The 57,671-nt window shown below is 36.8% G+C and carries 59 protein-coding genes and 1 pseudogene (2 of these 60 cut by a window edge); 18 read left to right on the top strand and 42 right to left on the bottom strand.

Features of this window, described 5'->3' with window-relative positions:
- From AC2TFD_RS08395 to AC2TFD_RS08385, 3 genes are all read right to left on the bottom strand, one after another.
- Window positions 1–773, bottom strand: partial view of an EamA family transporter gene (locus AC2TFD_RS08395; protein ID WP_335516729.1) — the 5' portion only. The gene continues 100 nt to the left of window position 1, outside the view; only the first 773 of its 873 coding nucleotides appear in the window; its start codon is at window positions 771–773; its stop codon lies beyond the left edge, outside the window.
- A 188-nt stretch (window positions 774–961) separates the two neighbouring features.
- Window positions 962–3,256: a thiamine pyrophosphate-dependent enzyme gene (locus AC2TFD_RS08390; RefSeq protein ID WP_484675428.1), complete on the bottom strand. Its 2,295-nt coding sequence runs from the start codon at window positions 3,254–3,256 to the stop codon at window positions 962–964.
- On the bottom strand, window positions 3,256–4,269 hold the full coding sequence (locus AC2TFD_RS08385) for a 2-oxoacid:acceptor oxidoreductase family protein (protein WP_335516724.1): 1,014 nt from the start codon (window positions 4,267–4,269) through the stop codon (window positions 3,256–3,258). The genes AC2TFD_RS08390 and AC2TFD_RS08385 overlap by 1 nt, the downstream gene beginning before the upstream one ends.
- Before the next feature lie 293 nt (window positions 4,270–4,562).
- On the opposite strand from AC2TFD_RS08385, the gene AC2TFD_RS08380 reads away from it, so the two are divergent.
- Window positions 4,563–6,308, top strand: coding sequence for a B12-binding domain-containing radical SAM protein (locus tag AC2TFD_RS08380; protein ID WP_335567531.1), 1,746 nt, complete (start codon window positions 4,563–4,565; stop codon window positions 6,306–6,308).
- A gap of 23 nt (window positions 6,309–6,331) precedes the next feature.
- Here AC2TFD_RS08380 and AC2TFD_RS08375 read toward each other — a convergent pair whose 3' ends face one another.
- Together AC2TFD_RS08375 and AC2TFD_RS08370 are read right to left on the bottom strand one after the other, a co-directional pair.
- Window positions 6,332–6,466, bottom strand: a complete 135-nt coding sequence (locus AC2TFD_RS08375) for a hypothetical protein (RefSeq protein WP_335517914.1) — start codon at window positions 6,464–6,466, stop codon at window positions 6,332–6,334.
- Entirely contained in the window at window positions 6,467–6,628 is a 162-nt protein-coding gene (locus AC2TFD_RS08370) for a hypothetical protein (protein WP_335517910.1), read from the bottom strand.
- A gap of 129 nt (window positions 6,629–6,757) precedes the next feature.
- On the opposite strand from AC2TFD_RS08370, the gene AC2TFD_RS08365 reads away from it, so the two are divergent.
- On the top strand, window positions 6,758–7,108 hold the full coding sequence (locus AC2TFD_RS08365; RefSeq protein WP_335517908.1) for a DUF3905 domain-containing protein: 351 nt from the start codon (window positions 6,758–6,760) through the stop codon (window positions 7,106–7,108).
- A 114-nt stretch (window positions 7,109–7,222) separates the two neighbouring features.
- Window positions 7,223–7,426: an alpha/beta-type small acid-soluble spore protein gene (locus AC2TFD_RS08360; RefSeq protein WP_335517904.1), complete on the top strand. Its 204-nt coding sequence runs from the start codon at window positions 7,223–7,225 to the stop codon at window positions 7,424–7,426.
- A 43-nt stretch (window positions 7,427–7,469) separates the two neighbouring features.
- On the opposite strand, the gene AC2TFD_RS08355 is transcribed toward AC2TFD_RS08360, so the two are convergent.
- From AC2TFD_RS08355 to sigI, 3 genes and pseudogenes are all read right to left on the bottom strand, one after another.
- Window positions 7,470–8,510 carry an anti-sigma-I factor RsgI family protein gene (locus AC2TFD_RS08355; protein WP_420489159.1) on the bottom strand — a complete coding sequence of 347 codons (1,041 nt, stop codon included), beginning with the start codon at window positions 8,508–8,510 and terminating at the stop codon, window positions 7,470–7,472.
- A 15-nt stretch (window positions 8,511–8,525) separates the two neighbouring features.
- Window positions 8,526–8,594: pseudogene (locus AC2TFD_RS08350) on the bottom strand (anti-sigma factor domain-containing protein); the annotation flags it as partial.
- Window positions 8,591–9,346: an RNA polymerase sigma factor SigI gene (gene sigI / locus AC2TFD_RS08345; protein ID WP_335517921.1), complete on the bottom strand. Its 756-nt coding sequence runs from the start codon at window positions 9,344–9,346 to the stop codon at window positions 8,591–8,593. The pseudogene AC2TFD_RS08350 and the gene sigI, both read right to left, overlap by 4 nt.
- 62 nt (window positions 9,347–9,408) lie before the next feature.
- On the opposite strand from sigI, the gene AC2TFD_RS08340 reads away from it, so the two are divergent.
- A complete protein-coding gene (locus AC2TFD_RS08340; protein WP_484675427.1) occupies window positions 9,409–9,570 on the top strand; it encodes a hypothetical protein in 162 nt (53 codons plus the stop codon).
- 14 nt (window positions 9,571–9,584) lie between these two features.
- Here the strand turns inward: AC2TFD_RS08340 and AC2TFD_RS08335 are convergent, their stop codons facing one another.
- Complete coding sequence (locus AC2TFD_RS08335) at window positions 9,585–10,682, bottom strand: SDR family oxidoreductase (protein WP_484675426.1); 1,098 nt, start codon at window positions 10,680–10,682, stop codon at window positions 9,585–9,587.
- A gap of 137 nt (window positions 10,683–10,819) precedes the next feature.
- The gene (locus AC2TFD_RS08330; RefSeq protein WP_484675425.1) at window positions 10,820–12,400 is read right to left on the bottom strand and encodes a peptide chain release factor 3; all 1,581 of its coding nucleotides are present in this window, start codon (window positions 12,398–12,400) and stop codon (window positions 10,820–10,822) included.
- Between the two features lie 202 nt (window positions 12,401–12,602).
- Between AC2TFD_RS08330 and AC2TFD_RS08325 the strand changes: the two genes are divergently transcribed.
- The gene (locus AC2TFD_RS08325) at window positions 12,603–14,339 is read left to right on the top strand and encodes an AAA family ATPase (protein ID WP_335567535.1); all 1,737 of its coding nucleotides are present in this window, start codon (window positions 12,603–12,605) and stop codon (window positions 14,337–14,339) included.
- A gap of 99 nt (window positions 14,340–14,438) precedes the next feature.
- Entirely contained in the window at window positions 14,439–14,831 is a 393-nt protein-coding gene (locus AC2TFD_RS08320) for a YkvA family protein (RefSeq protein WP_335517891.1), read from the top strand.
- Between the two features lie 27 nt (window positions 14,832–14,858).
- On the opposite strand, the gene AC2TFD_RS08315 is transcribed toward AC2TFD_RS08320, so the two are convergent.
- The 12 genes from AC2TFD_RS08315 to phaQ form a co-directional block, all read right to left on the bottom strand.
- Window positions 14,859–14,993, bottom strand: a complete 135-nt coding sequence (locus AC2TFD_RS08315; RefSeq protein ID WP_335517889.1) for a YjcZ family sporulation protein — start codon at window positions 14,991–14,993, stop codon at window positions 14,859–14,861.
- A gap of 21 nt (window positions 14,994–15,014) precedes the next feature.
- On the bottom strand, window positions 15,015–15,122 hold the full coding sequence (locus AC2TFD_RS08310; RefSeq protein WP_335517886.1) for a YjcZ family sporulation protein: 108 nt from the start codon (window positions 15,120–15,122) through the stop codon (window positions 15,015–15,017).
- 118 nt (window positions 15,123–15,240) lie between these two features.
- On the bottom strand, window positions 15,241–15,663 hold the full coding sequence (locus tag AC2TFD_RS08305) for a CotY/CotZ family spore coat protein (protein ID WP_484675424.1): 423 nt from the start codon (window positions 15,661–15,663) through the stop codon (window positions 15,241–15,243).
- 22 nt (window positions 15,664–15,685) lie between these two features.
- Complete coding sequence (locus AC2TFD_RS08300) at window positions 15,686–16,900, bottom strand: ATP-grasp domain-containing protein (RefSeq protein ID WP_484675423.1); 1,215 nt, start codon at window positions 16,898–16,900, stop codon at window positions 15,686–15,688.
- 231 nt (window positions 16,901–17,131) lie between these two features.
- Entirely contained in the window at window positions 17,132–18,322 is a 1,191-nt protein-coding gene (locus tag AC2TFD_RS08295; RefSeq protein ID WP_484675422.1) for a Ger(x)C family spore germination protein, read from the bottom strand.
- On the bottom strand, window positions 18,319–19,923 hold the full coding sequence (locus AC2TFD_RS08290) for a spore germination protein (RefSeq protein ID WP_484675421.1): 1,605 nt from the start codon (window positions 19,921–19,923) through the stop codon (window positions 18,319–18,321). Before AC2TFD_RS08290 ends, AC2TFD_RS08295 begins: the two co-directional genes overlap by 4 nt.
- An 11-nt stretch (window positions 19,924–19,934) precedes the next feature.
- Window positions 19,935–21,041: a GerAB/ArcD/ProY family transporter gene (locus AC2TFD_RS08285; protein ID WP_484675420.1), complete on the bottom strand. Its 1,107-nt coding sequence runs from the start codon at window positions 21,039–21,041 to the stop codon at window positions 19,935–19,937.
- Complete coding sequence (locus AC2TFD_RS08280; RefSeq protein ID WP_335517867.1) at window positions 21,031–21,282, bottom strand: hypothetical protein; 252 nt, start codon at window positions 21,280–21,282, stop codon at window positions 21,031–21,033. Before AC2TFD_RS08280 ends, AC2TFD_RS08285 begins: the two co-directional genes overlap by 11 nt.
- A gap of 120 nt (window positions 21,283–21,402) precedes the next feature.
- Window positions 21,403–22,242 carry an undecaprenyl-diphosphate phosphatase gene (locus tag AC2TFD_RS08275; protein ID WP_335517864.1) on the bottom strand — a complete coding sequence of 280 codons (840 nt, stop codon included), beginning with the start codon at window positions 22,240–22,242 and terminating at the stop codon, window positions 21,403–21,405.
- A 137-nt stretch (window positions 22,243–22,379) separates the two neighbouring features.
- Window positions 22,380–23,555, bottom strand: coding sequence for a C40 family peptidase (locus tag AC2TFD_RS08270; RefSeq protein ID WP_484675419.1), 1,176 nt, complete (start codon window positions 23,553–23,555; stop codon window positions 22,380–22,382).
- 260 nt (window positions 23,556–23,815) lie between these two features.
- Window positions 23,816–24,418 carry a hypothetical protein gene (locus AC2TFD_RS08265; protein WP_335517859.1) on the bottom strand — a complete coding sequence of 201 codons (603 nt, stop codon included), beginning with the start codon at window positions 24,416–24,418 and terminating at the stop codon, window positions 23,816–23,818.
- Window positions 24,399–24,836 carry a poly-beta-hydroxybutyrate-responsive repressor gene (phaQ, locus tag AC2TFD_RS08260; protein ID WP_335517856.1) on the bottom strand — a complete coding sequence of 146 codons (438 nt, stop codon included), beginning with the start codon at window positions 24,834–24,836 and terminating at the stop codon, window positions 24,399–24,401. The genes AC2TFD_RS08265 and phaQ overlap by 20 nt, the downstream gene beginning before the upstream one ends.
- A 146-nt stretch (window positions 24,837–24,982) precedes the next feature.
- Here phaQ and AC2TFD_RS08255 point away from each other — a divergent pair, with 146 nt between their 5' ends.
- On the top strand, window positions 24,983–25,765 hold the full coding sequence (locus AC2TFD_RS08255; protein ID WP_484675418.1) for an alpha/beta fold hydrolase: 783 nt from the start codon (window positions 24,983–24,985) through the stop codon (window positions 25,763–25,765).
- 72 nt (window positions 25,766–25,837) lie between these two features.
- Here the strand turns inward: AC2TFD_RS08255 and AC2TFD_RS08250 are convergent, their stop codons facing one another.
- The 7 genes from AC2TFD_RS08250 to AC2TFD_RS08220 all read right to left on the bottom strand — a co-directional run bounded on the left by AC2TFD_RS08250 (window position 25,838) and on the right by AC2TFD_RS08220 (window position 35,439).
- The gene (locus AC2TFD_RS08250; protein ID WP_484675417.1) at window positions 25,838–26,548 is read right to left on the bottom strand and encodes a hypothetical protein; all 711 of its coding nucleotides are present in this window, start codon (window positions 26,546–26,548) and stop codon (window positions 25,838–25,840) included.
- Window positions 26,549–26,566: 18 nt separating this feature from the next.
- Window positions 26,567–27,217, bottom strand: a complete 651-nt coding sequence (locus tag AC2TFD_RS08245; protein WP_484675416.1) for a hypothetical protein — start codon at window positions 27,215–27,217, stop codon at window positions 26,567–26,569.
- A 12-nt stretch (window positions 27,218–27,229) separates the two neighbouring features.
- Entirely contained in the window at window positions 27,230–29,842 is a 2,613-nt protein-coding gene (adhE, locus tag AC2TFD_RS08240; RefSeq protein WP_484675415.1) for a bifunctional acetaldehyde-CoA/alcohol dehydrogenase, read from the bottom strand.
- A gap of 221 nt (window positions 29,843–30,063) precedes the next feature.
- Entirely contained in the window at window positions 30,064–32,823 is a 2,760-nt protein-coding gene (gene ppc / locus AC2TFD_RS08235; protein WP_335567545.1) for a phosphoenolpyruvate carboxylase, read from the bottom strand.
- A 141-nt stretch (window positions 32,824–32,964) separates the two neighbouring features.
- Window positions 32,965–33,414, bottom strand: a complete 450-nt coding sequence (locus AC2TFD_RS08230) for an SRPBCC family protein (RefSeq protein WP_335517840.1) — start codon at window positions 33,412–33,414, stop codon at window positions 32,965–32,967.
- Between the two features lie 103 nt (window positions 33,415–33,517).
- Window positions 33,518–34,690 (bottom strand): aminotransferase class I/II-fold pyridoxal phosphate-dependent enzyme, encoded by a 1,173-nt coding sequence (locus tag AC2TFD_RS08225; protein ID WP_484675414.1) that lies wholly within the window; start codon window positions 34,688–34,690, stop codon window positions 33,518–33,520.
- A 149-nt stretch (window positions 34,691–34,839) separates the two neighbouring features.
- Window positions 34,840–35,439 carry a hypothetical protein gene (locus AC2TFD_RS08220; RefSeq protein WP_335517836.1) on the bottom strand — a complete coding sequence of 200 codons (600 nt, stop codon included), beginning with the start codon at window positions 35,437–35,439 and terminating at the stop codon, window positions 34,840–34,842.
- A 333-nt stretch (window positions 35,440–35,772) separates the two neighbouring features.
- Between AC2TFD_RS08220 and AC2TFD_RS08215 the strand changes: the two genes are divergently transcribed.
- The gene (locus AC2TFD_RS08215; protein WP_484675413.1) at window positions 35,773–36,351 is read left to right on the top strand and encodes a hypothetical protein; all 579 of its coding nucleotides are present in this window, start codon (window positions 35,773–35,775) and stop codon (window positions 36,349–36,351) included.
- A gap of 70 nt (window positions 36,352–36,421) precedes the next feature.
- On the opposite strand, the gene AC2TFD_RS08210 is transcribed toward AC2TFD_RS08215, so the two are convergent.
- Window positions 36,422–36,616 carry an IDEAL domain-containing protein gene (locus AC2TFD_RS08210; protein WP_484675412.1) on the bottom strand — a complete coding sequence of 65 codons (195 nt, stop codon included), beginning with the start codon at window positions 36,614–36,616 and terminating at the stop codon, window positions 36,422–36,424.
- A gap of 189 nt (window positions 36,617–36,805) precedes the next feature.
- Here AC2TFD_RS08210 and AC2TFD_RS08205 point away from each other — a divergent pair, with 189 nt between their 5' ends.
- The 5 genes from AC2TFD_RS08205 to AC2TFD_RS08185 are packed head-to-tail and all read left to right on the top strand — an operon-like array spanning window position 36,806 to window position 41,289.
- Entirely contained in the window at window positions 36,806–37,654 is an 849-nt protein-coding gene (locus tag AC2TFD_RS08205) for a hypothetical protein (protein WP_484675411.1), read from the top strand.
- Between the two features lie 25 nt (window positions 37,655–37,679).
- The gene (locus AC2TFD_RS08200; protein ID WP_335516963.1) at window positions 37,680–38,384 is read left to right on the top strand and encodes an ABC transporter ATP-binding protein; all 705 of its coding nucleotides are present in this window, start codon (window positions 37,680–37,682) and stop codon (window positions 38,382–38,384) included.
- Entirely contained in the window at window positions 38,381–39,118 is a 738-nt protein-coding gene (locus tag AC2TFD_RS08195) for an ABC transporter permease (protein ID WP_484675410.1), read from the top strand. The genes AC2TFD_RS08200 and AC2TFD_RS08195 overlap by 4 nt, the downstream gene beginning before the upstream one ends.
- 18 nt (window positions 39,119–39,136) lie before the next feature.
- Complete coding sequence (locus AC2TFD_RS08190) at window positions 39,137–40,606, top strand: sensor histidine kinase (protein ID WP_484675409.1); 1,470 nt, start codon at window positions 39,137–39,139, stop codon at window positions 40,604–40,606.
- Entirely contained in the window at window positions 40,603–41,289 is a 687-nt protein-coding gene (locus AC2TFD_RS08185) for a response regulator transcription factor (protein ID WP_335516972.1), read from the top strand. Before AC2TFD_RS08190 ends, AC2TFD_RS08185 begins: the two co-directional genes overlap by 4 nt.
- Window positions 41,290–41,361: 72 nt before the next feature.
- Here AC2TFD_RS08185 and AC2TFD_RS08180 read toward each other — a convergent pair whose 3' ends face one another.
- Entirely contained in the window at window positions 41,362–42,204 is an 843-nt protein-coding gene (locus tag AC2TFD_RS08180) for an ABC transporter permease subunit (RefSeq protein WP_335516975.1), read from the bottom strand.
- Window positions 42,197–43,108: an ABC transporter ATP-binding protein gene (locus tag AC2TFD_RS08175; RefSeq protein WP_335516978.1), complete on the bottom strand. Its 912-nt coding sequence runs from the start codon at window positions 43,106–43,108 to the stop codon at window positions 42,197–42,199. Before AC2TFD_RS08175 ends, AC2TFD_RS08180 begins: the two co-directional genes overlap by 8 nt.
- A gap of 177 nt (window positions 43,109–43,285) precedes the next feature.
- On the opposite strand from AC2TFD_RS08175, the gene AC2TFD_RS08170 reads away from it, so the two are divergent.
- The 5 genes from AC2TFD_RS08170 to AC2TFD_RS08150 all read left to right on the top strand — a co-directional run bounded on the left by AC2TFD_RS08170 (window position 43,286) and on the right by AC2TFD_RS08150 (window position 47,779).
- Window positions 43,286–43,990: a response regulator transcription factor gene (locus AC2TFD_RS08170; protein WP_335515113.1), complete on the top strand. Its 705-nt coding sequence runs from the start codon at window positions 43,286–43,288 to the stop codon at window positions 43,988–43,990.
- Window positions 43,987–45,351, top strand: a complete 1,365-nt coding sequence (locus AC2TFD_RS08165) for a sensor histidine kinase (RefSeq protein ID WP_484675408.1) — start codon at window positions 43,987–43,989, stop codon at window positions 45,349–45,351. The genes AC2TFD_RS08170 and AC2TFD_RS08165 overlap by 4 nt, the downstream gene beginning before the upstream one ends.
- Before the next feature lie 65 nt (window positions 45,352–45,416).
- Entirely contained in the window at window positions 45,417–46,166 is a 750-nt protein-coding gene (locus AC2TFD_RS08160) for a PepSY domain-containing protein (protein ID WP_484675407.1), read from the top strand.
- A gap of 119 nt (window positions 46,167–46,285) precedes the next feature.
- Entirely contained in the window at window positions 46,286–46,822 is a 537-nt protein-coding gene (locus AC2TFD_RS08155; RefSeq protein WP_335515105.1) for a PepSY domain-containing protein, read from the top strand.
- Window positions 46,823–47,008: 186 nt separating this feature from the next.
- Complete coding sequence (locus tag AC2TFD_RS08150; protein ID WP_335515102.1) at window positions 47,009–47,779, top strand: alpha/beta fold hydrolase; 771 nt, start codon at window positions 47,009–47,011, stop codon at window positions 47,777–47,779.
- A 64-nt stretch (window positions 47,780–47,843) separates the two neighbouring features.
- Here the strand turns inward: AC2TFD_RS08150 and AC2TFD_RS08145 are convergent, their stop codons facing one another.
- The 10 genes from AC2TFD_RS08145 to AC2TFD_RS08100 all read right to left on the bottom strand — a co-directional run.
- Entirely contained in the window at window positions 47,844–48,911 is a 1,068-nt protein-coding gene (locus AC2TFD_RS08145; RefSeq protein WP_335515100.1) for an alpha/beta fold hydrolase, read from the bottom strand.
- A gap of 19 nt (window positions 48,912–48,930) precedes the next feature.
- Window positions 48,931–49,497: a polyhydroxyalkanoate biosynthesis repressor PhaR gene (locus tag AC2TFD_RS08140; RefSeq protein WP_484675406.1), complete on the bottom strand. Its 567-nt coding sequence runs from the start codon at window positions 49,495–49,497 to the stop codon at window positions 48,931–48,933.
- 14 nt (window positions 49,498–49,511) lie between these two features.
- The gene (locus AC2TFD_RS08135; RefSeq protein ID WP_335515095.1) at window positions 49,512–50,084 is read right to left on the bottom strand and encodes a hypothetical protein; all 573 of its coding nucleotides are present in this window, start codon (window positions 50,082–50,084) and stop codon (window positions 49,512–49,514) included.
- Window positions 50,085–50,097: 13 nt separating this feature from the next.
- A complete protein-coding gene (locus tag AC2TFD_RS08130; RefSeq protein WP_484675405.1) occupies window positions 50,098–50,544 on the bottom strand; it encodes a hypothetical protein in 447 nt (148 codons plus the stop codon).
- Window positions 50,545–50,771: 227 nt separating this feature from the next.
- Window positions 50,772–51,386, bottom strand: coding sequence for a YitT family protein (locus AC2TFD_RS08125; RefSeq protein WP_335567556.1), 615 nt, complete (start codon window positions 51,384–51,386; stop codon window positions 50,772–50,774).
- 102 nt (window positions 51,387–51,488) lie between these two features.
- Window positions 51,489–53,171, bottom strand: a complete 1,683-nt coding sequence (locus AC2TFD_RS08120; protein WP_335567557.1) for an ABC1 kinase family protein — start codon at window positions 53,169–53,171, stop codon at window positions 51,489–51,491.
- Between the two features lie 182 nt (window positions 53,172–53,353).
- The gene (gene trpB / locus AC2TFD_RS08115; protein WP_335567558.1) at window positions 53,354–54,520 is read right to left on the bottom strand and encodes a tryptophan synthase subunit beta; all 1,167 of its coding nucleotides are present in this window, start codon (window positions 54,518–54,520) and stop codon (window positions 53,354–53,356) included.
- Window positions 54,521–54,669: 149 nt separating this feature from the next.
- Complete coding sequence (locus tag AC2TFD_RS08110) at window positions 54,670–55,863, bottom strand: ABC transporter permease (RefSeq protein ID WP_484675404.1); 1,194 nt, start codon at window positions 55,861–55,863, stop codon at window positions 54,670–54,672.
- Window positions 55,860–56,555, bottom strand: a complete 696-nt coding sequence (locus AC2TFD_RS08105; RefSeq protein ID WP_335515976.1) for an ABC transporter ATP-binding protein — start codon at window positions 56,553–56,555, stop codon at window positions 55,860–55,862. Before AC2TFD_RS08105 ends, AC2TFD_RS08110 begins: the two co-directional genes overlap by 4 nt.
- Window positions 56,552–57,671, bottom strand: partial view of an efflux RND transporter periplasmic adaptor subunit gene (locus AC2TFD_RS08100; RefSeq protein WP_335515979.1) — the 3' portion only. Its footprint extends 8 nt past the window's final position; only the last 1,120 of its 1,128 coding nucleotides appear in the window; its start codon lies off the right edge, out of view; its stop codon occupies window positions 56,552–56,554. Before AC2TFD_RS08100 ends, AC2TFD_RS08105 begins: the two co-directional genes overlap by 4 nt.

The following is a 57,671-nucleotide window of genomic DNA, read 5'->3' as shown; positions in this document are numbered from 1 at the left end:
AAAATTACAAACGCGACATTCATCGCCACAATCGCCGAGACAATTCCGGTAATTCCATCACGAAATGCAGGGAAAATTAGGATCATACCAACTGCATTTGTAATTCCTACGAACATCCCCCAAACGATTGTTTTTTTTACGCTCCACCTTTCAAGTGACTTTTCCTTATCTAATGATTTTGCAGCATTTTTCCTGGCAATTGCCCATGAAATCCCGAAAAGAATACTGCCAGTGGTAAACATAACAGTTAAGACCGGCAGGGTTGATGCCCCGGAAAGAGTTGCCTGTTTCACCGATACGTCGGTAAATCCGAAGAAGAGCATTGTTAAAATTCCCCATTGAATTCCTTTTAATTGATCGAGCTTTAAGTCCTGTGAATATTTAACCAGAAGCAACCCAGCCAACACAATGAAAAATGCTATAAATTGCCAGCCCGTTAGTCCTTCACCCCAAAGGAAATAGGCAACAATCATGACGACCAACGGGGGCAGTCCAGTAAATAAAGCAACAATGGAGGCCTTTCCGACAGCATACCCTTTATACATTGAAGCATTCGCAACAAACGAAAATGTCCCCATTAAGACTCCAAACAACGCCTCTGTTGTCCATGATTGTCCGATGAAAATATTCCCAGCCACCGTAATGAGGGTACCAGATAAATAGACACCTAAGAGCAGTAAATTACGATCGATCGGTCTTTGTGACGTCCAATGATATAAAATTCCCCTTAAGCCAAAGCAACTGGCAGCGGCGACAGCAAAAATAAACCACATAGCTTCCTTCTCCTAATCTTTGTTATAATCCTAACCATAAAAGCAGTTGGACTTGCTAGTAATCTAGCAACCTCCTGCTTTGACTATAAAATAATAAAAACAAAATTATAGCAAAGATTATCATGGAAATGGAATTGTTGCAATCTTTTAAATTGAATCGACGAATCTTTTGGAGGAAAATCACCCTTTTATAAAAATGGATTTTCGTGTTTTGCTTTTAGACGCTGCCATCTCTTTTCGACTTCTGCTTCAAATTCTTCTAAGATTGATTGGTTTTCGTCTTTTAGAAGATGTTTGGTTTTCCCCATATTTTTTAGCCAGTCCGAAATAGGAACACGTTTGTTTTTATCTTCTGGATCGTAGGTGATGCTGGTAACGCCTTGTTCTACTTCATATAACGGGAAGAAACAGGAGTTTACAGCCTTTTCAAGTATGGTTGCTCCGTAGCGGTCTTCAGATTTCCAGTTTAACGGACATGTGATTAAAATTTTTCCATAAACAGAACCTACATTTTGTGCGTACCACTGTGCTTTAGCACCTTTTTTAATTAAGTCTTGCGGGAAAGCTTCCGCACCTGTAAAAACGTAAGGAATATTAGTTGCCGCCATAATTTGAGCTGTATCCTTATGATGGAATCCTTTTCCTTTCTGTGCCTTACCCACACCTGATGTGCTTGTCATATGACCAATTGGTGTAGAATAAGACATCTGAGAACCTGTATTCATATAACCTTCGTTGTCATATTCGAGCATGATGAGCTTATGGCCGCGAAGGGCTGTACCAATAGCAGACCCCATTCCAATGTCCATACCGCCATCTCCAGTAATCATCACAAACGTTGCATCTTCTGATACTTCTATTTCACCGCGGCGCTTTAATTCTAGGAATGCCTCTAGTGTCCCAGATAATGTTGCAGCACCATTTTGGAATAGGTTATGAATCATCGTTTGTTTGTGAGATGTGTGCGGATATGATGTAGTCGTTACATATGCACATCCCGTTTGGAATAATGTGACGATGTCACCTTCAATTCCTTTAAAGAACAATTCAAGTCCAGCAAATATACCACAGCCCGGGCATGCCCCGTGTCCTGAGGCGATTCGCTTCGGTTTTGTTGTTAGTGCACGAAGAGGTGGTATTTTCACCTTTAGCTTATTTGTTTCTTCATCCATTTTTACATCTATTAATCCTGTTTTATACACATCACCGTGCTGTGGTGTAATTACCGGTTTCAGGACCTTTTCCGAATCCCCTGGAATATGGCCATAATAATCAAATGGCTTTTCAGCAAAACCTTTTTCCATAGCATCAATTGTCATATCAAAGAATTTATGGGCATCAGTAGCATAAAAATCCTTGCCTCCCAGTCCAAATACACGACTTAGGACAATCGTTTGATTGTTTCGGTCTTCTTGAAGTGCTGATTTCACTTCATGCGTTAAATTCGGACCATTTGCGCCATACGAATCAGCGCGTTCACCTACTAATAATGCTTTAACATTTTTCAGTGCCTCACGTATTTCCTTGGCAGGGAAAGGACGAATAATATTTGGACTAATGATGCCAGCCTTAATACCTTGTACACGTAATTGATCGACAACATCTTTGGCAGATTCAGCAGCTGAGTTTAATAAGAATAATGCTACCTCTGCATCTTCCATTTTGTATAGATCAAGAACCGGATATTCTCGACCAGAAATTCGTGCATATTCAGCACCAACCTCTTTGAATACCTCACCTGCTGCGTAAATAGCTTCAGATTGTTGGAAATGATTATTAATCAAATCATCTCCATTCATATGTGCACCTATGGTCACTGGTCTTTTCGGATCTCTGGCAAAATGGTAATCAGTTGGACATTCGCCAACAAACTGCTGAACTACCTTTCGATCTCTAAAGTATTCTACTCGACGCTTTTGATGGGACGTAAAGAAACCATCATAAGCAACGATAACTGGCAAGCGAACCTTTGAATGTTCAGCGATTTTAAGCGCCATAATATTCATATCATAAACAGCCTGAGGTGTTCTGGCCGTTAGGATTACCCAGCCCGTATTTAATGCAAAGTAAAGGTCAGAATGATCCCCTCTAATATCTAGTGGTCCACTTACTGCACGTGTTACCAGATTCATGACCATCGGAAAACGTGTTCCTGCTTGTACAGGGAGCTGCTCGATCATATATAATAATCCATTTGCACTCGTTGCGTTGAAAACCCTGGCTCCAGTAGCTGCAGCACCATAGCAAATACCAGCAGAACCATGCTCACCGTCCGCTGGGATTAATTTAATATCATGTTCACCGCGGGCTTTCATTTGGTCTAAAAATTGCGCAACCTCAGTTGAAGGGGTAATTGGGAAATATCCCATTATATGATAATTGATTTGTGCTGCTGCCATAGCAGCCATTTCATTCCCTGATTCAAAGGTTGAAAGCTGTTCAGCAACAGACGTTTTGGTTATTTGATCTTCTAACATTGCCATTAAGAAATCCCCCCTGCAAGATATGGAAAGTTCTGTTTTACGCGGTTCGCTTCAGCATATCCAATCATTTCACGAAGATCACCTAAAGCATCAGTTGGACAAGCTTCAACACATTTTAAACATCCCTTACAATATTGATAATCAATTCCTTTTAGGAACATCTGCTTTCTGCCCTTTTTATCTTTACCAGCTTCCCAGACGAAACAGTAATCCGGACAGACATTATCACAAGCAGCACAGTGGATACATTTATCTTGTTGTAACTGTGGAAGAAATCCTTGTCTTGAGCCGCTTAAATCTTTCAAGATACTGTTTCCCTGCGCGTTCATTACTCCGCCAATTTCCTGAGTCAGGTATCCTAATTGCGGGAGCGGGCGGGTAAAACTTTTACCATCTGCTCCTTCCGGGACTTCATAGGTTTTAAATTGAACTTCATTATATCCGCGATCAAATGTACGAATATTAGGTTCTACTAAATGTGGATATTTCTTTTCAAATGTTTTTCGAATGACATTTCTCATTGATTCTGGATCAAGGAAATCACAAATACGATATAATGCACCAAGCATCGCAGTGTTTACCTTTGTTTTTTCCTCAACAGCAATGGTTAAAGCGTCTACAAGGGCAAGTTTTCCATATTCTAACCTTAAATCTTTTCTAACATCATCAAACTCTCTTGCTGTATTTACAAGTGCAATTCCATCAGCATTCAATCCGCTGACTACATCAACTGTTTTATATAGTGCTTCATGAAAAACCGCAACGATATGGGGTTGTTCAATTGGACTATGATCTCTTATTTCTACATCTGGATCACAATACCGGATAAAGCTTTTTACTGGTGAGCCTTTCTTTTCTGAACCATATGATGAAAAGTTCGATCCGTTCAAACCCAGACCTAGAACTCCAGCTTCTGCGAGCATTTTTCCTGCTAAGTTAGCTCCAAGACCCCCTATAGATTCAAGACGGATTTCAAAGAATCCAAGCTCATTTTTCTTTGGTAAAATAGACATTGTGTCCCTCCCCTTCCTTAATAAAAAGACAGAAAATACATAAAATATAATTTCTCTTTACTCATTGTAGGATATATCATTTTTTTAGGCTGTGATAAAAATCAAACATCCTTAAAAAAATTATGTAACACATTTCAAAAATTTAAATAAAATGCCAATTTGTATGCGTTTGGCAATACATTTTAATTATATAACAGTTTATTTTCTGTATTATAACAATCTTGTGATTATCATTTCTATGAAAAATGGGCTATAATATACTATTGTTTTTAATTTGTCAAAGGAGTTTTACTATGAACGTTATTTGCTGTACCTTAAATGCTAAATATATACACACGAACCTAGCGATTCGTTACTTAAAGGCTTATGCAGCCCCGGAATTTAACATCCACCTAAAGGAATATACAATTAAAGATCCGGTAATAAACATTGTCTCTGACCTCTATCAACAAAAGCCAACAGTCATTGGTTTTAGCTGCTATATCTGGAATATTGAAGAAACCATTAAAGTGGTCAACATGATTAAAAAAATCGATCCTTCGATCCAGATTGTTTTCGGCGGTCCCGAAGTAACCTATGATATAAATGAATGGATGGAAAAACTACCGAGTGTGGATTTTATTGTTATGGGGGAAGGAGAATATACCTTTAAACAACTTCTTTCCGAAATAAACGGAGAAAGAAACTATAAAAATGTTCACGGAATTGCATACCGTGATAATGGACAGGTAAAAATCACCCCACAGATGAATAAACTTGACCTAAGGGAACTCCCATCTCCTTATCGTTTTACCGAAGATAAAACTCATCTAGGTAAGCGTGTTACGTATATCGAAACAAGCAGGGGCTGTCCGTTTAGCTGCCAATTTTGTCTCTCATCCATCGAAGTGGGGGTACGCTATTTTGATAGAGAAAAAATTAAAGATGATATCAGATATTTAATGGCTAATGGTGCAAAGACCATTAAGTTTGTTGACCGAACATTTAATATAAGCAGAAGCTATGCGATGGAAATGTTCCGCTTTTTAATTGATGAGCATCTTCCAGGAACTGTTTTTCAATTTGAAATTACAGCCGATATCATGAGACCAGAAGTCATAGAATTTTTAAATAATGAGGCACCGAAAGGACTATTCCGATTTGAAATTGGTGTCCAATCCACAAATGATTACACCAATGAGCTAGTGATGCGGAAACAAAATTTCGCAAAACTAACCAGAACCGTGACGATGGTAAAAGACGGCGGAAAAATTGACCAGCATCTCGATTTAATTGCTGGCTTGCCTGAGGAAGACTACTCTTCTTTCCGTAAGACATTTAATGATGTTTTTGAATTGCGTCCTGAAGAACTTCAATTGGGTTTTTTGAAAATGCTTAGAGGAACTGGTTTAAGACTTCGAGCAGAAGACCATGATTATGTTTATATGGATCATTCACCCTACGAAATTTTGGGAAATAACATTCTTCCTTTCGATGATATTCTTAGAATCAAACAAGTCGAAGATGTGTTAGAAAAATATTGGAATGACCATCGCATGAACCATACCATTGAATATTTAGTAACGAAGGTGTTTCCTTCTCCTTTTGATTTTTTCCAAGAATTCGGAGCCTATTGGGATATGCAAGGCTGGTCTAGAATCGGGCACCAATTAGAGGATTTATTTCTGAGATTGTTCGCTTTCCTAGAATCCCGGTCGGTAAGTAACTTGGAGATTATTACAGGACTGATGAAATACGATTATTTAATTAATCATAAGTACAAGCCCCGAAAGCCTTGGTGGGAGCAAAGCTTAAATAAAAAGAGCAGAACGGAAGTTTATAAACAAATTGTTGAAAACCCATCACGTTTGGGACAGTCCTATTTGGAGCTTGAGCTCGATGAGAAGGATTTATATAAGCATACGATGGTAGAGGATCTTGCCTTTGATCTGGATGTTTATTTATCATCAGGAGAAATTATAAAACATCCTTCAAATTTATTAGCCTATTTTGACCCAGCAAATAAAGGGACATTAATCTTTTCTTTTATAGAGAATTAAACTAGCCGGCGTGGTACGCCGGCTTATCTTTCTTTTTTAGATGATTTTTTTTCGTTTTGTTTTGCCTGAAGTACTTCATATAGCTTTATTCCATTTACGTCACCAAATTCAATGCTAAATTCCTCGCGTGTGTTTTCCACACTTTCCTTTTTTTTCATTTAACTTCTTCCTTTTTTCCCTAGCTTTGAATTGCGGTTTGCAAACCGAATGGCATTATTATTATCTGTAAATTCTGCTGAAAATTCACTTTCCTGAACATTTTTATGAGGCGTTTTTGAATACTTTTCTACTGCATTATATTCAGCTTTTCGTTTAGCCACTCTAATCTCCTCCATTCATTGATGATACGTTGTTAGTTTCACCAAAAGCCAGGATTCAATCACTTCCTTATTTTTCATAAATAAAATTGTTCATCCCGCAAAAAATAAGAAAAAACAGGAGTGAGATATATGACAAAAAAAGATAAAAATACACCCGAAAATCTAAGTGTTAATGAAACCATGCCCCACCAAATCAATGCACCAAGTTTTGAGGGAACAGGAATCAAAATGCAGCCGCCTTTCACCAATGAACATGGTGTTGTGATTGGGGACAGTAAATATGCTTCCCAAAACTCACCATTAGAGAATTGGAGTGAAAATACAGACCCTGCCATTATGGCTGGCGACAAATGGGTTCACCCGACAAATGATATCGGCTGGAATACAAGCGAAAATCGCGAATTACTAGAGAGTAAAAAGAAACCACAAGCCTATCCCTTTATGCATCCAACGATTGATGTAAGTAAGGGCAGTGATTAATGTTATCTAGCATCCAGATTCGCAAAACATTACCACTTATGAAATAGCTGATTTGAATCATAATACAATTACAGAGAAAAAATTCTCTGTATAGATACGAAGGAGTTGAAAACAATGGCTAACAGCAGCAATAAATTATTAGTTCCTGGAATCGAGCAGTATCTTGATCAAGTTAAATATGAGATTGCACAAGAGTTTGGTGTTAATTTAGGCTCTGATACAGTATCCCGCGCGAATGGTTCTGTTGGCGGCGAAATCACTAAAAGGTTAGTAAAGCAAGCCCAAGCGCAAATGTCGGGCCAATTTCCACAGCAATAATCTAACTAAATAACATGGAAAAAGTCCGGCACAAATGCCGGACTTATTTTTTATTCTCTTTACCATTATTAGTATTGTGATGATTTTGTTTATTCTCATTTTCTTGTTTATTTATTTTTTTGTTGTTCCCATTTTGATTCTGGTTTACTTGCTCTTTATTGTGTTTTTCATATTGATTCGGGTTCTCTTGCTCTTTATTTTGTTTTTTATTTTGATTACCAGGTGAACCTTGATTTCCATTTTTTTGCTTATTTACGACTGGATTATTAATGTCGTTTTGGCTGTTGACACTTTGATCTATGTTATCGTTTGTTATTGTTTGACTTTGTTCATTATGGTTGGTGTTACTTGGATTGTTGTTTGTTTCATCCTGCTTTTTTATTTGCCCTGGCGGCAATTTTGCTTCAGTAGAAGTTCCTGAAGGAGCATTACTTTTATGTTTTATTTTCTCCGTTTTTGTTGATTTCTTATTTTTTGCAGATTTATTTTTTTGTGCTGATTCATTTTTTGTCTGATAATAGATTCCAACTGACTTACCCGAATTTTTGGCTTTCTCAATTTCTTCTTGCGTAGAAGTATACATTTTTACTTCTACGAGGTTTTTATCGTCATTTTGTTTGATGCTTTCAATATTGTCCTGAAGTTTTGCTGCCACTGTTTCTTTTAATTGGTCCGTCTTTACCGTTGAAATTACTACAGGTTCGGTTTTATGAATATAACCTTCGTCCTTTAACTCTGATAGAATAATCAAAGTTAATTCGGAGGCATCTTTTTTCTTCCAATCCTCTATCTGAGAAATGATATGTTTTGCCTCTTTCGTAAACCCCTTTAATTCGACAACTTGCATTCTTTTATTAAGTCCCATTTCAATATTCGTACCGGCATCTATGGTCATATATGCGTAGGCCTTATTACTTTGGTATACCGGAATCATTGAACCAATACAAATAACTAATACCGCAATGGACATCCAAACTTTTTTTAAAGTAAAAAAGTTTTTAAAAGGATTATTTTTTTTGCTGCTCAAATAATCGGTAACTGGGGAAAAACAGATTTCTTCACCTATTGAATAGTGCTGATCCATTTTGCGGGCACGCAGGAATTCACCCTCTGGAGTTAATAGAGTCAGATAAGGATCATTAACCTCCAGTACAATTCCTTTCCTCATGTCTCTAGCACCCCCTTTAAATAATCGTTTAAGTATACAAATTCGCTAGAAAGTATAAGTGCAATGGCAATGATATACTTCCTGTTCCGTTCAATCGTCTTTCTGCTGACATCTACTAATTTTTCTAATTGTTTAATTGGAAGACGCTTTTTTTCAAATAAAAAGTCCTTTAATTCCTTTTTCTCCACTAATACCTTAGCAATTAATATAGCATTTTCCCTTGCATCTATATGCTTGGGAGAATTTTCAATCAAATCACTAAAGCTTAAGTCAAATGACGATAATAATTGGATAAATTGGATGATTTCTTCTTTCCTTTGTTCCTCATCCGATTTTTTCTTAAAATCCTCTAATGACAGCTCATTTACAATTACCATGCCTGCAGACTCTTCTTCGAGTGTTGAATAGGTTAAATCTATACTGACATGCTGGTTTTTTGATTGTTTTCGAATATAATCTATTACTCTTCTTTTAATTATTACTTCAGCAAACCTGAGTAGGGAATTTCCCTGCGCAGGTGAATATTTCTCAATAGCTTCATTAAATGCAATAAGACCAATGCTAAATTCATCATCGGTTTCAAAAATATATCGTTTACATACTGAAGAAACGTTTTTTGCAATAAATGGTTTATAAGAATCGATCATTTCATTTAAGAGTGAGCGGTCCCCCTGTTGGATTAACAGAACCGATTCTTCTAAAGTTCGCTTTTTATTTTTGGTTAAAAACAATAAACCTAGCACTGCCCTCACCTCTTTACCCATTCAATTATACCATACGGATAATAATGTGAGTTTTTTTGGGGGTGAAAGCATTGGTAAAAGTAGACCCAAAAAAGGCTATCTTTACTAAAGAAATACGCCTGCTAGTATTCGGTTATGGGGGTACAATAAGAAAGTTCAACAAAAAAAAGCTTCAAATCATGGTCAGATTTGAAGCGATTTTAAAATTTATTCTATTTGCAGTACATGTTTAAAAGGAAAAATAATATTATAATATTTGTATATGATACTTTGGGTTATCCTTTTGTTTTAAGTAAAAGGATGTCATCGGCTTTAAGCCGGCCTTAAAATCCGGACATTCAATTCCTGAACCCTTTAAATCATTTAATGCCTGCGTACAATCAAAATGACCCAGCCAAGTAAAATAATCCAATGCCTCTTTTTCTACCCCTAGATATTTTCTTAATGGTTTGATGGAAAGGAACCATTTCCCAACTGATAACGGCAATGTCCCCTTTGGTTTCTTGTTCATTAATTCCAACATTAAAAAGCTATATATTTCAACCGCACGATAAGGATGAGGATCTGTCAAATGATAGGTCTTGCCAGCACCTTTTTCTAAAAAGCTCAGATAAGTTGTTGCCTGGATAATATAGTCAATTGGCACTAAATTTACAAATGCTTCCCCTTTTCCCAATTTCGGAAGAAGAGGGAGAAATCTCAATCGCTCCAGGAAGTTCATCATAAAATATGGTCCATCAAATTTAATCGTTTCACCTGTCTGTGAATGGCCTTTAACGATTCCTGGCCGGATGATTGTAATAGGGATTTCTTCTTTAAGTTTATCAACCAAAACCTCTGCCTCATATTTTGTTTCTTCATAATGATTTTTGAAGCTGCCTGGACGAATCAGTTCTGTTTCATATAGAGTTCCTTCTCGTTTTCCTACAACATATGCGGTACTAAAATATACATAACGTTGTAGATGTGTCAGCCCTTTTACCAAGCCATTCACATTTTTCGTGCCAGTAACATTAATAGTAAAGGCAATATCTCTTGGAACAGCTAAATCATAAATGGCTGCAAGATGAAATACATGGGTTACTTTTTCATTTAGCCATTCAAGGTTATCTTTAGCTATCATTAGGGAAGGCTGAGTGATGTCACCTTCTATAATGACAAAAGCCTCATCCTTTAGGCCTAATTCTGAAATAATAGCTTGACGTTCCTTCACCGCTTTATCCATCATGCTTTGTAGAACAAGTACGTAAACAATACAATTTAACTCATTCCGTTTCAAAACTTCTCGAATCAGCTGGTTACAGATAAAACCCGGAAACCCAGTAAAGAAATACCCATATTCCATCATACCACTCCCAAAAAATGTTAATTAGGCATTGTACTAATTTTATGTTGTTACAAAAAGAAATGTCAAGATATTAATCTGAATTTTCAGTATTTTATACATATAAAATAGGGCGGGATCCGAATCCCGCCCATAGATTAATCATGTTGGTCCATTGGGTTATAAAGCTTAACATCTGGATTTTTTTCTTGGAACCATCGAAGAGCAAAATCATTTTCAAACAAAAACACATACTGACCAAAGCGATCCTTTACAAGCATACTTCTAGAGCTCGAAAGATTTTCATCCAAGACATCACCCTCAACCCATCTTCCAATCTTCGACCCCATCCGTTCCATCAAGACATCAGAATTATATTCATTTTTCATCCGATGTTCAAAAACCTCGAATTGTAACTGTCCTACTGCACCTAACAAATAATCATCTGTTTTTACAGTTTTATAAAGCTGAATGGCTCCTTCTTGAACGAGCTGCTGAATTCCTTTATAAAATGACTTTTGTTTCATGACATTCTTAGCAGAAACCCTGACAAAGAGTTCAGGTGTAAATTGTGGAAGTCTTTCAAATTGGAAATTGTCCTTCCCTGATGTGATTGTATCACCAATTTGGTAAGTACCAGTATCATAAAGACCGATAATATCCCCGCTCACAGCCTCATCAACAGTACTTCTTTCCTCAGCCATAAAAGATGTGGACTGAGAGAGTTTTATTTGTTTCCCTAATCGAGGAACATTTACCGTCATTCCTCGTTCAAATTTCCCTGAACAAATTCGAACAAAAGCAATCCTGTCACGATGAGCTGGATTCATGTTTGCTTGTATTTTAAAGACAAAACCTGAAAACTGCTCACCAAGTGGATTAATTTCTCCAACCGAAGAATTACGAGCCATCGGAGGTGGAGCAAATTGCAAGTAAGTCTCTAGGAATGTTTGAACCCCAAAAGTAGTTAATGCACTGCCAAAGAAAACAGGGGTAATCTTCCCTTCTTTCACTTTCTCAGCAGAGAAATCATTCCCTGCTTCGTTTAAAAGCATAATCTCTTCAAGTGTTTGGTCATACAGTCCAGTAGCCTTTAAAGGATGGTTCCCTTCAATTTCTCCATCCGCATTCAAAGGAATAAATCGATCTTTTTCGTCTACTCTAAACTGTTCAACTCGATTATAAAACCGGTCATATATTCCAAGGAACTCTTTTCCCATCCCGATTGGCCAGTTCATTGGATAGGACTCAATCCCAAGTACCTCTTCTAGTTCAGCTAGGAGATCTAGAGGTGCTTTCCCTTGACGGTCAAGTTTATTAATAAAAGTGAAAATTGGAATACCGCGCATCCGACAGACTTTGAATAGCTTTAATGTTTGTTCCTCTATCCCTTTGGCTGAGTCGATAATCATAACCGCACTATCTACGGCCATTAAAGTACGATAGGTATCTTCACTAAAATCCTGATGTCCAGGAGTATCCAAAATATTGACACGAAAATCATTATAGTCAAATTGCATAACGCTGGATGTAACAGAGATTCCCCTCTGTTTTTCAATCTCCATCCAGTCACTTGTCGCAAACTTACCTGTTTTTTTTGCTTTTACCGTTCCAGCGTCACGTATTGCGCCGCCAAATAATAATAATTTTTCTGTAAGTGTAGTTTTCCCGGCATCCGGGTGAGAGATAATCGCAAAAGTCCTACGCGATAATACTTCTTCTTTAAAATTGTTACCCATTTCAAAATCCTCTCTTTTGACAATCAAAAAATTTTTCTCGTACCCTTAATCTTATAGTCTTACGGTAAAATTTGCAATCCTACAATTTCTAATTTATGCATTTGGAAAGCTAAATGGAAATTTATTTCCACCCATTCCCACATCCCCTTATCGTTTTTTCATTTTATAATAGAATAAGATTCAGTAAGGGAGATGACGAATGATGAATCAAAGTAAAAAGCTAGTCTCAAAGATTATTCCGCTGATAACAGCGTTTATATTGATTATTGCCGGGATTGTTTGGGTCATCAAAACTTCAAGTGAAAAGATTGATATTCCCTTCTCCTCTGTAGAAGAAACCATACAAAGCCAAAATGGGAAACCAGTGGTACTGACTGAGCACTCTGATGGCCGTATTTTATTAGAAATTGACAGTCTAAAATATGTATCACAGGTACCCCCGAATAGTCAAATGATTGACAAACTTGTTGAAAAATACAATATCCATTATTCCTTTTCGAATAGCAGCCGCTATGGAAAATGGACCATGGCAGGCGTATTACTCGCCCTTGTTGGCGCAGCTTTTGTTTTACAAAAAACAAAAGGAAGCTTTGGGCTTTCTAACTCGATGAAAAACAGCCTTTCTCAGGCACGGCCTCTCCCGTCCATTCGTTTAGAAGATGTCGGCGGGATTGGCGAAGAAATGAAGGAAGAGATCCTCCAAACTCTTACTATCCTTAAGGAACCTGAGAGAGCACTTAAAATGGGGATTAAACCACCAAAAGGCATCCTTTTATATGGTCCCCCAGGTACAGGAAAAACATTATTAGCTCAAGCGATTGCACACGAATTAAATGCCTCCTTCTTTTCAGCCAGCGGTTCTGCATTTAATGAACTATTCGTGGGAATTGGGGCAAGCAGGGTTCGCTCTTTGTTTCAAGCTGCCAGAAAACAAAGCCCTGCTGTTATCTTCATTGACGAAGTAGACGCCTTAGCAGGCAAAAGAAAGGCTCATGGCGGTGAAGAATCCGAAAAAACGTTAACAGAATTGCTTGTTCAGTTAGATGGCGGCCATTCTAATGATGGAATCCTGTTTATTGCTGCAACCAACAGAAAAGATATGCTTGATGAAGCGTTTTTAAGACCAGGAAGAATAGACTTTACCTTCCAAGTACCCCTGCCTGATACGAAAGGCAGGAGAGAGATTATTGACATTCATACAAAAGGTAAAGCTCTTAGTCATGAGGTTCATTCTTTTTTAGATGAATTAGCTGAAAGTACTTCAGGATTTTCTGGTGCCGAGCTGCAATCTCTATTTGAAACAGCAACCAGACGTGCAGTTCGAAATGGTCAGGATGTATTAATGAAAGATGATCTTAATTATGCTCTTGACAGAACAATCTTAGGCAGCACTTCTAGGTCTTTACAAGATAGCGAAACGAAACAACGTGTGGCCATACATGAAGCAGGACATGCGATTATAGCCTCATTAACAAAGCCAGGTTCGGTAAGAAAAGCGACCATTATTCCACGCGGTGAGGCACTCGGATATGTAGCCCCTATCCCTAAAGAGCTTCATTTATCTACCGCCAGTGATTTGCTAGACAGAGTCGCAATGATAGTAGCAGGAGGCGTAGCCGAAAGAATGTTTCTTGGCGAGCATAGCATTGGCGTCAGTGGAGATGTACAGCAAGCAAAGCAAATGATCGAACAAATGGTGGATACCGGAATGCTGCAAGGTAGTTTCACTCTCACCTTTAACAAACAAGATAAAGAAGCAAAAATGCAGGAACTGTTCGAAAAAGGTTTAGAAATAGCTGAAAACCTTATTAAGAAGCATCATGAACAATATCAGCTATTAGTTGATTGCCTATTGAAAAAAGAAACACTTGAAGGATTTGAGGTTGAGGAAATTGTCTGGGGAAAGTCAAAGGAGTCGGATAAAATTGCTTTAGCGTAATTTGTACCGAGTGTATACAGCACTCGGTATTTTTTTGTTAATCTAAATGAATTTGAGGTAAACTAACTTTATGTATTTTATATAAAGGAAGTGAATGGAATGATTGATCCTGAAATCGATTTTGTAGTAAAGACGCATAGAGACCGAGCAAAGGGTTATCTCGACAATCCCCAAAAAACGGAAGGTCTACTAAAGAAGGCCATTCTTAAGGCAAAAAATAACAAAGGAACATTAGCAGATGCCTGGGAAAAGCTGCAATTATTTTTTGATTTGGTTCAAGCTTATACCAAAGGCGAATATCGGAACGTTGCTCCCTCTACAATCCTATCCATAATCGGGGCGATTCTTTATTTTGTTTCTCCACTTGACCTAGTTCCCGATTTTCTCGTTGGTTTAGGGATACTTGATGATGCAGCTGTAATAAGCTTTACTCTAAAAAAGTTATCAGCAGAAATTGAAGAATTTAAAAATTGGAAAAGCCCTCTTGCATAACAAGAAGGCTTTTGATTATTTTATTACTTATCTAAAACATGCTGCTCCTACGATAATCAATAGGATGAATAGAACAACGATTAAAGCAAAGCCGCCGCCAAATCCACAGCCGCCATAACCATAGCCGCCATATCCACAGCCGCCGTAACCATATCCAAACATAATTATACCCCCTTTTTTAAATTAATAGTATCCTCCTCGGCACCAAGAAGCCCCGATAATAATTAACAAAATGAACAATACAACTAGAAGGGCAAAGCCAGCGCCGTACCCGCCGTGTGAACCAGACATTTTTCATTACCTCCTTTTTTAATTCCATATATCCTATTCATAGGGTTAAAAATGTGCGATTGACACATATACAAATAACCCACTTTTCAAAAAAAAGAATAAGCCCATTCTGATGGGCTTAACATTTTGAATCCACAATAGGAAGAGGACGATTCACTAAACGAGGTGACAGTGGCTGCAGTGAAGTAAAACATGAGAGGTCTACGAAAACACAGTTTATTGTTGTTCTTAAAGAAAAAATATCACAAATATCTGTTGGACATCCATCCATATCAACCGGTTCAAGAAGAGAAAATGTTGCACAACATCCTTCAATATCTATCGCTTCTAATCTAAATACCTTTGTCGTAAAAAAGTTTCCATTATTTGACCAACCCCAGGCCTCAAATTGACACTCTTTCGTTGAGAGTATAAATGGAATGGTGTGAAATCCAAAATCCTCATTAATAAAACGAAAATCATCAAAAGATAATCTTTTCTGTTCTTCTAACAGTCTTTCTAGGTCTCTGCATATACATTTATCATTTTTATGTTCCCCCATAATCAAACCTCCTTTCAATATTCTATAAGGGGTGCAAGTAAAATTGAATTTGTTTCGCTCCCTTTATTGCACATACTTTTGCTTGCTCTTTTGAATCTGCGGCGGCTAAAACGTATCCATAACGATGTCCCATGGACCGAGGCGGAATTACAATTTGACCGTTCTCAGTCTTTGTATAAACCTCAACTACTCCTGATTGTTCTTGGGCGGAATCACACCCGGACACTTTTAATAATTTCCCAACGGAGCCAACGATTAAATAATGTGTATAAATCGCTTTTTCATGTTTTTTTATTAACTTCGGTTCTAGACCTGCGTACAACTTTAGTGTCTGTTCCGCCAGGTTATAACCAAAAGCTTCTTCAATCATCCGATTCATAGCTCCCCCAGCCATTCTCGGATTAATCTCAATCAACTTCCAGCCTTTATTTGTTAATTTCATCTCTAAATGGCAAGTACCATTTCTTAGCTTAAAATCCTGGATAATAGAAGTGACAGTTTCTTTAAGCCCTGGCAATTTTTCTACTGATATACCTGGGCTGATAGAATAACCTGTAATAATAAATCGTTCACCCTTCGTTATTTCCTGTTCAACAATAGCCGCAATTATAATCGTTGAATTAAATACAACCACTTCAATTAAATATTGGGGGCCCTCTAAATACTCCTCTAGTAATATTGGTAGTTCGGAATTTTTACGCAGAAGATGTTTGATCCCTTTTTGAAATCCCAAAATATCTTCTACAAGTATTACATCCTTAGATCCATTTGATTGAGGTGCTTTGAGGATGAATGGAAATGGGTACTCACTTATTTCTTTCATCATCGCTTCGGATGAACTCAGTACCTTAAAAAAAGGATTGTACTCCTTTCCAGATAAGTACCTTCTTGTTAGAATTTTATCAGTCATGATTTTCAATGGTTCAAAGCAAAGAGGTGAACTGCAAATCATATTTGTCAACATGGCGGCTAAATAAACATATTCATCTAAAAAACTAATAAAACAGTCAATTATTTTCCCCTCAACAATAAGTTCCGTTATCGTTGTAAAAATTTCATCTGTATCTGACATATTTATCAGCCTTACATGATCTATTTCTTGAAAACCCTCCCTTTCCTCTACAAAAATGGTGCGATTTGTGAAGAGAATTGTCTCGTAACCCAGCCTTTTTGCTGCTTTTATTCCTTCATAGCTTGATCCAGATTTATTTGTTCCTAAAAAAATAATTGATTTCATCTACTGCACCCACCAAAAATTCATCACCTTTTTGCGTTAATATACCTGTTAAAATAAAATATTCATTTTTAGTTAGTTGGTGTAGGCATGTTCATTATGTACGAACAGTTATTTGACCAATAAATTTAGAATGTGACAGACGCCTGCAAAAAATAACGAGGACAAGTGTTTAGAAAAAAGAAAAACCATCTCTTTCAAGGTCTTATACCTGTCAAGAAATGGCTTGCATGATTATTTTAATTCGCTTAATAAACTTTTGGTACGAATTCCAGATCTCCTCAAATTAATGTTCACATCAACATTGACAAGAGCATTTTCGAAATATTGATCCCAATTCTTTTCAATTCGTTTGTAGTTCTGATAATCTTGACGATGAAGGATTTCTCCAAAACCAAAAATATCCGCCTTGTACTCTTGTTGCAGCTTTTTAATCGTTGCTTCCAAAGTCCTTTTAATTTCCTTCTCTGTTTTTCTTGCGAACTTTTCGTAGGTTTTAATTTGAGTTAAATCATCGGTGCATTGAGCACTGTCTAAATAGGCTTCTCCCCTCACCTTAAGATTGATTATCGCTTTCCCTTTGACTACCTTTGCTTTAGATTTAGTTATTGTATTGAAAATTCGAACGCCTAGGTACCTTTGTTTATCACATTTTACAGATAATACCGTTTTATCTAATTTATTAATAAGCCATAAATAATTTCGTGTATCTTCAAGTGGCAAGAAATCTAGAAGTTCATCTTTTTTAAATATCGCTAAGGAATCAACAACAACCATAGCGTCAGGTGTAGTCTTATTCATATTATTTACACTAACACCTTTTTCAGGCTTCCCATGTATGGTTAATGCAGTCATCACACCTCTTCTGCCGCTAGAAGTATAGGCTTGAACAACATCCCTTAGGCGAATGTCCGGGTCACCGCCCCAGCTCTTCACAAGGGTATTTAACTGTGTATGCAGTTTCAAAGAAGATGATTTCTGTGTCTGATAGGTTACTTTTAAGATATCAGCCGCTTTTACATGGCGGGCTATCACAATGTTAAAATCATCTCTAATTTCACGATTTCTTTCTAAAAAATCGAAAAAATATATCATTCCATCTTTAAAAATTTCTTCGCTAATGACTAAGACCTTCATATGTGAGTAAATTAAATTCTTTGATATACCAATATTCATTTTCCTAGCTAATTCCGCTAATGTTTCTCCTTCAAGCGTGAAAACGATGGAGGGAGCATTTCCAGAAGCTGTTTTATCACTTAATTCCTTGGCGTTAACCCCTTCAACGGTTAGTTCGTATTTATTATCTTGACTTTTATCAACAGCCATGCCGACGACAACGGTTATTTCTGATAACTCACGATGATCCCAACAGCCGCTCACTATCATCATTAATATTAAAATGAATACCAGACTTTTAAATTTCAACTGCTGTTTCCACCTTTCATTGGAGGCGGTGATGGCGGTGATGAAGAAAATACTTTTTGTTCCGATTCAGCTCTTAAATATTTCGGTCTCTGTTTCATTTTCCAAAACGGAAATCTAAGAAAGACATCCTTTTGGTCTTCAATGATAAACGGAGCAATCGGAGCTAAATATGGAACTCCAAACGAACGAAGCGAACTTAAATGTGCAACCATCGCAACTAGTATAAGCAAAACCCCATAAAGGCCTAAAACAGCAGCAAAAATGATTAACATAAAACGCAAAAGTCTAGATGCTGCTGCAAAACTGTATACCGGGGATACGAAGTTAGCGATTGCCGTTATAGAGACAATGATAATCATAATGTTTGAAATGATACCCGCCTCCGCTGCTGCTTGACCAATTACAAGTGCACCGACGATTGAAACCATTTGTCCGATAACCCTTGGCATTCTTACCCCTGCTTCTCTCAAAATTTCAAAAGTAATTTCCATTATTAAAACTTCCACAACAGCAGGAAATGGTACTCCCTCTCGCTGGGCAATAACACTTAATAATAAGGTAGTTGGCAGTAATTCATGATGATACGTTAGTACACCCACATATAAAGATGGTGTTAACAATGCAATCATAAAGGAAAGATAGCGAATCAATCTTACGAAAGAGCCTAAGAAAAAAGACTGATAGTAATCCTCAGCCATTTCAAAAAAATTCACAAAAACAGCAGGAACAAGTAAGGCAAAGGGTGTACCATCAATAAGAATGACAATTTTCCCTTCCATTAAGTTTGCAGCCACGGTATCCGGCCGCTCAGTATTTAATGCCAGTGGAAATAAAGTAAACGTCTTATCTATGATTAATTCTTCAATATTCCCAGATTCAAAAATGGCGCTAACCTTTATTTTCTTTATTCTGTTTCGAACCTCTTGAAGGATTGCCTCGTTTACAATTCCTTTTACAAATCCTATATAAACGGGTGTTTGAGTTGCTTCACCGATGGTATATTGTTCAAAATGTAGATTTTGATTGCGGATCCTTCTTCTTATAAGACTGACATTCGTCGAAATCGACTCAATGAACCCATCTTTTGGACCTCTGACTACTGTCTGCGAGGATGGTTCTGTAACTGACCTTTTTTCATCTGTCAATATATTAACTGAGATAGCTTTGTCCAAGTGATTGATTGAAATTACCAGACTGCCGTTAATAATAGCAGAATAAATTTCATTCGTTGTGCTAATCATTTGATAACTTGCTCCGCCAAAGATTTCCTTACAATAAGAGGTTAACTCATCTACAGTTTCCAAATTATCAATGAAAATATGATTTGGGGACAAGAATTTTGATATTGTTTCATGTAAACTTTTTGAATTAACCATAGTTTCTAAATAAAAGATTAGTACATCTTTATCAGCAGTTCTGCCTTCCAATACACGCAAATCCGCAGACATCCCGAAGGCACTTTCCACTTCCGCCCTCACGTTTTCAAATGGGTAATCTAAAATGCCCTTGTCCATTCCCATTTCGTTGTCATTGTTTGCAACAATTTCTTCTATTTTTATTGGTTTCTTTTTCAAACGGCGAAATGGTTTAATTGGAGTCATCCTACTCTCCTTTAAAATTTCGACTTACTTTTCCGCTGTTTCCAAAGGACCAGTAGAAATAAAATAAATGGTACAACATGCTGTAACGGAAAGTGTAGCAAGTACGGTACCATTTGAATGCCCTCCTGGATATGGTCAGCAAAATCTACGGACACCATGACAGAAATAAATGAAATAATCATTGAAACTGGAAGGGCGAAATATCGATATGGTAGTTTAAAAATATATTCTAGTCCTTTTAAACCAGCATAAAAAAACATCGATCCTTTTATAAAAACCCCTAACATGATAATAAAAACCACGAGGGCATCAATTCTTTCGATAAATTCTCCAATCGATACAGCTCTGGCAGTACTTAAAAGCGGAAAGTTGGAGCGCTCGGTAGAGTCCACCCCAAGTGTAATGATCATTAAAAAGGAAGAGAGCATAAGAAGTATGGTAGCAATTCCTATACCAGTGATGGAAACCCTGAGACTATATTTTTTATTTGTTAAACTTGCATAAATCACACTGAAAGCTATGAGCTCCCCAAATGGAAATAAAGATAATTCCATAAACGCCGTTTTGAATACAGGAACAATTCCTTCACCAAATATAGGCTGAATTTGATTGACTTCAGTCGTTCCACTTGCGAATAGGAAGACGGTTAATAAGAATAAAAAACCGAAGATATAGGGTGTAAATATTTCCGATGTTCTGGCTAAAACCTCAATTCCTAAATAAAGGATATATCCCATTAAAAGGCATAAAGTGAGTGACATCATTTCAATCGGAGTGTTTGGTAAAATGGCCGTGACCATTAATTCTCCAAAATCTCTGATAACCCGTGAAGATATGTAAAGGAAATAAACAATATAAACGAAAGTAATGATAATGGTTCCTTTTCTCCCAATACAAAATTCAAATACTTGGAAAATATTCTTATCAGGAAACCGCAGGATAAAGAAATGATAAAATGATATAATTCCGATCCCTATCATTCCGCCGAGTGCAATCGCCAGCCATGCATCGTTTCTTGCTTCGCCTCCGATACCAACAACAATGGCACTTCCTAATAGAAAATTGATAATCAAGGTCAGCAGCTGACTTAATGAGATATTCTCCTTTTCAATTTTCATCATTAATTTCTCTCACTTTTAGGTTTTTCTGTTTGGCACGATAAATACGAAAATCCACAACTACACTCCATATCAAACCAAAAAATGCTCCTGACAATGAAATCGTCCTTCCAATTGCGATTTCTGAATAAAATATCTTTACGATGGATTCAAAAAAGGAGATTTCATAAAGTTTCATATCGAATAATGCTAAAAGTGTTGATAGAAATATAATCAATAAGAAAAAAGACAATGTTACCATTTTGTTATTTACCTCAAGACTGTATTTACCTTATGTTTCCAAAACAAATCTTTTTTTATCCAGAAAAAACCACAAAGCATAAAAATAGACAGCAACCTCATGGTTGCTGCCTGTTAAATATTATAAATAGACAATAAAAATGATGAACGCTAAAAGAATTCGATAAATAGCAAAAGGTACGAGTTTTATTTTATCAATAAGTTTTAAGAAAAACTTTATCGATATTAATGCAAAAATGAAAGCACTAATAAATCCTGCAATAAAGAATGGCAAAGCATCCACTGTTATATACTGCCAGTTCTTTAATAATGAAAGAAAGCTTGCACCAGCCATAATTGGAACGGCCATAATAAATGTAAAATCAGCTGCCGCTCGGTGACTCATTCCAATTAAGACACCTCCGGAAATAGTTGAGCCTGAACGAGAAAATCCTGGCCATAAGGAGAAACATTGAATCAAACCAATCGTAAGAGCTTGTTTATACGTTATTTGGTCAACACTTTGGATTTTGGGAATTTTCGGACCAAAGCGATCAGCGATAATCATAAATATAGCACCAATTACTAATCCAATTAAGACCGTTTCAGTCGAAAATAAATGCTCATCGATATAGTCTTCAAAAAGGACACCAAAAATACCAGCAGGAATTAACCCCACAATTACTTGGGAAAGCTTAAGACGACCGCCTGTCCGGTTCTGGACAGAAAGTTTACTTTTTATTCGCCCCATGCCTAATAAGTCTATAAATCTGTCTTTAAATGTGATTACAACAGCTAAAATTGAACCTAATTGGATCACTACTTTAAAAGTATTGGCCCCATATTTTCCTATAAAATCCTCTGACTTGAGCCACATATCATCCACAATAATCATATGACCTGTTGATGATACTGGAGCAAATTCAGTTAGCCCCTCTACTAATCCTAGAATAATTGCCTTAATTATCAATAATAAATCCATTTTTTTGTAACTACTCCTAACTATTTCTTCTATTTTAACTAAAAAAATGAGATAACTTTTTAATTGTACTCAATTACTATCGCCTTTAGCAAGAACTAAACAAAAAAGGTGGAGCTAATAAAAGCCGCACACCTCTTTTATTCAGATATGATTCGGTTTACACGGCCATTAAATTTTTCTAACCAATATCCATTCGTCATATCTGCAATCGCAACACCAGTGGAACTTTGTGAGCCTAAGAACATACCAGCACCAAGATAGATACCAACATGCCCATCTTTTTTATAAGTATCAAAAAACACAAGGTCTCCTGGTAGCATTTCATTGATACTAACAGGTGTTCCTGTATTCTTTAAGACTTCTGTACTTGCACCGATTTTTATTTCTACCTGAGCAAATGCCCAGCTGACAAATGCTGAACAGTCAAATCTTCCATTGGCAATATCGTATTCATTTCGACCTCCGCCAAATACATACACTGAATTTCCTATATACTTAAACCCTTCAGTAATTAGATTTTGAACAGTTACATTAGAAGTCAATGATGAATCATGATTAAATTTAATTGGTACAATAACACTTTTGTCACCTAAAGTTGTTAGAGTAGAATCCTGATGCATTAATCCAGCCTGTTCGGCTAGTTTATCTTGCTCCTTTCTCTCTAACTCTGATCTTAGCTGTTCATTTTGTTGTTTTTGTTCTAAGATTTGTGTTTGCATACCTTCTAATTCCACTTTCATATTCTGAAGCTCAGATAATTTATCTTGCACATAAACCTGCTTCTCTTTCACTTCCTGTTTTTCCGATTCATGTTGTTTAACAAGATTTTGATCTGCTTCAACAAAAGAGGCTACTGCACCGACACGGTCTACAAAGTCCTTAAAACTTGAGGCACCAAGTAAGACATCAAGGTAATTTACTTTTCCACCTGATTCTTGAAAAGTAAGAGCACGCTTTTTCAAGATTTCATTCCGTTTTTTTACTTTATCATTTAAAATTTCAATCTCAGATTCTAGTTCCTGTATTTCTATTTGTGAAGCACTGATTTTTTCCTCTGTTTCTAAAATGATTGCCTCGTTATCTTTTATTGCTTGCTCAACACGAGCAAGTTGTTCATTTATTTGGGCAATTTCATCCTTAACTTGGTTAAGCTCCAACTTTCCTTTCAAAAGTTCTAATTGTAGTCTTGTACGCTGTTCATCAACAACTTGGTGACTGTTGTCATTATTATTCTCTTCTGCTTCAACTTGAAGTAATACAGTTGAACTTCCTAAGGTGATTATGGTACAAAATGCGATAATCTTCTTATTCAAAGCTTTCCCCTGCTTTCCTTCATTGCAATAGAAATACAATTTAATAGTTTAACTATGTAATTTTATAAAATTTACCAATCTCATACTTTATACCCACTTTAATCCTATTCAATTGCAACTAGAAGTATAGCATGAAATTCTGTTTTTTCAATATTAGTAATATTAAATTTTTGTTTCAGGATTTTATATTCCTTCATATTCATCGAATAAAAAAAATAGCAGGCCAATTAGTATTGGTCTGCTAATCATTATTATTGTTTTTAGTTAGTAAATTTTAAAAGCTCTTTAAAACTGTTTGTTCCACGATTCACAATTTCATTGTGAGTATTTCTAGCCACTTTCAAATACTCATTGGTAACCTGCTGCCAAGCATTAAGTTGTTCACGACCAAAACCGATGTTTGCCTCGGTACTCTTTTCAAAGTTATCCTCTAACTGGTCAATAATTTGGAAAGCAGACTTAATTGGTGTAAGTGCTAAGTTTTCTAATTGATTAGAAACTTCCTTAAACTGCTGCTGAAGTTGCCCCTTCTCACCCATCATTTCTTCTTCCTTCACAAATGCTTCCCTGCGTGCATTTATTTGCTGCACAACTCCGGAAACTACTTCTTTGTTTGTATTCTTCGTTTGCTCAAAAAGATTACCTAGTGATTTTCTATATTGTTTGTTAAACTTGATGACTTCTCTTAATGCGTTCATATACGCATCTTCTCGGGTTTCGTGCAATTGTCTAGACCTCTCTAGTGATTGCTCAAACTGATTCCAAAGTGTATCTACAAATAAACCTTCATTATTAGGCTCTTCAGCTGTAGGAATCATCTTAACTTCAACAGCTTGAACAGCTTCATTCTTTTTCTGTGCCATCGTCCTTCCTCCTCTTATTACTATTTTCTTTCTCTATCGAATCCCTCTTCTGAAATGAAGGAATATAGAGCTCAAAGAAACCTGAATACATTTTGAAGAATTGGTCCAGCATCGATTGGTACGATTCTAGTTGATTGGCATAGCCTTTTAAGTATGTAATACCAGCTTGAGTTACTGAATATCTTCTTTTCGCGGGACCACTTCCGTTTGTATCCCACTCTGATGATACGAGTTCTTCCTTTTCTAGCTGTCTTAACAGTCGGTAAAGATTACCTTGATCAATCGTTTTAAATCCAAATGTTTGCAATTTCTGACTTAACTCATAGCCGTGAAGAGACATCCTGCTAAGAAGCAATAGAATAAATGGCAGAACAAAATTTTTTGATGGATTTACCGATTGATTCTCTTGATTTACCATTCTCATCACCTCACCTATATGTATTTTACACCTATCGGTAATATTTTGTCAACCTGACAAATAAATGTTAATATATGGATTAACATCACGTTTACAATTTTAATACATTGGTAATAAAATTAATGAAAAATTGAAGGTGGTGTCAAATGGATAAAGCAAAGATTAGCATGTTTGGGATGCCTTATTTTCATTTTGGCAATGGGGAACCGTTAGTATTCATTCATGGATTAGGCGAGGTGAAGGAAAGCTGGCAGTCGCAATTTGAATTAGCTGATCAATACGAATTAATTATTCCTGATTTACGAGGGCATGGAGAATGTACGAAAACAGAAGGAATCTCGATTCAAAACTTTGCTGCAGACGTGATTAATTTATTAAATGAGTTAAAAATTGAAAGTGCCCACATTTTAGGACTTTCTATGGGCGGTGCAGTTGCTCAAGAAATTTATCGTCAAGCTCCCCACCTAGTCCGCTCTCTCATGTTAATTAGTACATTCCACTTTTTCCCGATAGCACTTAGAAAACCTTTGTTTCTATTAAAGAAAGTGAGGCTGGGTGCTGCTGCAACAGAAGACAACCTTAAAGAAACTGCTGCCAAAATGAGTCTATACTCTTGGTCAGAGGATAATATGAACCAGTTTAAATACTATTTCCAGCCTAAAAGGAATATCTTCTTAAAATCTCTTAAAGCTTGTTTTCAAGTTAACAATATTTCTTTATTAACTACTATTAAAGTCCCTACTTTAATCATTGGATGCCAGTATGACTCTGTTTTACCCGTTTGGATTCAATATTGTATGCACAAGCTCATCCCCCAGTCAGAATTCATCATTATGAGAAACTCGGGACACTTAGCAAAATTAGAAGCAACAAACCGGTTTAATCAACTCCTTAGAAAGTTCTTAAATCGGCAAAAAGCTGCTGCTTAATTCGATTAGCGGGAGAGACATAGATCCTTCCCGCTTATATCCCTTTTTATAAAACCGTTTTCTCCTCTCTGATTATATTGTTGCAGTTAGCTCTTTTTCTTTTGCCTTGCTTTTTGGACTTTCTTTTGCCATAAGTCCCTTTAATAAAGCCAAGTCATCTTTAATTTCAGTTAATTGACCAAGTCCTAACTTAACTTCTTCAATTTCAGCATGAGTGGTTTTGTTGCCGTTCTGTCTATACATTCCGGCTAGTTCCTTCTGCGTTTCATTTATTTCCTCAAGCTCCTCCCTGATATCTCGAAGGTTTACTTGGATAATCTTAATGTCCACGAGGTCTTTTCTAATTTCCTGAAGGTCATCTTTTATTTTACTTATTTCAGTAACTTCATGTATCGTTTTTTGAAACTCTCCCTGCATATGCTTTACCATTTTACCCATTTCTTGAAACAACTCTAGATTTCCCTTATTTATTCCACCAAGAGTCTCCTGTACGTTCCAAATTTGTTCTTCTAAACTATCCATTTTCCCTTCAGCTTGTATCGATAGATTTGCTACATTTGCAACATCTTTTTTTGTTGGAATGTTCATTAATCCAGCCAAAAGCTCTTGGTTTTTCCTTAATAGTTCAATAGAGCGTGAATGAAAACCCAAGCCAGCAGTGGCTAAGCGCACGAATTCATTGTTATCTGCTGCCATATATAGCAGACTATTAATTTGTTTTTCCCACATGTCACTAATTTGTTTAATGCCTTCAAAGGGATTATTCATCTTTTCTTTGGACATTCTTTATCATCCTCACTCTTATGATTTTATATCTTCTTCTTCTACCGTTTCCATGAAATTATTTAATGGAAACATCAATCCTTTGATTTGCCCGCTAAAAAAATCAACAAATCTTTTTTGATTAGCGGGGATAACAGTGGCAGCTTGTTTTATTGATTCAATATACTGTTTTCTTCCTTTTTTTCGAAATGCAATATATTTATCTATCATTTGGAGATATTGATCCATCATTTGATTATTTGTGACAATTTGAAGAGGCGAACCAAGGATGGATGAAGTTCGGGATTTAATTTGATCAATCTGCTGGTTTACCTCTTCATAAGACCTTTTTGGAAATAAGTGTTGCAGTGCAGTAGTAGACATCAAAAATTCTTCTCTGGCTGTTCTTTCCCACTTTGCTATTTCATTATTAAACTGTTCTTTAACAGATATAATATTTTCCTGGTTTCTCTTTATGCCATCAGCAAAATACATCGCTTCTTTCACTAATACATCATCTCGAAAATCTGCACGCTTTGCCCATTGATCTAACTCACGAAACGCATGCTCCCAGAGAATGTCCAAAGTTGAAATGGAGTCTTGCTCTCCTGTCTTTTTAGTTTGTTCAGTTGAATGCAGCGCCTCCTCATGGACAGGCTCCTGAACCTTGGATTTCTTTTTATCAGTCATTTCATTTTCCTCCTACTTATCTGCTTCGAATCCTTTATACGCCTGACGGTAGATATTTACAAGTTCAGAAACAAGTGGTTGTTTTGGATTTGCAATGGTATCCTGATCATCAAAAGCATGTTCAGCTAGGATATTTATCTTTCCTTCAAACTCAGTCTTATTTATATCCATTTCTTCAATGGACAATGGTAATTCTAATTCCTTCATTAACCTGTATACGGCTTCTATTAAACTGTTTACTCCTTCTTCAGTTGTCTCCGCAGCCAGTCCTAACATTTTTGCAATCTCGGCATATCGTTGATCAGCAATAAAGTATTCATATTTAGGGTAGGTCATGAATTTATTCGGATTTGCTGCATTATAACGAATTACGTACGGCAACAATACAGCATTTGCTCTACCATGTGCAATTGTATACTCTGCACCTAGTGCGTGTGCGAGGCTATGGTTAATACCTAAGAATGAATTAGCAAAAGCCATACCAGCTATGGTTGAGGCATTGTGCATTTTTTCACGGGCTAATTCATCGCCATCCTTGTACGCCTTTGGTAAGTATTCAAATACTAACTGGATTGCTTTTAATGCAAGCCCATCGGTAAAATCATTCGCAAGTACTGATACATACGCCTCAATTGCATGTGTTAAAACATCCATTCCCGTATCTGCTGTAACATGCTTAGGAACAGTGTTAACAAACTGTGGATCCACGATAGCAAAATCTGGTGTTAGTTGAAAGTCAGCCAGCGGATATTTAATATTTGAACTTCTATCTGAAATCACTGAGAAGGAAGTAACCTCAGAACCTGTCCCTGATGTTGTCGGAATCGCAATAAAAATTGCCTTTTCTCTAAGTTTAGGGAATTTAACGACTCTTTTACTCGGATCGAAAAATTTTTGCTTCAAGCTATTGAAATCAGCTGCTGGATGTTCATAGAAAAGCCACATCGCTTTTGCTGCATCCATTACTGAGCCTCCTCCTAATGCAATAAGACAGTCTGGAGCAAACTTCCTCATTCTCTCCGCACCACTCATAACCGTTATCATGTCTGGTTCAGGTTCAAGATCATACAACACTTCATACTTAATATTTTCAGGGTTCTTCTCCAATTGATAAAGTACTTTTTCAACGGAGCCATTCTTCATTTGACTTCGGCTGGTTACAATAAACACTTTTGAAATTCTAGGTATGGTAGCCAATACTTGTACCGAGTTTCTTTCAAAAAAGATTTGTGATGGTACCTTAAACCATTGTGTCATATTTCTCCTCTTTGCAATTTTCTTAATGTTTATCAAATTAGCCACACCTACATTCTGAGACACTGAGTTCCCTCCATATGTTCCGCACCCAATAGTTAAGGATGGTAAAGATGTGTTATAGATATCTCCAATGGCTCCTTGGGTCGATGGTGTATTAACAATTATTCTCCCGGCTTTCATTCGAGCGGAAAAAGTGTCAATCACATTTTGGTCAGTTGTATGAATAGCAGCAGAGTGTCCAAGCCCGCCATACTCTAGTGTTTCTTCAGCAATCAGCAGCCCTTCGGCTAAACTATTTACCTTATAGCATGCAAGAATTGGGCTTAATTTTTCACATGAAAGCGGAAATTTAGGTCCTACCCCTTTTAATTCAGCAATTAATATTTTGGTGTTTACAGGAATATTGACTCCAGCCATTTTTGCAATCATAAATGCAGGTAATCCGACGATCATCGGATTTAACGAAGCACTATTTTTATCGATTGCCGCCTTCTCAATCAATTGTTTCTCTTCATTATTTAAGAAGTAACAATTATTTTCGATTAATTCCCTTTTTACTTCGTTATATACCTCGTCGTCAATAATTAGGGCTTGTTCTGAGGCACAAATCATGCCATTATCGAATGTCTTTGATAGAATAATGTCGTTGACAGCACGCTTAATATTTGCGCTCTTCTCGATGTAACAAGGGACATTCCCTGCTCCAACTCCAAGTGCAGGCTTTCCTGAGCTATAAGCTGCTTTTACTAAATTAGGTCCCCCTGTAGCTAGGATGAGTGAAATCTTGGGATGCTTCATCAAAGTCTGAAAAGCTTCATGAGAGGGTATATCAATCCACTGGATACAATTTTCTGGCGCCCCTGCTTTTAACGCAGCTTCCTTGAGAAGTTTTGCGGCAGCGACACAGCATTTTTGGGCATATTTTGGAAAGGCAAAGATGATTGGATTCCTAGTTTTCAACGAAATCAATGATTTAAAGATGACAGTTGACGTTGGATTAGTAATTGGTATAATACCAGCGATTACACCTACTGGTTCAGCCATTTCAACCATTCCCTCATGCTCGTTTTCTCGAATAACACCAACTGTCTTTAAATCTCTAATACTGTTATAAATAAACTCAGTTGCAAACATATTTTTGAATACCTTATCTTCATATACACCTCTTCTGGTTTCTTCTACTGCTAGTTTTGCCAAGTCTTTGTGGTGATCCAGGGCAGTATAGGCGATCTGCTTGACAATTTCGTCTACCATTTCCTGATTGTAGCAACGGAATTCAGCTAATGCCCTTGCACCATTTTTAGCCAAAGTATCAATCATGGCTGCAACATTTTGTTTTTCCTTTACTGCCTTTTCTTCAATTGCCATATTCAAATCCCTCCAAATCAATCCTCTCAAGCAGGAATGTTTTTGCATCTATTAATCAATATCTGGCTAAAATATATCATGATGAACACCGAGGATTTTGTCGAATCCTGCCAAAAACGAATGAATGTTCATTCATTCTTCAAAAATTCATAAATTGTTCAAAACTGATCTTCTAACAAAATAAAAAACCGCACCTCCCTGAAGGGGTGCGGTTTTCAATATCAACCTGTATTACGTAATCCTGCTGAAATTCCACTAATCGTGAGAAGTACTTCAGTTAATAATTCTTCAGATGGCTCGTCCTGTGTTCGTAAATGCTTAATTAATTCAACCTGTAAGAAATTTAATGGATCCACATAAGGATTTCGACGATAGACTGAGTCCTTAATGTTAGGTGTGTGATCTAACAATTCTTTATCACCTGTAATTTTCAGAAGAATTTCTTTCGTTCTCTCATATTCTTCAAGGATGTTCGAAAAAATCCTCTCAGCAATTTGCTGATCTTCTACAAGTGATAAGTATTCTTTCGCTGTTGTGATATCAGCTTTCATTAAAGCCATTTGGAGATTATCAATTGTTGACCGGAAGAATGGCCATTTTTCATACATTTGCTTTAATTGCTGTAAATTTTGTTCACTTTTTGAAGCAAAGCTTTCTAATCCAGTCCCTGCTGCATACCATCCAGGCAGGAGCTGTCTGCTTTGTGTCCATGCAAATACCCATGGAATCGCTCGTAAATCTTCAAAACGACCACGATTCTTTCGGCTCATTGGTCTTGAACCAATGTTTAAATCACCGATTTCTCTTAATGGAGTTGCTTCATTGAAATAAGTTAGGAAGCCTGGATCTTCAAATACAAGTGAATGATATTTCTTTTGGGCAGCACTGGAAATCTCTTCAATAACCGACTCCCATAATTCATCCCTCAAGTTTCCAGGCTCTGCCTCTTTGGATACACGGGCTGTTGCCAGTATAAGTGTCGAAGTGGCTTGTTCCAAGCTTCGATAAGCGATGTCTTCAAGCAAATATCGGGAAGAAAGTACTTCACCCTGTTCGGTAATTTTCACTCCATCTCCTATGGTTTCTGCTGGCTGCGAAAGGAGACTTTTGTTTAATGGGCCGCCGCCGCGTCCAAGTGAACCGCCGCGTCCATGGAAAAACTTCAAACCTATTTGATATTTGCTTGCCATCTCATGAATTTCAAGCTGCGCTTTATACAACTTCCAGTTAGCTGTCAACGTACCACCGTCTTTACTTCCATCTGAATAACCAAGCATGATTTCTTGTTGGTCGTTCATTACTTTCAAATGGTTACGATAGACTGGCATTTGGAATAAAGTTTCCATGATTTTAGGTCCTGCTGTTAAATCATCAATCGTTTCAAGCAGCGGAGCCACATTTAATTGGCTTTCAAGCGTTCCATCCGCATGTAGTCGATAAATTCCTGCCTCTTTAGCCAATACAAGAACTTCAAGTAGGTCACTTGGAGATTTTGTCATACTGACTAGATAAACGGAAATGGAGCGCAAACCGAATTCCTTTTGTGCATTTCGAATCATCTGAAACACCTGAATCATTTGCTGTGTTTCTTGCGAATAATCTTCATTTAATAAAAGAAGCGGTCGTGGGTCCTTTAAAATACCTTCCAATATACTCATCTTTTCTTCTTCAGAAAGCTGAGCATAATCTTCCGCGATACCTACTTTACGCAGGATTTCTGTCATCGCTGCCTCATGCTCCCCGCTATGATTTCGTATATCGAGTGTAGCCAAATGAAAGCCGAAAAGCTGTACCTGACGAATCAACTTTTGAATGGTTTTTAATTCATGGTCTGCAGGATGATGATTTTTTAAACTTCTTTTGATTACGTATAAATCTTCTAACAATTCTTCGGATTTACGATAGCCTAAATCAGATTTACCCACTTCTTTTAATCGTTCAATAATAATAGCAAATTTACGTCGATAAACTTCTGTTTTAACTGGCCATTTCCTATCCTCTGGTAAGAACTTGTCCTCTTCTTCCTCTAAGTTGTGGATTATTTCTTGACTAACTTCTACTCTAGTTGTGGAATGACTGTAGCGTTTCATAAGATCGATAAGGACATTTTTATATTTTTTTATGACCAGCTTTCGCTGCTTGCGTAAGGTCTCCCAAGTGATCTCAGGAGTAACGTTTGGATTGCCATCCCGGTCGCCGCCAATCCACGATCCAAACCTTAGAAAATTAGGGACATCCCATTCATTGTCAGGATAATTCTTTTCCAAACAATCTTCTACTTCACGGTGAATTTCCGGAAGAACTTCAAATAGCGTTTGATCAAAGTAGTACAGCCCGTTCCGCACTTCATCTAATACAGTCGGCTTATTATGACGCAGTTCATCTGTCTGCCATAGAATCGTAACTTCATTAAACAAACTTTCTTCTAGCTTCCTGCGTTCACTTACTGTTAACAAAGGATGATCAAGCTTTTTTAATACCGCTGCAATACGTTGTTGTATTTCTAAAATGGATCGCTTCGATGCCTCTGTAGGATGCGCTGTAATGACTAATTCAAGTGACAATTTATTTATAACATCTTGAATCATATTCTCACTGATCTGGTTTTCCTTTAGAGATTGAAATGCACTCTCGATGGAATCTGGCTGATTAGTATCGACTTCTAGCTGGTATTGGCGTCTTCTCCGAATGCGATGATTTTGTTCGGCAATGTTTATCAAATGAAAATACATAGAAAATGCTCGGATTACCTGCATTCTCATTGGGCTGCTGAGATCAGCAATCTCATGCTTTAATTGAGAATAAATTTCCTGATCGAAATGAATTCTAAGTGTTTTGCTCATCAGACGGATTTTTTCAACCTTATCTAATAGTTCAGTCCCACCATGACTGACAAGGATTTCACCAAGAATTTGACCAAGTAATTTAACATCGCGGCGAAGTGGAAGACTGCTGTCGTTTACCTTTAATTCTGTATTCATGCTTTCACCTTCCCTGTACTAGTTAATAATTAAATTTTTATTTTTATTAATATAACATAATTTTTAGTCATTTGTTAAAAGTTTTTTTAATTATTAAAAAAAGCAATCCAGAATTTACCCCGGATTTGCCTGTTTTAATCTTTATCTTTGGCTAAATTCTTCAAGCTTTGATGAGATGGCCGCTGTCACTTCTTCTGTTGATTTGGGCACCGCGTTTTTAAAGAGCGAATTTGCCAATGAACCTAATGGACCACTTGCATTAATTTCAAGAAATCCAATCAGTAAAGTTTTATTCTTATTAATCGCTTGGGCTTCAAAATAACCTTCTCCAATATATTTTTCATTGGTACGCTTTAATTCAAAGCTTACCCTGGCTGGTTCATTCCACTCTTTAATATCGATGACTAAACTTACCTTTTTTTTCATTATGCCAAGGTCGCTTTTAAATTCCCAGGTAATTAAGTGATCATTTATTCTCTCATGCTTAATATAACCGGGTACGAGTGGGGCCCAATTATTTTCATCCCTGATGAAGTCCCAAATTACATTTATGGGGATAGCTAATTCTATTTGTTGCTTTTCGCTCGGCATCTGTTATCCCTCTTTCGTTTCAAATGTAAAAGACCTTCAAGTGGCCGAAGGTCTTTTTTTAGATTTATATGATTAATCGTACGGTAATAGAAGGAGGGATTTTTTATTTAGGCTTTGCCAAGAATTTGTGAATCCTTTCTGCTGCTTCCGAAAGTCTCTCTGCTGGCTGTACTAATGCAATTCGGACGTATCCTTCACCTTGTTTTCCAAATGCATCACCAGGGATTACAGCTACTCCAGTGTTATTAATTAATTCAAAAGCGAATTGTCTTGATTTCCATCCTGCAGGGATTTTGGCCCAAAGAAACATCGTTGCGGGCGACTTTGATAACTTCCAGCCGCTTTTTTCTAGGCCAGCCATTAGTGTATCCCTGCGAAACTCGTACTCTTTCACCTGCTCTTGCAGGAGTGTGTAATCTGATGTAAGAGCAGCAGTGGCTGCTTTCTGAATCGGATAAAACACCCCATAGTCAATTTGTGATTTAAACATTCCCAGGATATTTAGAGCCTGTTCGTTACCAACAGCATATCCAATCCGACAGCCTGCTAAATTGAAAGTTTTAGATAGTGAATTAAATTCTATTCCCACTTCTTTCGCCCCTGGAACAGACATGAAACTAATCTGCGGATTGTTATCGAAAATCAATTCTGAGTAGGCAAAATCATGAACAACTAAAATATTATGACGTTTAGCAAAATGGACAACCTCTTCAAAAAAGCTGCTATCAGCCAAGACAGGTACAGGATTGCCCGGATAACTAAGAATCATCATTTTTGTCTTTTCCAAAATTGGCAGTGGTATATCATCAAGAACCGGCAGGAAGTTATTTTCAGCTAATAAGGGTAAAGGAAACAGAACACCACCGGCAATGGTAACACTAGCCTCATAAATAGGATAACCAGGGTCTGGTACTAATACATAGTCTCCTGGGTTAATGATGGCGGTTGCTAAATGAGCAAGTCCATCCTGTGACCCCATTAATTGGAGAACTTCATGTTCTGAATCGATGTCTGCTGCGTAACGCTGCTTATAGAAGAATGAAACAGCCTCATGAAATTCTGGTATTCCTTTCAAGGTATATCCGTAATTTGCTGTGTCACTTGCATATTTTACAAGTTCTTCAACAACAAATGCTGGAGGCGGTAAATCAGGGCTTCCGACACTTAAATCAATGACATCCAGCCCCCTGTTTAGGGCTTGTCGTTTAAGATCAGCTACCTCCTGAAATATACTTGCTGTTAATTTTTGAACTTTCATAGAAGCTGTAAGATTCATAGATTATCCCCTCAATCAAATATTTAAATGCAAATATGGTATTTCATTAATTATTTTAGCAAAATTTCAATTCTTAATAAAATTCTAAAAAGAGACAAAAAAATTAGAGAAGACGTGTATTTTTAAAAACACGTCTCCTCTAGTTTAACCTATATTACTTCTACCCTATCAGTGCTGAAATCGCGATAATAACTTGAGTGAGCTAACTCGTTCATATCCCTATTTGTCACAGCAAAGTAAGCTGATAATTTCCCCTCATACATTAATTCCAAAGAAGAGGACTCTTTGATGTCATCTGGAGTAACAAGCGAAAGCGGCTTTTGTTTATTGATCTTTACTCCGGATTCCTCAAGAAGAGCAGCAACAAAATGTGAGCAAAAGAATGCATTTTTCCGATCTAACTCTAAATTGAACAGAACAGCAAAAAGACCTAATAGATTGTAGCGATATTCCCCTTTATTTTTTTCAATTTCATCAATCTTTTGACAAATCTTATCATACTGTTTCTCTGATATAGTACAGCAGTAAATAGCACAATCAGCATTCCGAAATATTCCGCCGCGGATATTCTCCCTTACAAAGCCGGCTAGAAAAGGGTTCCGTGGTCTTTTTCTTCCAAAGCTATAAACATCCCAAAGTTGATCATCTAGTGCAATGGAAGCATGATTATGCGGCTTCTTAGTATATAGTTTTATAATTTTTGTTAAGACTGTCCCAGTATCAGTAAGAAGTACGTAAATCTTCCTCATCCTATATTCCCCCTTCATTTATCTATAGGAAGGGATTTATTTCGCATCATCCCTTGATTATTTTCTCATTCGCCCACTTAAAATAGATCAATAGTATCGTTTCTATTTATATCATACAGCGTAGAACTGCCGTTATAAACAATCTTGAGAATTATCTTCCACTAAGACCTCAGACTTATCTTAAATGTGATTACTCTTAATGCTCATATATTATAATTTACTAAATATAATTCCTCATAGAAACACATTTTTCCTGTTTTTTGATAAAAATTTCCCATTTTTAACATTTCAAGCATAAAATAATACATTCACTAATGATTAGGGGTGTAATAAATGGGATTATATATCAATAAAGGAAAACATCCTGCTGTATTTAAAAACAACCGAAAATTAACCGAACCAAATCAAAAGCTGCTGAGAAGGGATTATCTTACAGAACTAATAGACGAACAACAGCAGGCGAATGTTTCACTTATTAATGCTATCCAAGATATGAAGCATCAGTTTCTTAACCAAGAGGTCGTACAAGCCGGTCATTTGGATAAGATTACAAGCCAATTAAATGAGCTTAGAACAAGTAACCTAAGACATAAAGAATATGAAGAAGTAATTATTGATCTTTTAAAAACACAAGAACAGCTACAAATACAATTATCGGAAAAAATTAGTAAACATGAAGCGTTTCAGACAGAGGTATTAACTCGATTGGATCAACAAGAGGCATTGACCGAAAAAATTTTCCGGCAAATCAATCATATTCGCTCAATCCTTTTTGAGCGAACAAATTATTTGGCTGAAAAAATTGATGAGGGCTATAAAATGACCTCTTCTTATGTTTATAAATTGATGACTGGTTCTGAACAGCCAATTGCCTTTTATCTAATGAATAACAATAAACAAAAGAATAAATGAACAACAAAAGAAGCCCTTTCAAATGAGAAAAGGGCTTCCAATATGAGAATAATGTCTGTTAAGTAACATTCTATGAGATTTTCTTTAATTCCTCTGTTAACCGGAGGAAAGCTTGCTTATTTCTTTCTTGTAAGGAGATGTCGATTTCCTTACGGAGCACTTCTCTTCTAAATTCAATCAAGGCGTGGTTTAAAAACATTTCAGCAAGTGCAGAATCGTTGTTTTCATCTGTGTGTTGTGGTGAATTTAATAATCTCTTTTCCATGGAAATCAACTCCTTGAGCTTTTTTTTATTATACATGTAATTTTCTAAAAATTCAAATATTTTATTTATTTTAATTTAAAAATTTTCTTCCCCGTTAATTTAAGAAAAATTTAATAGTTTCTTTAGATTGCTTTTATAACTTCACAGTAGACTAGACTTGTATCAAAATCATGAATGGGGGCAAAGAAAATGAATAAGAAGCTTTTTGCAGCAATCGGGATAAGTGGAACGCTAATGTTAGGCAGTGTCTATTCAATTTCGGCAAATACATCTGGTTACGACCTTTACAAGGAGGCATTAAAGAAAACTCACACAGCTGATAGTGTGACTATGAATGTTCACTTTAAAATGGAAGACAACAACAAGTCGCTACTATCATCTGAGTCTGTTTTCAAGTCAGATTCAGAAAATCAAGTAAGCTCCATCTCCACTCGTTTATCCAATGAAACTGAAGTTAGCACGATGAACCTGTATAAGCAGGATGGGAATTGGTTTGTGATGAAAGACGGATTTGATACAGTTTATAAAATGGACACCTCTTCTCGTCCGCATCACAGTAATACTGCCGAACTAAAAGATGATTTTGAAAATCTGATTGATGTCATGACCAAAAATCTTCAACAGCAAATTACGGTATTAGAAAAACAAAATGGCAACCAATTCATTGAGCTCGATTTAACTGGGAAGGAAGTCCCTTTGACCGCAAATGCATTAAGTACTTTGATCATTAAACATGCAGTCATGATTCAGGACAATAGCGCAACTGAAAGCTCAGACTTTCACATTAAAGCAAAAGTACTAGAGCTGGATCATGACATAACCATTAAAAAAATTAAATTAACTGCACAGGTGAACAAGGAAAATTATATTGAAGAACAGACTGTCAAAGCCGTTGTGACTGGTAAAGATAAAACAGGTACGGGCCATGAATTAGTTTTAACGATAGACTTGAAGGTTACGGACTATAACCAAACAACTGTAGCTCCTGTTGAGATTCCTGAAGATATGGTAATTGAATTTAATCACGGTAAAAAATAAAGGTTATGAATAGAAGGTGACTAGTTTGGAAAAAGCAGTGGTTATTACCGGAATGACAAAACAATACCCTAATGGCAGAGGAATACAAAATATTAATTTAATTATTAATCAAGGAGAAATAATGGGGATACTCGGTCCAAATGGAGCTGGGAAAACAACATTATTAAAATGTATTACCGGTCTAAGTTCCCTGGATAGTGGGAAAGTCGAGTTATTTGGGGTTGACCTTCTTAATTATTACAAAGAGGCGATACGCCCTGTAGGAGCATTAATTGGACCGGCCGCCGCCTATGAAAATATGACACCTTATAAAAATCTCAAAATGATATCCCGCTTCTATTCCGGTGTATCCCCTTCTGATATTAAGGAAGTCTTAAACATAACAGGGTTAACGCCCTATAAAAATGAGAAAATATCTTCCTTTTCAATGGGAATGAAACAACGCTTTGGGATAGCCTCAGCACTCATTTCCAAGCCGCGTTTGATTATTTTAGATGAACCAACAAACGGTTTGGACATTGACGCTTTGCTGATGTTGAGAAAAACCATCCAGGAGATATCAAGCACTTCCGGAGTAACCTTTGTGATTTCCAGTCACCATATTTCTGAATTAGAAAAATTATGTGATCGTTTTTGTTTTCTCATACAGGGTCAGGTCTCATTTTATGAGGAAGGCAGCGAGCCGTTGGAAGATGTCTACATCAAAAAGGTGGGGGGCTTAGTAGGATGAACACAATCAAAGCAAATAGTCTTAATGAAATAGAAAAGCTGCTGGCAAAAAAGATAACCAAATTTGTTTTTTTATCTGCTTTGCTCATACCCATTCTTACTAAGCTCCTGGTAAATTATTTATTTATTACTGATTGGATGGCTTTACCAGCGGAAAACATTAACTTTACATTGTTAGATCTATTCTTGACCATTCTTATGCCTTTATTTATTTTTATTGCTGTAACAGATATGTTCACAGGTGAAGGAGAGTCTGGTACTTTATTACAAGTAAGGCCTATCAGTAGAATGGAACTTTACCTTTCAAAAATAATATCCATTAGTATTTTAAGCTTGGTTATTCTTTTAATTGAATGGTTGGCAGTAATCATTAGCAGCGCTGTTATTGATAAGACCTTTGAGTACACGATGATTCCAACAAGTTTTGGAGCCTTTTTCGTATCATGGTTTCCCATCATTTTAATCTCTATATTTGCTATCCTGTTGGCACTTTTTTTCAAATCTAGTGTTCTCGCTATTTCTAGTATGATTTTTATGTATTTGATGATGATATTTATTCCTTATATATTCCCTGCAACCATGTATCTCCTGCCTTCAACTTATTTGGATTGGTATATGCAGTGGCATAGTAATGTATCTATTCAATGGATTTTACAAACTGTCACCTATTTGTGCTCTTCCTTCGGATTGTTTTTTTCATTAGGCTATTATATGTTTAATAGAAAAGAAGCATAACTAAAGGATGTTAATCCAATGTCTATCAAACTTCGCCTGATCTTATCAAATATTGCGATGATAACGGTTCCTATCTTCTTGTTTATACTTACATCTTTACTATTGATGATTGTTTTTCTCGGTGACATCAGAGAAATGACCAATTTTTTACCTGAAAGTCACAATTACCATCAAACAAAGCAAACGGATACCGTGCTCTTCCTTGGTCTTAAGAAAAAATCAGCAGTTAATCCGGATGAATTGATGAGTCAAGAGTATTTACAATCCAAAAAACAGGATCTAATTGCCATTGATTCAGGTTTATTGATTCGAAAAAACAATGAGATATACTATTCAACTTCCGACCTTGAAAACGTGGATACGAAAAAGCTGCCGGAGTTTGGTACAGAAAGAAGCTTTCGCAACTTAGAAAAAATTGGTGATCAGACGTTTTCCATCAAACAGCATGATTTCTTCCTACAAGACGGCAGCGAGGTTTCACTCTTTTTAATGAGAGATGCCAGCCCTTGGAATAAGTTTGTAAGAACCTTTTTTCCTATTCTATTCGGAATCTGTTTATTGATTTTAATTGCAACAAATGGACTATTGGCTTATTTTGTTTCCAAGAGTATTATCAAGCCCATTAACCAATTAAAAAAAGCGGCTCAGTTTATAAAGAACGGAAATCTTGAGCATTCTATTCGGGCAACTAGAAATGATGAGATTGGGCAATTAACACAATCATTTGAAGAGATGCGGATTCAATTAAAAGAGTCTCATAAGATTCAAAAACAATATGAAGATAATCGTAAGGAATTAATTGCACATATTTCCCATGATTTAAAGACGCCAATAACCTCTATAAAAGGATATATAGAAGGTATCCGTGATGGAGTCGCAGATACACCTGAAAAGCGGGCACGCTATATTCAAACCATTTATACAAAAGCAGTGGATATGGATCATCTGATCGATGAATTATTCTTATTTTCGAAGCTGGATTTAGGCAAATTACCTTTTGATTTTGAGGTAATCGATATAAAAGATTATTTAACCGATTATTTCGAAGAATTAAGCTTTGACTTAAGAAAACAGAATGTAGATTTGAATTTTCAATTTTCACCAAATGGTGTTTACCATGTACTGGCTGATAGGGAAAAACTGAAACGAGTTCTCGCAAATATTATTAATAATAGCTTGAAGTATATGGATAAAGCTAAAAAGGAGTTAAAAATAACTCTCCATTCAACCGCTGAAAATGCAGAGATTTCCATCGCTGATAATGGACCTGGCATTCCCGATGAGTCAATTTCCTTCATCTTTAATCAATTTTACCGAGCAGAGCAATCAAGAAATAAATTAACAGGCGGAAGCGGTTTAGGTCTTTCAATAGCAAGAATGATTATTGAAGAGCATAATGGCGAGATACAATTAGAAAGTACACTTCTGATTGGCACAAAAATTACCATTCATCTTCCCCACCAAAGTCTAAAGGAGGCCTCATCATGAAGAAGATTTTGATCATTGAAGATGAAAAGAGTATTGCGGAGCTAGAACAGGATTATTTAGAGATCAACGGCTTCCAGACAGAAATGGCTCATACAGGGGATATTGGTCTTCAAAAGGCTATGTTACAGGATTACGATTTAATTTTACTTGACGTTATGCTCCCAAACATTGATGGGTTTGAAATTTGTAAAAAAATTCGAAGTCAGAAAGACGTACCCATTATTATGGTGACCGCTAAGAAAGAAGAAATCGATAAGATTAGAGGTCTTGGCCTAGGAGCAGATGATTATTTAGTAAAGCCTTTTAGCCCAAATGAAATGGTTGCCCGAGTGAAAGCACATATTTCCCGTTATGAGCGATTATCAATGAAACAAAATACGGAAAACCAAGGAATCTATATCCGTGGATTATTTATTGATAGGTCATCCAGAAGACTCTTTGTTAACAATCAAGAAATCACCTTAACTACAAAAGAGTTTGATGTACTCACCTTTCTAGCCTTGAACCCAGACCAAGTCTTCAGTAAAGACCACCTATTCGAGCGAATATGGGGCTACGACAGCAACGGAGACGTCTCAACCGTCACCGTCCACATCCGCAAAATAAGAGAAAAAATTGAACAAGACCCATCAAACCCAGAATACATCGAAACCGTATGGGGATCAGGCTATCGGTTTCATTAATTTTAGTGACAATTTTGGTGACAGGCACCACAAAAAGACAGTGTCCACCCCAGGTGGACACTTCTTTTTGTTTTAGTGAATTTGGCTTTGGAATAGTGTGTTGCGGTTGTTGAATTTTGTGACTAGTTTTATTAGGAAGAGGTTGGCTATTAAGAGACCTACTCCTATTACGAATAGAATGAATGGGCTTAGAAAAAAGAGGCCACTAGCTTGTGAAATGATTATTCCAACGATTGGTAATACTAGCAGCCCGCCAAATTGCTGGGCCTCTTGAAACGTTTTTACCTTTGCTGAGATCAATACATTTAAAATAATATTAAACATGACCAATAATGGAATTACCCAAAACATTAATATCATCCAAGTAGAATTAACATATAGGACCACTTCAAAATATGGATAGGTGATTATATTTACAATAATTAAACTGACAATAAATGAAGCAAATGAGATCCCTAAGGTTGGAATTAGAGAGGCAAGCACTTTACCAAGAAATAAATCGGTAATAGATATGGGTGCGAACAACAAAGTCTCTAATGTATTTCTTTCCTTTTCTCCTACAAAACTATTTGAAGAAGTAACCATTGAATTAATAATCGCTACCATTAAGAAAAAGGGAATCATCATAAAGGTTAAGAAAAAATAAACAAACTTATAGCCAATTGTCGGCAATGCTATGAGTGTATTTTTCATATCTCCACTTGGAAAGTTTTCAATAAAAGAATTTATAGGCTTTTCAATATCTTTTGAAGAAGTACCAACCATATCAAAATGAATCCCGAAATAGGCAATTCCAGCTGGAACAACGATACATAATAATAAGGCAACGATGATCATTGGAACCCAAACCTTTTTGGATGAAAAGGTTGCTTTCATATCTTTCCGCGCAATGGTTAAGACTGTAGCTTTATTCAAAGTCTTTCTCCCCCTTAATATTAAAATAAAGAGCCTCGAGACTTCTATTGGTAATTTCACAATTATGAACCCATGTTTCCTTAAGAATGTTGGCTAATAAAGGAGTGATCTGATCCTTTGAATCAAGGATAAACTCCAATTGGATCTGCCCCTTTCTACTGTACGGATACCCCATGTAAGTTTGACTAGCAGGCCTAAGGTCCGTCTCCACTAGAAATCTAATTTCTTTTAAGTACCTATCCTCCAATTCCTTCTTTGTACCTTTTTCTACGATCCTGCCTTCCTTTAGAAATAAATATGAATCACAAATGTTTTCAAGCTGGTGGAGCACATGCGAGCAAATCAGAATGGTTACTCCTTCTTCTTGATTTACTTTTCGTAAATAATGGATGACTTCATTAATTCCTTCCGGATCTAAACCATTTGTGGGTTCATCTAGAAATAGAAGCTGTGGATTATGCAATAAAGCTTTTGCAAGTGAGATCCTTTTTTTCATTCCTGTTGAAAAACTACCAACGTGTTGGTCCTTAAATGACAGCATATCAAACTGCTCCAGTAAATAAGTAATTCTATTTGAATCGTATTTTCCATATATTTTAGAGAAAAAGACCAGATTGTCCCATGCACTCATATCATGATAGAGGCTTGCACTTTCCGTAACAATACCTGCTCTTTTTCTAATTTCATCACCATGTTGTTTTGGATTAAAATTCAGCACGCTCATCCTGCCGCTGGTAGCCTCTATTACTCCATTTAACAAACGAATAATCGTTGTTTTTCCTGCTCCATTTGGACCAAGCAGCCCATTAATACTGCCTTCCTTAATGGTAAAAGAAACACCTTTTAATATTTCACGATTATTAAACTGTTTGCTTACGCTATCGACTTCAATTATATTCTTCAAGATTTCTCCCCCTTACCTCTATCCATATTTATAACGATTCATAATAGGTTTTCGTTCACGCAAAGTTAATTTTTTTTTGATAAACTTGTATTTAAAGTATGGACCATATTTTCTAAAGGTTTTTATCACAATCATGACGAATAGGGTTGTAGGAATAAAAAATGGAGGAGAATCCAAATGTCTTTAAATAAAGGGACGATTCTAGTCGTAGAAGATGAAGAAAAGATTGCAAGAGTATTAGAACTGGAGCTTGAATACGAAGGTTATTCCGTTACAAAAGTAATTGATGGACTCGAGGCTCTGGAGGCATATCGTACTGGAAGCTGGGATTTAATTTTATTAGATGTCATGCTGCCGGGATTGAGCGGGATTGAACTTCTCAGGCGTATTCGAAACAATGATGTGCTTACGCCTGTCATCCTATTAACGGCAAAAAGCTCGGTTGAAGACAAAGTTTCAGGTCTGGATCTCGGGGCTAACGACTATATTACAAAACCCTTTCAAATTGAAGAACTGCTGGCAAGGATTCGTGCTGCCTTAAGAATTAAGCAAGTGGAGCAACCCGAGCAAGATAACGAAGATCTACTGCGTTTTGCTGATTTAACCATAAATCAAAAATCAAGAGAAGTCATAAGAGCTGGAGAACACATTGAATTAACTCCAAGAGAATTTGATTTACTTGTTTATCTGATGATGAATAAACGGCAAGTGTTGAGTAGAGACCAAATCTTAGAAGCAGTATGGGGTTATGACTTTTTCGGTGACACGAATGTAGTCGATGTTTATATTCGCTATGTTAGAAAAAAAATAGACATCCCACAATTACCAGCATTGATACATACAGTTCGAGGTGTGGGTTATGTTTTGAAGGATGTCAAATGAAACTAAGGAATAAAATCAATCTGTACACTGCATTCTTGTTCGCACTGTTGCTTCTCCTCATCAATATTACTGTGTATTATTCATTTAACAAATTAATTATTGATAGTGAAATTAGTACTGCAAATAAGGAAATTAAAAAAATCTCCGAAAATATCGGTCTGTCCCTTGGTTCAATTCCCGAGGGTGCCCTCTTACGTTCTTACGTTCCAGTCAATGGGATGATTCAAATCGTGACTGCAGATAATAAAAGTTTGCCTGCAGTGACTAGCCCTGGAGAGCAAAATTTAAGTAAACGCAAAGCAGAGTTTTTTAACAGTGAAGTAAGCAAAACGATTAAATATCAAGGCCTTCAATATACGTTTGAATCAATGCCAATTATTTTGCAGGACGGGAGTATTGCGAATCTACAGATAACCAAAAGTATGGACACTGCAACCGACAATTTATCCATCCTTCGTATAGTTTTATTTATGGTAACACTCCTGGCGCTGATTCCTGTATTAATATCGAGCCGGTTTCTTAGTAATCTCATTACAAAGCCAGTCACATCTATGATTAGAACGATGACAGAAATAAGACAAAGCGGTCGTTTTAAAACCATTAAGCTTGAAGGTAAGTCCAAAGACGAACTTTTTCAAATGGGCGAAACCTTTAACCATATGATTGAGTTATTGGAAGTTAACTTTGAAAAACAACAGCAATTTGCTTCAAATGCCTCTCATGAGCTTAAAACGCCATTAACGATTATTGAAAGCTATGCCAGCTTGTTAAAAAGACGAGGCTTAAAAGAACCGCAACTATTTGCAGAGTCGATTGAAGCCATTCATTCCGAGGCAATTCGAATGAAGGAAATGACCGAACAGCTGTTATTGATAGCAAGGAATCAGGAACAATGGAATATCGAAGTAAACCAGTTAAATCTTCACGAACTAATTACCCAAAGTGTTAATGCATTCAAGAATGCTTACAACCGAGAGATTAAATGGGTAGAGGAAATTGATCCCCCCATTATCATTCATACTGACGAAAAAAAGCTTAAGCAGCTGCTTTTTATTTTTTTAGATAATGCAAGAAAATATAGTGATGAAGAAATAGTGGTTACCGCAGGAATAGAGAAGGAAGAGGTTTTTATCAAAATTATAGATTGTGGAATTGGCATTCAAGAAGATGAACTGCCAAAGGTGTTTGATCGTTTCTATAGGGTAGATAAGGCCAGGAGCAGAAAACAAGGTGGATCAGGTCTTGGGCTATCGCTTGCAAAGGAAATTGCTAATGCCATTGGCATTAGCATACAACTTGAAAGTAAATTAGGTGTTGGAACAACAGCCACACTTTTTTACAAAAAGAAAATGAAAATCTAATTGATTTCTCATCTTTTTCTAATTTTCATGTAAGAAAATAAATGTAAAAAAGGTGGTGAATACGTATGAAAAAAATCTCTTGGTTTTGGGCAGCAATATGCTCCCTACTCCTAATTATTGTATTTATCGGTTGGCAGCAGTTTGGAAAACTCAATCCCTCTGCCGACATGTTATCGGAACAAGAGGCTCAGAAGCTTGTTCAAGAACGCTATCAGGGCAAAGTTTCATTAATAAAGTTAACCAGTCAACAATACCATATAGAATTAGAAAAACAGAATCGTCTTTATGTCATCAAGTTAGATGCTGAAAGTGGGAAAGTTTTATCTTTTGCAGAAATCGGATCTACAGGGAAGGCAACGCCCCCTGCTCCTCCTACTGAAGTGGAGTTAACGGAGGAAGAAATAAAAAAGATCGTTCTTACAGCAGCAAATGGCTCGCTAGTATCCTTAGAAAAAATCGTTACGAATCAGGAAACAACATTTAAGGCAATTGTGAATGAGGCCGATAAACAGACTACCATAATCGTAGATGCCATTTCAGGTACCATCCTCTCCTCCACATCAACTGCAGTCAATCAACCGCCCAAACGATTGACAGAGCCTGAGGCTGTTCAGGTTGCCAGTAAACAAGTTCTAGGCGAAGTGGATGATATTTGGTTAGAAACAGAGGGCGACCGAACCTATTACTTTGTTAAAATCGAAACAAAGGATGACCGTGAAGCTACAGTCCAAATTCATGCCATAACTGGAGAGGTGCTATCTGTTACCTGGGATGATCATGACAGTGACAATAATGACAAAGACGACGACGACTAGGAAGTGAGTAGTAACCAAGCATTTCTCATCAATTTCTAATGTTTCTATCCTTTTTCTCTCATTTTAGCTGGATATACTGTAATTATAGGAAGGTTACTAATAAAAAGGAGGAAACAATAATGAAAAAAAAAGTATTAATTGGTGCGTTGGCAGGCTTACTTGTTATGGGAGGTGCAATTGCAGTAGGTGCCTCAAAGAATGATGATAACCGTCCAGATGATTCCATTCATGCAGAAGACAAAACGTCCATCATAAATCTTGATTCACAAAACATCCCTGAATTAAAGGCAGGTCAGGAAGTGGAGCTAGAAACAGAGCATGGTCAAACATTTTACAAGATTGAATCCGATGATGATGACAACAACAGTCCCTCTTCAGCTTCCCAACCGTCAAACACTTCAACACTCTCAGTGGAAGAAGCAGCAAAAATAGCGACAAATGAAGTGAGCGGAAAGATTACAGAGATTGAAAAGGAATTGGAGCATGGCAGACTGGAATACAAATTTGAAATTCAGTCAGACAGGGGCGAAGCGGACGTACGAGTCGATGCTGAAACAGGAAAAATCACCAGAGTAAAGTTCGATGATAGATATGATGATGATCACGACAATGATGATGATGACAAGGGAAGCGATGACAACGGAATTGATGGTTAAGCTGGGAAAGGACAATCGTAAAGTCGATTGTCCTTTCTTTTGTCCTAATAAATGTAATATACACCTATTGGTTATAATCAGCATTTTATATTTATATAATTGGTTAATTAAACATTAAACCTGTTTATACTATCCGAATTATGGCAAAAAAAGGTTTTTATCACAAACCATAGGAGGTAGTTTAACTTGGGTGAGTTATTCTCTGGGATACCCTTTTTACGTTTGGGTGCTGGTGAACCTTTGGTTTTTATTCATGGTCTCGGTGAAATAAAGGAAGGCTGGGCGAACCAGTTTGAATTGGCAGAACAGTATGATCTCATTATCCCGGATTTACGAGGACACGGGGAGTATCTTACAAATGAGGAAATATCCATTTCGAACTTTGCACATGATATTATTTACTTATTAAAGGGGTTAGGGATTAAAAGTGCTCATATTTGCGGGCTATCAATGGGTGGAATGGTTGCACAAGAAATCTATCGTCAGGCACCGGAAATGTGCCGGTCTCTTATCCTTGTAAGCACTCTTCATTTCGCACCAAAACATTTTGGTGATTTTTTACTAACATTCAAGAAATACGGTATAGAAAAGCTTTCTATAAAAGAGGAAAAAGATATCGCGGCAAGAGTTTGCTTATACTCTTGGTCTGAAAGTAACCTTGAGGCCTTCCATAAATTTTATCAGCCAAACCGTAAATTTTATCTTTTATCTCTTAAAGCATGTCTTGAGGTTAATAACCTCTGTTTACTCCCCAAGATAAAAGTTCCAACGTTAATAATTGGCGGCCAGTACGATTCCGTAACTCCTGTTTGGTTACAGCTATGGATGCATAATCAGATTAGACACTCTGAATTTATCATTTTCAGAAATACAGGACATATTGCTAAGCTTGAGGCCAAAGAAGCATTTAATGATGTGTTGAAAAAGTTTTTAAACAAAAATAAAATCGCAAGTTAAGGGAAGAATCTCTTCCCTCTTTATATTCATTATATAACCTTGTACTCACTCGTAGAACCATAAATTAGAGTAGTTTCGAACGTGTTGATGCCCATTCATCGATAACAATAGCGAACAAACCAGTTAATGCTAAAGATACATGACCTGCTTCAACTATTTTGTAGGTTTTATCCTTACTAGAAACCAAATCCATGATTGGCAAGCTTTGTGCCTCTAATACTAGTTGATCCTTAGAGGAAGAAATAACCAATAGATTTGATTTAATATTTTTCAAATCTGCAGTTTTATTTTCAATAATTAATTCGCCTTTAACAAGCTTATTCTCTATAAAAAGATCATTTATGAGTTGTTTAAATGCTTCACCCGCAAAGGAGACATGATCGGACGTCCATTTATTCATTCGACGCCATTTATCCACATATTTTTCGTCATCTGCCCGATTTAATAGCGAGGCATAGTGACTAAAATAAATTGGCGTAGTAACCGCCTGAAAGATAGCTTCCACATATGATGACGGTACATTCCCGTAAACTTCGATGAAACGGTCGATATTAATATCTCCATTCCTTAGTCCTTCAGCCCATTTATCTGGGCCCACCATCGTACTGAAGTCAATTGGAACTGTTGCCGCAATCAAGTTTTTAATTGGTTCTTCTGCAATGGAGGCATAGATTGAGGCAATAGTACCTCCTAAGCAATAACCAACAAGCGTTAACTCGTCTGCTCCTGAGTGGCGAATCGCGCGCCTGACTGCCTGTCTTAAATATTTTTGGATGTATGTATCTAAACCGATATTTTTATCTTCATATCCCGGTGTCCCCCAATCCAATAAATAAACATCATATCCTCGGTTTGTTAAACCCTCCATTACACTTACCTTTGGGGCAATATCAAGAATATACGGTTTATTAAATAAGGAATAGACAAAAAATAAAGGGATTCCATATTTTTTTTGTTTTGCCGGGTAATGCCATAGTATTGATTTATTTTTTCTCCAAACCTCAGTTCTAATAGTATGACCAACCTTCGGTTCCGGTTCACTCAATACTTTACCAACATGCTTCCAACGCCGCATATCTTTCTCATAATCCAAGGCTTGAACGAACTCCCTAAAGAGTGCTTCTACTGCCACCGTTCACACTTCTTTTCTATTATTTTGACGAATCCACTCCTGCGATAAGAGGTTCTGCTGGTGTGTCCTTTTTAAGTAACTCTTTAATCATGTCAAATTCTTCTTTAAAATGACTAAGTTTATTTAATTCACTCTTCATCTCCTGCAGTTCACTTTGTAAATCCTTTGTATAAACGAGCTCTTTATTCGTTTTAACTAACTCAGTTTTTAGTTGTTTTGTCAGTTTAATAATTTCCTTGGCTACCTCTACAACAGTCTCTATTTCTTTATTTTGGATTTGAATGGAATCCTGTAATTTCAAGATTTGTTCCTCTAAGGTCTCAATTTTTTCTTCTGTCTGAAGCGTTAGGGAAGCAACATTCGTTAAATCGCTTTTAGTTGGAATATTAAGGATACCCGCAAGAGCCTCTTGGTTTTTTCTAAATGCTTCAAGATAACGAGAGTTTGCTTCTGTACTGACAGGGGACATTCCGGCGAATTCCTGGTTGTTTGTCCAGAGTTGGATAAAGTCATTTATTAATTTTTCCCAAATTTCACTGTACTTTTTAAAAGAATCATATGGGTCGTTTGGTCCTATCACTGCCATTCTATTTACCTCCGTTAAGATTTTGTTGGTTCCGTAACATTTTTGATATATTGCTGAAATGGAAAAAGAGCTGACTTCACTTGCTTATCTAATTGATCCACAAATAATTTTTGATTTTCATATAATACATTCGTTATACTTTTTAGATTTTCTACATAATCCTCTCTGCTTTTCTTTCTAAAGGAAATACATTGTTCAACCGTATCTATGTATTTATCCAGCGCTTGACCATTCATTAAAGTACGAATAGGTGTTGTTAGAAGGTATGTAGTTTTATTTTGAATATCATCAAATACTTGGTTTATCTCCTCATAGGACGTAATAGGAAAAAATTGCTGTATAGTAGTGGTGGCCATTAGTAATTCTTCACGTGCATATTTTTCCCATTCAAGAAGCTCTCTCTTAAATTGCTCAGTAATGGCATGCCCATTTTCCTGACTTCGTCTCATATTCTCAACAAATTGTTTAGTAGTATTCAAGAATAATTCATCAGACTGGTTTAATTTTTCAGCCCACGCATCTACTTGTTCAAAGGCAGCTTTCCACAATAATTCATAACTTGATACTGATTCATTTTTATTTACCATCTCTTTTTCCTCCTCAATTTTTGTTAGTAAATAATTTTTTCAATTCCTCAAGTTCCATTTCCAATGTCTTCATCTTGTTAACCTTTACATTTTTTACTTCATCTTCAAGAAATTCAAGGTTTTCTTTTAGACAGTTCGTAAGTTTTTTTAACTCAAAATTATTCTTTTTTAAATCCATTTGGAGTATATAGATTGTTTCTTCTAGATTATCTATCTTCTCCTCACAATCTATTTTTCTTAATGCAAGGGCAGCGATATCATCTTTATTTGGGATATCAAATACTGTTAACCATTTTTTGATTATCTTCTGTTGGGTCTCAACATGGTTTAAGTGCCGCTCCATTGCACTTCCAAGTGCTTCTGTAAAGTCTAGACTATTGGTAATGGTGTGGATTTTCTTGTTACATTCTCTTTCAAATTCCTTATAATGTGTTACTGGGTCTTGATATTTTGTTTCCATAAATGTCCTCTGCCTAACCAGTTGTATAATTGTTTTGAAATAGGCTGTGTAATACTGGCCGTTAATTTGCACAATAGGTACGCACATCGCCACATCGAAACAAGCTCTATAATCAACAGTATCATTAACACAGCCTAAGAATAAAGAATTAATAGTTTTTAGTCAATGTAAATTTGATAATTTCTCAAAAAAATTTGGCAATTCTGTAATCTTATCATGTACAATCATCATTCTACAATAATATCAATCGTTTTATAAGCAATGAAAAAGGCGGCTAATGAAAATACAGCTTCTTTCAATCCGAATATAAAAATTGAACTTCCCAAAATAAAAAAATTAATAAACATAACAATTTTTCCTATTGAGAAGGGTGATCTTTTACTTAACAAAATGGCTAAAACCTCTGTCCCGTCTAAAGAGCCTCCAAATCGAATAACAATCCCTACACCCAACCCTAAAATACCCCCTCCTAAAACAATCACTACCACAGGATTTTCAGATAATGGAGGATATGGCTCTAATATAAGGGTACCAAATGATAAAATAAAAATGGCAAAAATACTAAGAATAATAAACCTTTTTCCAAGATAGGAATAGCCTAAAAAGAGGAATGGAGTATTAAGTAATAAAAGAAATAAACCAACTTCAATACTAGTGTAATGAGAGAGTATAATGCTTACCCCAACGATACCGCCGTCTATTACGTTATTCTTTACTATTAATAACTGTAATGAGATCGCAACCAAAGATGCACCAAAGAAAATGTATAATAATCTTTTTTTAATAGATATATAATTTGTTCTGCTGTAGCTTAAATAATAGTTTATTCTCTTTTTATACATATTTCACCCCTTTGGCCTATTACGTTACACTCGAATATAATTGGTTTAGTATATTCTGCTTAAAGTAAAAAAATGCCCGGCGATTCGGCCAGGCACGGAGTTTTAAAATCTCCCTGATTTAAAGATAGAGTATAAAAGTAAGAGGAACATGATGGCCGCGATACCGAATCCTATTTCTATCATTGGGATTTTCGATAATAGAATCGATGTTTGTCCTGATAGGGAGGCACCAATGATCACCCCTACCAAAATAATGCTAAAAGCTAACAATACAATACTAAATGAGAGCCTATTACTAATAGTATTAAGTTTCTTAAGGACTGATTCTATTTCAGGAGTAGAGATCTCAATCTGCATTTTACCTTTTTTCATGACAGAGGTGAAATCTTTTATCGTTTTTGGGAATTCATGAAGGATATTGCCATATTCGGTGAAGTTAGACCATGCAAACTCAGCCATATTTTTCGGTTTAAAACGATCAATGAGTAGTTGTCGTCCAAAAGGTTCAGCCACTGCTAGTATACTAATTTCATGGTTTAGTTTTTCAACGGTCCCTTCCAAAGTCAGCAGTGTCTTTCCTAATATCGTTAAATCTGTTGGAATCTGAATCTTATGGCGATATGCAACAGAAAAGAGCTCATTCACGGCCATTCCAACACTCATTTGACTAAAAGGGACATCCAAATACTTTTCCCGAAGCTTGTCTATATCTGAATGTAACTGTTTAACATTCACATCATCAGGTACAAGCCCCATATTTGTAATTGCCTTCACAACTTCACTCGTATTTTTTCGCATTAAGGCAATGACAAAGGAGGCGATGTGACTCCTCATGTCAGGAGTGATTCGTCCAACCATACCAAAATCCATAAAGGCAATGACTTGACCTGGCAGTGCCACTATATTCCCTGGGTGGGGGTCACCATGGAAGAATCCATCTATTAGTATTTGATGAAATATAGCGTTTACTACTTTTTCACCTAATACTTTTGTATCAAATCCTTCTTCTTCAAGCTTTTCGACTTCATTTAATTTAATCCCATCAATAAATTCCATCGTCAATATCTTTTTGGTCGTGTATTCCCAATATACCTTTGGAATGTGAACTTTTGGATCCTCCTTGAATTGCTTAGAAATCTTCTCGGTATTTCTGCCTTCATTTTCATAGTCTAATTCTTCACGAAGTGACTTTGATAATTCTTCTATAATCGTTCGAATTTGGTATCTTTCGACCCAATCGATTCTACTTTCTGCCAGTCTGGCCAGATCCTGCATAATTTCTAAATCCGTTTCAATCACACCCATAATATTAGGCCGCTGAATCTTAATGGCTACTGGCTCTCCTGAAAGCAAGACTGCATAATGAACTTGTCCAATCGATGCAGCGGCTAACGGCGTTTCACAAAATTCAGCAAATGAATTTTCCAGCGTATCAGCCAATTCTAGTTCTAAAATTCTTTTTACTTCATCAAAGGAAAAAATAGAAACACGGTCTTGAAGTTTTACCAACTCTTGTAGAATTTCAGCAGGAATAACATCGGGTCTTGTACTGGCAATTTGTCCAATTTTCACAAAGGTTGGACCCAGTTCCTCGAGAAACAACCTAATCCGTTCACCTGTTGTTCTGCTATTGAGCGATTTGTTTCCTTCAACAAATACACGCTTTGGTACTGATAATAAATCGATAAGCCCTAATTCCTTCATAATAAACCCAAATCCGTGCTTCGTAAAAGCATATACAATGTCACGATAACGCTGGATATGGCGAATTTTTTTCTTAATCATCTGCTTCACTCCTGAGGAGTATTTTATTTAAGGTTGTTTCGTAAAGATTGTTGAAAGGTTAAGAAAAGAGCCCTATATACCAAGATTCTCACTTTTTCCTGGGATTTACAAGTTCAATCCGGTATTGTTCGTTTAAATAACAAAAAGACGCATCGATGATCGATACGTCTAATTCACTGAAATTACTTTTTTAACATATTAAATACCTGCTCAACATCTTTATCACCGCGGCCTGATAAGTTTACAATCAGAACATCATCTTTTGGTAATTCCTTTGCTAGTTTTATAGCGTAAGCAACAGCATGAGAGCTTTCTAATGCAGGTATAATCCCTTCCGTTTTACTTAGCAGCAAAAATGCATTTAACGCTTCCTGGCCCGTTACGGTTACATATTCAGCTCTTCCGCTTGTTTTCAAATGGCTATGCTCTGGTCCAACGCCTGGATAATCCAAACCGGCTGCGATCGAATAAGTTGGCTGCGGATTTCCATTTTCATCTAACAATGTTAAGCATTTAAAGCCATGGATAACCGCAGGGGTTCCTTCTGTTAAGGTAGGAGCTTCTTTCGGCTCCACTCCGATTAGGCGCACATACTTTTCGTCAATATAATGGGCAAATGCTCCAATGGCGTTACTGCCGCCTCCGGCACAGGCAATTACTGCAGTTGGAAGCCTTCCTTCTTTTTCAATAATTTGGCGTTTCGACTCTTCACTTATTATAGATTGAAAGTATTTTACCATAGATGGGTATGGGTGCGGTCCAACAGCTGATCCTAATAGATAAAAGGTATTTTGATAGTTTTGAATTAAGTCTGCTAACGCCTCATCGACTGCGTCCTTTAATCGCCCTTGGCCTTTTTCAACTGGGATTACTTTAGCTCCTAATAGTTCCATTCTAAAGACGTTAAGCGCTTGACGTTCCGTGTCTAGCTTACCCATATAAATAATACATTCCATTCCAAACATGGCACATGCAGTTGCTGTTGCAACACCATGTTGCCCCGCACCAGTTTCAGCAATAATTCGCTTTACACCCATTCGTTTCGCTAACAATATTTGACCAATGGCATTATTTATTTTGTGGGCACCGGTATGGTTTAAATCTTCTCGTTTTAAATAGACTTTTGCGCCGCCAAGTTGCTTTGTTAAATTTTCTGCAAATGTCAGCGGATTTTCACGGCCAACATATTCCTTAAGATAATAGTTGAATTCTTCTATAAAGTCCTCGTCATCCTTATACTTTAAGAATTGAGTTTCCATCTCATCTAATACTAGCTGCAGCTCCGGAGGGACAAAACTTCCCCCAAATTCACCATAATATCCTTTTTTATCTACTCTCACTTTTTCCATACTCGGCTCGTCTCCCTTAATTCTATTATTTAAATTGCATAAACTATCTAAGTTTTAAACTATTATAAAATAGTATGGCGGAATATTCAAATAATTCTTTTTTCAAAAAAAGAGGGATGACAAATGATTGTCCCATCCCTCCTTCGAATCTATTCATATCTCAAAGACTCGATTGGGTCTAACTTTGATGCCTTGTTTGCTGGAAGCAGTCCAAATACAATACCAATCACCATTGAAAAGACCACACCACCTACAACGACCTGCCAAGATATTAAGGATGGCCAGCCCGCAAAGAAACTTACGATACTAGCTGTTCCCCAGCCAAGAAAAATCCCAAGGACTCCGCCAATTAATGTCAGCGTCATCGATTCGATCAAGAATTGTGTTAAGACCTGTCCTCTTGTAGCACCAAGTGCCATACGAATTCCAATCTCTCTTGTGCGTTCTGTAACTGAAACGAGCATAATATTCATAACGCCAATGCCGCCGACAAATAAGGAGATCCCTGCGATACTGCCAATAATAAGAGTCATGATTCTGGTAATCTGACCAATTCCCGCAGCGATTTCTTCCATATTGAGTACCTGATAGGAATCATCTGTATTATGCATATTATTTAGCAGGTTAGCAGCTTTTTTCCCAGCTGTTTGAAGCTGGTCTGAAGACTCCGCTTGCAGTGTTACCTGTGTATAGTCACTACTTCCGTAAATCATCCGCCAGGTTTGAAAAGGAAGATAAACTTCCATAGAACTAAATGAAAGGAGACCTGTTGGTTTCTCTAACACACCGATAATTTCAACCGGCTGATTTGCCAAAGTGATCACTTTTCCAACCGGATTTTCACCTTTAAATAATTCTTCCTGGATTGCCTGACTAACCACCCCAACACGACGACCGCCTAGAAAGTCTGAAGTTGAAAAACTTCTCCCCTTTTCTACTTTGATATCATTCAGCTGTATGTAAGCTTGATTTATTCCTGTTGACGAGACGTCTGCAGTCTCCTGTCGAAATCGAACGGATGACATCTGAGTACTAGAGGCTACAACGCTTTTTATCTCTGGTATTTGTTCAAGAGCACGTATATCCTCTTGTTTAAATGGAGCCTGCATAAATATATTTGGGTTTGACCGGATTTCTTCATCTGAAGGCTGATAAAATAGCTCTACCGTATTACCCGGACCGGTGATTTGTTTTTTTAACATCGCTTCTCCGCCTTGCCCAATTGCCACTACAATGATAACCGCTCCAACACCAATAATAATTCCCAGCATGGTTAAGATACTTCGCATTTTATGGGCTTTCAGTGAACTTAACGCCATCAAAAGGTTTTCCATAAAACTCATTCAGACGCCCCCCTCGATTGTGAAGAGGGTTGCTGAATCATTCCGTCACGAACAAATATAGTACGCTTCGCATATTCCGCTACTTCTGATTCATGGGTAACAATAATAACCGTAACGCCTTCTTCCTCATTAAGCTCCCTAAATTGCTCCATAATGTCTATGCTCGTCTTTGAATCCAATGCCCCTGTCGGCTCATCCGCTAGAATAATTTTGGGTTTATTCACAATCGCTCTTGCAATTGCCACACGCTGCTTTTGTCCCCCTGATAAAGCATTGGGAAGGTGGTCCATACGGTCAGCTAACCCCACTTTCTTCAAAGCTTCTTCCGCTCTAGACTGCCGTTCAACTTTAGAAACGCCTGCATATATCATCGGAAGCTCTACATTTTTCAAGGCAGTCAGCCGGGGTAATAGATGAAATTGCTGAAAAACAAATCCAATAGATTGGTTTCGAACTCTTGCTAGTTCATTTTCACTATAATGAGAAACATTTTCTCCCCCTAAGAGGTATTCACCAGTTGTCGGCTTATCCAAACAGCCAATCATATTCATTAGTGTGGATTTACCGGAACCAGATGGACCCATGATGGCTACAAATTCGCCTTGTTCAATGCTTAAACTAATATGATTTAATACATTTACACTCTCTTTTCCTAGCAAATAGGATTTGGTGATAGATTCTAGCTGGATCATTTTACAGTCACTTCCATGCCATCCTTGATTGAATCAGGACTGTCAATGATGACTTTGTCTTCTTTTGATAAACCTTCTAAAATCTCAATCTTTGTTCCAGAAGTGATGCCTGTTTTAACATTTTTCTTACTCGCTTTGCCATCTTTAATAATAAAAACATATGGCTGGTCTCCATCATCATGTAAGGCGTTGATTGAAAGAACATTTGCTTGTTTTTTGTCTGTTTCAATTTCCATGATTACTTGGAAACCAGGCTTCAATGCTTTTATGTCCCCTGTCAGCTTCATTGTTACTGGATACTGCACTGCCTGATTTCCGCTTTGGAGAGCAGTTTGATTTTGCTCTGGAAGAAGAGAGATTTTTGCAATCTCACCCTGCCATTCTTGTTCCGGCAATGCATCTGACCGAAGGATGACTTTCTGTCCTGTGCTCACTTTCAATGTGTCATATTCAGACAATAAACCGTTTGCTATCAATGCATCCAATTTACCGATATGTACGATAGGTTCTGCCATACTGTTTTCAAGAGAAGTTGTATCTGGCTTCTTAGTGGTTAAGACGACACCGTCGATCGTACTCTTAATCTCTAATTCACTTTGGCGCTTATCAATCATGTTCTTTTGCAGTGTTGTTTGCTTTAACTCAAGATTAGCCAGCTTTTTTTCCATCTCGAGCTGTTCATATTCTGGGTCAAGCTGCTTTTTCGCTTCCCCCTTACCCAGCTGTTCAGTCAGGGTCTTTTCTTTATCCTTTAATTGCTTAAGTTGTTTATCAAGTTGATTGATTCTAAGATTAGCAGATTCGATTGAGAGTTTATTTTGCTCCAATTCCAGTTCAAGCTGAGGGTTATGAAGAGTGGCTACAACTGTGCCGCTCTTGATTTCCTGTCCTTCTTCTACTAGCAGCTCTTTCAACTCCCCTTTTTCTGGGGAAGCATAAATAATTTGTTCCTCTTCCAGTTTTATTGTCCCTGGGATCATTAGAAGAGATGAGATTTCCTCCTCCTTCATCTCAGTAGTTTCAACGGAAGGTCCTTTTGCAAGGACCTCCCGATAAACACTGACAGAAATCATAATGATGACCAAGCTGATTACACTTATTATTATCCATGTTTTC

Source organism: Neobacillus sp. plas4, assembly GCF_057221695.1.
This window is presented reverse-complemented; position numbering and strand designations above follow the sequence as displayed.

Bases quoted from the DNA above. Each gene is read 5' to 3' on its own strand.
- AC2TFD_RS08255 (WP_484675418.1), top strand. From the start codon at position 24,983: ATGGATAAAGCAAAGATTAGCATGTTTGGGATGCCTTATTTTCATTTT.
- AC2TFD_RS08300 (WP_484675423.1), bottom strand. From the start codon at position 16,900: ATGAAATCAATTATTTTTTTAGGAACAAATAAATCTGGATCAAGCTAT.
- AC2TFD_RS08225 (WP_484675414.1), bottom strand. From the start codon at position 34,690: ATGAATCTTACAGCTTCTATGAAAGTTCAAAAATTAACAGCAAGTATA.
- AC2TFD_RS08215 (WP_484675413.1), top strand. From the start codon at position 35,773: ATGGGATTATATATCAATAAAGGAAAACATCCTGCTGTATTTAAAAAC.
- AC2TFD_RS08155 (WP_335515105.1), top strand. From the start codon at position 46,286: ATGAAAAAAAAAGTATTAATTGGTGCGTTGGCAGGCTTACTTGTTATG.
- AC2TFD_RS08205 (WP_484675411.1), top strand. From the start codon at position 36,806: ATGAATAAGAAGCTTTTTGCAGCAATCGGGATAAGTGGAACGCTAATG.
- AC2TFD_RS08285 (WP_484675420.1), bottom strand. From the start codon at position 21,041: ATGAAAATTGAAAAGGAGAATATCTCATTAAGTCAGCTGCTGACCTTG.
- AC2TFD_RS08265 (WP_335517859.1), bottom strand. From the start codon at position 24,418: ATGGCACAGAAAAAGAATGAAGCTGTTCAAGCTGTTGAAGTTAAGATG.
- AC2TFD_RS08110 (WP_484675404.1), bottom strand. From the start codon at position 55,863: ATGAGTTTTATGGAAAACCTTTTGATGGCGTTAAGTTCACTGAAAGCC.
- AC2TFD_RS08365 (WP_335517908.1), top strand. From the start codon at position 6,758: ATGACAAAAAAAGATAAAAATACACCCGAAAATCTAAGTGTTAATGAA.
- AC2TFD_RS08280 (WP_335517867.1), bottom strand. From the start codon at position 21,282: ATGGTAACATTGTCTTTTTTCTTATTGATTATATTTCTATCAACACTT.
- AC2TFD_RS08160 (WP_484675407.1), top strand. From the start codon at position 45,417: ATGAAAAAAATCTCTTGGTTTTGGGCAGCAATATGCTCCCTACTCCTA.
- AC2TFD_RS08170 (WP_335515113.1), top strand. From the start codon at position 43,286: ATGTCTTTAAATAAAGGGACGATTCTAGTCGTAGAAGATGAAGAAAAG.
- AC2TFD_RS08220 (WP_335517836.1), bottom strand. From the start codon at position 35,439: ATGAGGAAGATTTACGTACTTCTTACTGATACTGGGACAGTCTTAACA.
- AC2TFD_RS08290 (WP_484675421.1), bottom strand. From the start codon at position 19,923: ATGACTCCAATTAAACCATTTCGCCGTTTGAAAAAGAAACCAATAAAA.
- AC2TFD_RS08385 (WP_335516724.1), bottom strand. From the start codon at position 4,269: ATGTCTATTTTACCAAAGAAAAATGAGCTTGGATTCTTTGAAATCCGT.
- AC2TFD_RS08320 (WP_335517891.1), top strand. From the start codon at position 14,439: ATGATTGATCCTGAAATCGATTTTGTAGTAAAGACGCATAGAGACCGA.
- adhE (WP_484675415.1), bottom strand. From the start codon at position 29,842: ATGGCAATTGAAGAAAAGGCAGTAAAGGAAAAACAAAATGTTGCAGCC.
- AC2TFD_RS08140 (WP_484675406.1), bottom strand. From the start codon at position 49,497: ATGGCAGTGATAGGACCAAACGACCCATATGATTCTTTTAAAAAGTAC.
- AC2TFD_RS08380 (WP_335567531.1), top strand. From the start codon at position 4,563: ATGAACGTTATTTGCTGTACCTTAAATGCTAAATATATACACACGAAC.
- AC2TFD_RS08305 (WP_484675424.1), bottom strand. From the start codon at position 15,663: ATGGGGGAACATAAAAATGATAAATGTATATGCAGAGACCTAGAAAGA.
- AC2TFD_RS08310 (WP_335517886.1), bottom strand. From the start codon at position 15,122: ATGTCTGGTTCACACGGCGGGTACGGCGCTGGCTTTGCCCTTCTAGTT.
- AC2TFD_RS08185 (WP_335516972.1), top strand. From the start codon at position 40,603: ATGAAGAAGATTTTGATCATTGAAGATGAAAAGAGTATTGCGGAGCTA.
- AC2TFD_RS08120 (WP_335567557.1), bottom strand. From the start codon at position 53,171: ATGATTAAGAAAAAAATTCGCCATATCCAGCGTTATCGTGACATTGTA.
- AC2TFD_RS08325 (WP_335567535.1), top strand. From the start codon at position 12,603: ATGAATCAAAGTAAAAAGCTAGTCTCAAAGATTATTCCGCTGATAACA.
- AC2TFD_RS08165 (WP_484675408.1), top strand. From the start codon at position 43,987: ATGAAACTAAGGAATAAAATCAATCTGTACACTGCATTCTTGTTCGCA.
- trpB (WP_335567558.1), bottom strand. From the start codon at position 54,520: ATGGAAAAAGTGAGAGTAGATAAAAAAGGATATTATGGTGAATTTGGG.
- AC2TFD_RS08130 (WP_484675405.1), bottom strand. From the start codon at position 50,544: ATGGAAACAAAATATCAAGACCCAGTAACACATTATAAGGAATTTGAA.
- AC2TFD_RS08275 (WP_335517864.1), bottom strand. From the start codon at position 22,242: ATGGATTTATTATTGATAATTAAGGCAATTATTCTAGGATTAGTAGAG.
- AC2TFD_RS08335 (WP_484675426.1), bottom strand. From the start codon at position 10,682: ATGGAATATGGGTATTTCTTTACTGGGTTTCCGGGTTTTATCTGTAAC.
- AC2TFD_RS08330 (WP_484675425.1), bottom strand. From the start codon at position 12,400: ATGGGTAACAATTTTAAAGAAGAAGTATTATCGCGTAGGACTTTTGCG.
- AC2TFD_RS08315 (WP_335517889.1), bottom strand. From the start codon at position 14,993: ATGTTTGGATATGGTTACGGCGGCTGTGGATATGGCGGCTATGGTTAT.
- phaQ (WP_335517856.1), bottom strand. From the start codon at position 24,836: ATGGTAAATCAAGAGAATCAATCGGTAAATCCATCAAAAAATTTTGTT.
- AC2TFD_RS08250 (WP_484675417.1), bottom strand. From the start codon at position 26,548: ATGTCCAAAGAAAAGATGAATAATCCCTTTGAAGGCATTAAACAAATT.
- AC2TFD_RS08135 (WP_335515095.1), bottom strand. From the start codon at position 50,084: ATGGTAAATAAAAATGAATCAGTATCAAGTTATGAATTATTGTGGAAA.
- AC2TFD_RS08245 (WP_484675416.1), bottom strand. From the start codon at position 27,217: ATGACTGATAAAAAGAAATCCAAGGTTCAGGAGCCTGTCCATGAGGAG.
- AC2TFD_RS08375 (WP_335517914.1), bottom strand. From the start codon at position 6,466: ATGAAAAAAAAGGAAAGTGTGGAAAACACACGCGAGGAATTTAGCATT.
- AC2TFD_RS08105 (WP_335515976.1), bottom strand. From the start codon at position 56,555: ATGATCCAGCTAGAATCTATCACCAAATCCTATTTGCTAGGAAAAGAG.
- AC2TFD_RS08355 (WP_420489159.1), bottom strand. From the start codon at position 8,510: ATGGATCAGCACTATTCAATAGGTGAAGAAATCTGTTTTTCCCCAGTT.
- AC2TFD_RS08360 (WP_335517904.1), top strand. From the start codon at position 7,223: ATGGCTAACAGCAGCAATAAATTATTAGTTCCTGGAATCGAGCAGTAT.
- AC2TFD_RS08230 (WP_335517840.1), bottom strand. From the start codon at position 33,414: ATGCCGAGCGAAAAGCAACAAATAGAATTAGCTATCCCCATAAATGTA.
- AC2TFD_RS08190 (WP_484675409.1), top strand. From the start codon at position 39,137: ATGTCTATCAAACTTCGCCTGATCTTATCAAATATTGCGATGATAACG.
- AC2TFD_RS08210 (WP_484675412.1), bottom strand. From the start codon at position 36,616: ATGGAAAAGAGATTATTAAATTCACCACAACACACAGATGAAAACAAC.
- AC2TFD_RS08390 (WP_484675428.1), bottom strand. From the start codon at position 3,256: ATGGCAATGTTAGAAGATCAAATAACCAAAACGTCTGTTGCTGAACAG.
- ppc (WP_335567545.1), bottom strand. From the start codon at position 32,823: ATGAATACAGAATTAAAGGTAAACGACAGCAGTCTTCCACTTCGCCGC.
- AC2TFD_RS08125 (WP_335567556.1), bottom strand. From the start codon at position 51,386: ATGTATAAAAAGAGAATAAACTATTATTTAAGCTACAGCAGAACAAAT.
- AC2TFD_RS08195 (WP_484675410.1), top strand. From the start codon at position 38,381: ATGAACACAATCAAAGCAAATAGTCTTAATGAAATAGAAAAGCTGCTG.